Origin of the sequence: Rathayibacter sp. AY1C2 (assembly GCF_002931195.1) — a bacterium.
Lineage (GTDB): Bacteria > Actinomycetota > Actinomycetes > Actinomycetales > Microbacteriaceae > Rathayibacter.
Genome location: NZ_PSWG01000022.1, coordinates 1 through 54,824, shown reverse-complemented (window position 1 = coordinate 54,824; position 54,824 = coordinate 1). Strand labels below are relative to the sequence as shown.

The following is a 54,824-nucleotide window of genomic DNA, read 5'->3' as shown; positions in this document are numbered from 1 at the left end:
CACGCCGCGGGCGGTCGACCAGTCGATGAGGAGCTGGCGGATCTCGAGACGCTCGTCGTAGACGAGCGGTGCCTGCGCGACGGCCGGGTAGGCGCCTCCGCCGCTCTGGCGGTAGTTGTTGACCGCCATCACGAAGCGCTCGTCGTCGGCGACCGGGGTGCCGTCGGCGTGGGCGAGACCGCGGATCCGCGAGCCGGCGGGCTGGGAGACGTCGATCACGTAGTCCAGGCCCGAGATCGCGTCGTAGTTGTAGTCCGGGATGCCGTCGGGGCGGTCCTCGGTCGTCGCGTTGGTGCCGGTCTCGGGGTCGAACACGGCGCCCTCGGCGGTCTGCACGAAGTAGCGGGCCGAGAACTCGAGGTAGTCGCGCACCTCGGCTCCGGTCAGCTCCACTCCGCGGAGGGTGTTCTCGTAGATGTACAGGCCCGCGATGTCGCGGATGCTGACCTGCCCCTTCGGGAAGACGGCGGTGCGCGAGAACGGCGACGCCTGCGAGATCACCGGCAGGTCGGCCCACTCGGTGCCCTCGAGCGCCGACTCGACGGTCTCGGCCTGGACGGTGTTGATGAAGTCGATGATCGGGGTGTCCTCGTAGCGCGAGGTCGCGGCCGAGAGCTCCTCGACCGAGTCGGCGACGGGGGTGTTCACGTACTCGATCGTGGCGGCGTGCTGCTCGGTGAGGGCGTCGACCAGTGCGGGCGACTCCTCGGCGATGTCCTTCGCGTAGACGGGCTGCGTGACGGGCGCGTTCCCGGCCGACCAGTCGACCTCGAGGCCGCCCGCGGCGTCCGGCACCAGGTTCAGGGTGACCTCGGTGAGGCCCTGCGCCCAGAACTCGGGCTGGGTGACCAGCACCTGCTCGCCGGCGACGTTGGTGAACAGCGTCTGCGGCAGGTCCTTGTGGCTGTGGCCGGCGACGACCACGTCGATGCCGGGGACCTGCGTCGCGATGTTGTTGACGACGTCCTCGTTGAGGTCGGCGGCGTCGTACTCGGCGTCCGGGACCGTGCCCTGGCCGGTGTGCGCGAGGACGACGACCACGTCGGCCTGCTCCTGCACGATCGGGACCCACTGCTTCGCGGCGGCGACCATGTCCTGGAACTCGAGGACGCCGTCGACGTACTGCTTGTCCCAGACGCGGACGCCGGGGGTGACGAGGCCGAGGACGCCGACGGTGACCGTCTTCCCGTCGATCTCGCGCTCGATCAGCGTGTAGGGGTCGTGGTACGGCTTGCCGGTGGCGACGTCGACGACGTTCGCGCCCAGCAGCGGGGCGTTCAGGTCGCCCTCGTACGCGCTGAGCATGTCGAGCCCGTAGTTGTACTCGTGGTTGCCGACGACCTGCGCGTCGTAGCCGATGGTGTTGAACGCGGTGGCCATCGGGTGCGTCGTCTCGCCGGAGAGGACGCCCGCGGCGCCGTCGCCGAGGCCGTAGTAGTAGGTGAGCGGCGTGCCCTGGATCGCGTCGCCGTTGTCCATGACGAGCACGGACTCCTCGCCCTTCTCGGCGCGGAGGCGGTCGACCTCGGTCGCGACGCGGGTGAGGCCGAGCGCACCGTCGGCCGGGTACGGCGCGTTCGCGAAGTAGTCCCAGTCGTAGACGTGCCCGTGCGTGTCGGTCGTCGACACCAGGGTGAGCTCGACGCCGTCGTCGAGAGGGGCGGCCGAGGCGATCGGAGCGGCGGTGGCGGCTCCGAGTGCGACGACGGCGAGGAGGCTTGCGGCGCGGAGTCTGCGCATCGTGGTCCTGTTCGCGTGATGAGTGGAGTGTGAACGTCCTCGAATCTATGCGCCGCGTGTGAACTGCGCATGACGGGATCGAGAGCATTGCTCGGCGATGCGTCGGCGGGACCGACGCGGAGCCGGGGGGAGTCCGCGGGGCCGGCCCGCGGCGAAAGAGTCCGCCGGGTCGACCCCGCGCGCTGGAGCCGTCCTCCGGCCCCTCCGCTAGAATCGAGCGGCTGGTCGCGCGGAGGCGGCACGACTGCCGCGCCGCACCCGCCCACCCCCGCCCCTCCCGTCGAGAAGGACACGCCATGCCAGCAATCGTCATCACCGGCGCCCAGTGGGGCGACGAGGGCAAGGGACGCGCCACCGACCTCCTCGGCAGCCGCGTCGACTACGTCGTGAAGTTCAACGGCGGCAACAACGCCGGGCACACCGTCGTCGTGGGCGACGAGAAGTACGCCCTGCACCTGCTCCCCTCCGGCATCCTCACCCCGGGCGTCGTCCCGGTCATCGCGAACGGCGTCGTCGTCGACATCGAGGTGCTGTTCCACGAGCTCGAGGCGCTGAGCGCGCGCGGCGTCGACGTGTCGAAGCTGCTCGTCAGCGCCAACGCGCACGTCATCACCAGCTACCACCGCACCCTCGACAAGGTGACGGAGCGCTTCCTCGGCAAGCGCCAGATCGGCACCACCGGCCGCGGCATCGGCCCGGCGTACGCCGACAAGATCAACCGCGTCGGCATCCGCATCCAGGACCTCTTCGACGAGAACATCCTCCGCCAGAAGGTCGAGGGCGCCCTCGACCAGAAGAACCACCTGCTGGTGAAGGTCTACAACCGCCGCGCGATCCTGGTCGAGCAGGTGCTGGAGGACCTGCTGCAGTACACCGAGCGCCTGCGCCCGATGGTCGCCGACACGTCGCTGATCCTCTCGCAGGCGCTCGACGCCGGCAGGACGGTGCTGTTCGAGGCCGGCCAGGCCACGATGCTCGACGTCGACCACGGCACCTACCCGTTCGTCACCTCCTCCAACGCGACCTCGGGAGGAGCGGCCACCGGCTCCGGAGTCGCACCGAACCGCATCGACCGCGTCATCGCGGTCATCAAGGCGTACACGACCCGCGTCGGCGCCGGCCCGTTCCCGACCGAGCTCTTCGACGAGTGGGGCGAGTACCTCCGCCGGCAGGGCTTCGAGTTCGGCACCACGACCGGCCGCCCGCGCCGCTGCGGCTGGTACGACGCCCCGATCGCCCGCTACTCGGCGCGGATCAACGGGGTCACCGACTTCGTCCTCACCAAGCTCGACGTGCTCTCGGGCCTCGAGACCATCCCCGTCTGCGTCGCCTACGACGTCGACGGCGTGCGCCACGACGAGGTCCCGGTCTCGCAGAGCGACTTCCACCACGCGAAGCCGATCTACGAGGAGTTCCCCGGCTGGCAGGAGGACATCTCCGGCTGCCGCGAGTTCTCGGACCTGCCGCAGACCGCGCAGGACTACGTGCGCGCGCTCGAGGCGATGAGCGGCGCCCGGTTCTCGGCGATCGGCGTCGGGCCGGAGCGCGAGCAGGTCGTCGTGCTGCACGACCTGCTCGACTAGAAGCGGCGAGGAGCCGGGCCGGGCAGCCCTCTCGGAGGCGGCCGTCGTGTTCACAGCGGAGGAAGAACATCGGTGACCTCGCGGAGAGACGCGGATCCCGGGCCCTGTCGACGAACCTTCCTGCGGTGTAGACACGAACGCCGCCGAGCGCGCCGGATAATCGGCGCATGCAGATCTACGCCGACCTCCCGGCCGTCCGCGCGCGGCAGATCCTGGCCGACGCCCTCGCTCTCGGCGTGGCCGTCGTGGCGATCGCCGCGGGGATCGCGGTCGGCTCGCTGATCGCCGGCCTGGCCGAGATCGGCCGTCGGCTCGAGAGCGCCGGCAGCGGCTTCGGCTCGACCATGAGCGACGCCGGGACCACCCTCGGCGGCATCCCCCTGCTCGGCGACGCGGTGCGCGCTCCGTTCGACGAGGCGAGCGGGGCCGGCTCCGTCCTGGCCGCCGCCGGACGCGACCAGCAGCAGCTCGCGAGCGCCCTGGCCGTGGTCGCCGGGCTCGCCGTCGGGGGCCTCCCGCTCCTGCTCCTGGCCGTGCTCTGGCTCCGGCCCCGGCTCCGCTTCGCCCGCCGGACCGCCGAGCTGCGCGCCCTCGGCTCGACCGGCGGCGGAACCGAGCTGCTGGCCCTGCGCGCGCTCACCCAGGCGTCCCCCCGCGACATCCTCGCCGCGCACCCGGACGCCGCCGCGGGCTGGCGGACCGGCGACCCCGCCGTCACCGCCGCGCTGGCGGCCCTCGCCCTCCGCCGGGCGGGGCTCCGGCCCCGCTGACCCCGGAGGACCACCGCGGGTCCGCCGGAGGGATGACGCCGCGAGCCACTGCGGACGACGCCGGCGACACGGGTGCCTCCGTAGCGTCGAGGACATGCAGAACCAGACCTCCTCCGTCGTGGCGCGCGTCGAGGGCGTGCGCAAGCTCTACGGCAGCACGCCGCCCGTCGTCGCCCTCGACGACGTCACGCTCTCGATCGAGCGGGGCGAGTTCACCGCGGTGATGGGCCCCAGCGGATCCGGCAAGTCGACGCTCATGCACGTCCTCGCCGGCCTCGACACCGCCTCCTCCGGCCGCGTGTTCCTCGGGGACGCCGAGATCACCTCGATGAGCGACGCCGAGCTGACCGTGCTCCGCCGCCGCAGCGTCGGCTTCGTCTTCCAGGCCTTCAACCTCGTCCCCACGCTCGACGTGCGCGGCAACATCCGCCTCCCGTTCGAGCTCGACGGCCGCTCCGTGACCGGCGACGAGGAGCAGTGGATCGCCCGGCTGATCGAGTCCCTCGGGCTCCGCGAGCGCCTCACGCACCGGCCCCACGAGCTCTCGGGCGGGCAGCAGCAGCGCGTGGCGATCGCCCGCGCCCTCGCCACCCGGCCGCAGCTGATCTTCGCCGACGAGCCCACCGGCAACCTGGACTCGCGCACCGGCCGCGAGGTCCTCAGCCTGCTCCGGGCCTCCACCCGCGAGTACGGCCAGTCGATCGCCATGGTCACCCACGACCCGATCGCGGCGGCCTACGCCGACCGCATCGTCTTCCTCCGCGACGGGGCCGTCGTCGACGACCGCCGCGGGATGAGTGCCGAGGAGATCTCGCGCGCGATGCTCACGATGGAGGGCGCGGCGTGAGCGGCGTGCGCACGGGCTCGAGCCAGGGCGGGGGCGCCATCGTCACCGTCGCCGCACTCGCCGCGGCGTTCGGCGCCGTGCTGGTGCAGGTCATCGCCGACATGGTCGCGGCCTTCGCGGCAGCGGGGATCGACGGCATCGGCCAGGTCGCCCTCATGCTCGGGATGGTCGGCGCCGTCTTCTTCGGCATCGCGGTGTTCGTCGGCGGGATCGTCACGGCCAACGCGGTCTCGACCGTCATCGCCGGGCGCACCCGCGAGATCGCCCTGCTGCGCCTGCTCGGCGCCTCCGGCCGGTCGCTGCGCAGCGGGATCGTCCGCACGGGCCTCCTGCAGGGGCTCCTCGGAGCGGCGATCGGCCTGGTCGCCGGCGTCGCTCTCGTGGCGCTCGCCGCGGAGCTCGCCATCCGGAGCGGCACCCTGCCCCGCTTCGACTACCCGCTCGTCTCGCCCGGCCTCGTGCTGCCGCTGATCGCCGTGGTCGCCTCGACGGTCATCGCCTCGTGGTCCGGATCGCGCCGCGTGCTCGCGGTCGCGCCGTCGCAGGCCGCCGGATCCTCCGCCGAGCCCCGCTACGAGGAGCTGCGCGGCCGCACCGCCCGCAACGTCACGGCGATCGTCTTCGTCGTGGTCGGCGCGCTGCTGCTCGCCGGCGGCGTGGTGTTCGGGCTGGCCAACCCCGGCGGCGTCCTGCTCGGGCTCGTCGGAGGCATGGCGTCCTTCACCGGCGTGATCCTCGGGGCGCCCGTCCTGCTCCCTCCGCTCACGGCCCTCGTGGGCCGCGCCTTCGGCCGGGGCCCCGTCGCCCGCCTGGCGTCCGCCAACGCCGTCCGCAATCCGGCGCGCAGCGCCCGCGCCGTCATCGGACTGGTCATCGGAGTGTCGCTGGTCACGATGTTCGCGGTCGCCGCCGCCACGTTCGGCACGATCATGGAGCGCTCGGGCGAGACGAACCCCGAGGTGATCGCGGCGTTCGAGCAGTTCATCCAGGTGAGCACCGCGGTGATGAGCGTCCTGCTCGGCTTCTCGGTCGTCCTGGCCGCCGTCGGCATGGTCAACACGCTGTCGCTCAGCGTGCTGCAGCGCCGGCGCGAGCTGGGCCTGCTCCGCGCGCTCGGCTTCACCGGCTCGCAGGTGCGGTCGATGGTGGTGCTGGAGGCGGCGCAGATGATCATCGCTGCCGCGGTGCTCGGCATCGTGCTCGGCGTGGTCTACGGCTGGTGCGGCGCGATCTCGGTGTTCGGCTCGCTGCCGGGCATCGGACTGATCCCGCCGACCGTCCCGGTGCCGATCCTGGTGGCGGTGCTCGTGGTCGGTGTCGTGATCACGGTCGTCGCGGCCGTGCTGCCCGCCCGCCGCGCCACGAAGGTGTCGCCGGTCGCCGCTCTCGCCGTGGCCTGAGAGCCGGCGCCGCGGAGGACCCGCAGCCGGGGGCCGGCGCCCTCACACCACCGAGAACCCCGCGGCGAGGGGCTCCCGCCCGCTCAGCGCGAGCAGGAGCTCCTCGCCGCGTCCGGCTCGAGCGGCCAGCCCGCCGGTCAGCGCGCAGCACGCCTCGACGGCCTCGCCGGGCAGCACGTGCGGGATCCCGGTGGCCCGCGAGAGGTCGAGCGTGTGCACGACCAGCTCGAGCAGCCGGGTCCGGAGGTACTCGTCCAGCTCGATCGCGTGGCCGCCCACGGCGACGAGGCGGCCGGGACGCTGGGCGGCGACCAGCTCGACCGCGCGGCCCGCCGCCTCCGCCAGCGCCTGAGCCGGCCTGTCGCCGAGCAGCAGCCCCGCCTCGACCCCGCGCCGCGCCACCGCCGCGGGGTCGGCGACGTTCCCGGCCAGCGCGGCGTAGTAGTCGAGCGCGTCCTCGATGGTCGGCTCGGGCGGCTCCGGAGCGAGGAGGTACGCCTCGACCGTCAGCACCGCCCGCGACGCGTGGCCCGCGAGGCCGCGGACGTCCCAGACGCCGAGCCCCGGCTGCTCCCACTGGTCGTCCCGCACCTGCGCGAGCAGACCGACGAGGGCGGCGGCGGCGGACTCGAACAGCGCGGCGGTGCTCATGGAGCCATGCTGGCACGGTGCCCCACACTGATCGCATGAGCAGTCCCCGCCGCCCCGGTTCCGTCACGCTCGTCGGCCGCTCGATCGTCCTCGAGCCGCTCGCCGCCGAGCACGTCGAGCCGCTCGGGCGGGCGATCGGGCGTCCGGAGGTGTTCGCCGGCGGCTACGGAGGGGGACTCGCCGGCCTCCCCGGCACCCCGGAGGAGTTCCGCGCCTTCGTCGACCGCTACTACCCCTGGGGCACGGGCCTGCCGTTCGCTGTGCTGCAGGAGGGGCGCGTCGTCGGCACGACCTCGCTGGCCGACTTCGACGAGACGCGCGAGGCGGCCCACCTCGGCTGGACGGCCTACGCGCCCGAGACGTGGGGCACCGTCGTGAACCCGGAGGCGAAGCGGCTGGTGCTCGGACTCGCCTTCGACAGCGGCTACGAGCGGGTGAAGCTCCAGGCGGATGCGGTGAACGCGCGCTCGCGGGCCGCGATCCTCCGCCTCGGCGCCGTGTTCGAGGGGGTGCTCCGCCACGACCAGCGGCGGGCCGACGGCTCGTGGCGCGACACGGCCGTCCACTCGATCCTCGCGGCCGAGTGGCCGGCCGTCCGCGACGCGCTCGACCGCCGGATCGACGCGGCGCTAGCGCTCCCCGCCTCGACCGCGCAACCGCTGACCGGGCGGCCGCCCGAGGAGTAGGAAGGAGGCATGGAACGCATCCACTACGCCGGCAGCTCCGTGCTGACGGGTACCGCCATCGCGCGGTCGCTGCTGGCCTACGCGGAGGCGCTGGCGCTCACCAAGGGGTCGATCACGGTCGACATCCCGATCCGCCAGGAGTCCGGCCGGCCCGGACGGGCGGCGCTGCTGATCGGACCGGCGAGCCAGCTGTTCTCGGAGTCCGAGGACGACGGAGCCGAGGAGCTGCTCGACGAGGAGCTCGTCGAGCGCTTCACCCGCGAGACGGCCCGCCTGGGCGTCTCACACCCCGTGGCCGAGGAGGACGGCGGTGCCGGGCCCCTCTCCGCCGTCGACACCGAGATCCCGCACTTCCACGGCGAGGACGACTCCTGGTGAGCATCCGGGGCGCCGGTAGGATCGACACTCACGACTCCGCCCGACCCTTCGCGGACGGGCGACTTCCCGAACGGAGAACCGCCTGATGGGGCGACTGATCTACGACTCGACCCTCGAGGCCGACTTCGACGACCGTCTGCTGGCGCACCTGCAGATCGTGATCGGCTCGAAGCTCGCGCGGAACGAGTCCTTCTACTTCTCGTGGAAGGACTCGCAGGCGGTCGGCGACGGACGCACCTCGATCTGGCTGCACCCCGCCATCCCGCTGCGCTTCAAGTACCACGGCGGCCGTGCCCCGAACATCAACCCGGACTGGATCCGCCAGCTGCTCGCCGACTCGCACACGGCGCACGGGCTGCGGATCAGCGAGGAGCCCCACGGGACCGCCCGTCAGAGCGAGGAGAGCATGCTGTGAAGCGCGTCGAGATCATCTACGGCGGAGCGCCGTTCAGCCTGAGCGAGACGTCGGCCGCGGAGGTGCGCGAGAGCATCGACCGCGCCCTGGACGGCTCCGCGTCGCGCTGGATCACGGTGAACCAGGGCGAGGGCGAGCCCCGCGAGACCTCGATCCTGATCACGCCGGGCGTGGCGTTCTCGGTCGCCGACGTCGCGCACTGAGGTCGACGCCGCGGTCACGGTGACCGCCGCCTCTCACGCCGCCGGCTCGGTCCGGGGCGCTCGCACCGCCGGCCCGCCTCGGAACGACTGCCGTCCTCAGCGCACCCGCGCCGCTCACCCCGCCAGCACTCGAGGGAACTCCCCCGGGATCTCGCTCGCGAGGTACCCGGCCGGGCCGATCCGCGCGGAGAGGCGCGAGTCCGCCTCCGTGTGCAGGAACGCGCCCCACGCGGCCGCGCCCATCGGATCGACGCCGCGCCCGCGCAGGCCCGCCGTCGCTCCGGCGAGCACGTCGCCGCTGCCCGCGGTGGCCAGCCCGGGGTGCTCGCCCTCGATCCGCACCGCGTCGCCGTCCGGCGAGGCGATGGTGTTGAACAGGCTCACCACCGCGCCGTAGCGCTCGGCGACCGCGAGGGCGGCCCGCTCGACGTCGTCGACCTCCTCGCCGAGGAGCCGGGACGCCTCCTCCGAGTTCGGGGTCAGCAGGAGCCGGCCCGCGAGCCTCCGCGCGAGACGGCGCTGCCCGGGCAGGACTCCGAGCGGGAAGGCGTCGAGGTGCACGGCCGGCACGTCGTCGAGGAGCGGAGCGAGGGCACGGAGGGTCGCGGCGGTCGCGCGCGGGTCGTCCAGGCCGGGTCCGATCAGGGCGACGTCGGCGGAGGAGAGCTCGCCGGCCAGGACGTCGAGCCCGCGGCCCGAGACGGAGCCGGTGCGTGTCTCCGCGAGCGGGACCACTCCGCACTCGGGCAGCGCGACCGCGGTGGCCGACGCGACCGACTCGGCGACGCAGAGCGTGATGCGACCCGCGCCGGTCCGCAGCGCGGCGATCCCCGCGAGGATCGCGGCGCCGGGCGTCTTGCGGGCGCCGCCGACGACGACCACGTCGCCGCGGGAGTGCTTCGAGCCTCCGGGCTCCGGGAGGGGCCAGCGCTGCTCGAGCAGGGCGCGGGAGACGAGGTCACTCATGAGGGTCTCCTTCTCCGTCCGCGCGGTCGTCGTGCCGGGTGACGGGGGCGCCGGAGCGCTCGAGGTGGGACGTGCGGTTGAAGAGCTCGAGGCGCCACGCGTCGCCGTCGCGGACGAGACGGGTGACGGAGCCGTTGGCGACGGGCGTCGAGGCGCCGATGTCGAGCAGCTCGTGCTCGGAGAGGCCCTCGAGGACGTAGCGGAGGACGAGGACGACCGCGTCGTGGCAGAAGAGGATCGCCGGCCCGGGAGGCGCGGCGACGGCGAGGTGGTCGACGAAGGCGCGGACGCGGAGCGCGAGGTCCGTCCAGGCCTCGCCTCCCGGCGGCCGGTAGTAGAACTTGCCGAGCCACTCGCGCCGCGCCGCCTCCTCGGGCATCCGGGCCCGCACGCCGGCGGAGGTGAGGCGGTCGGTGACGCCGAGGTCGCGGTCGCGCAGGCGCTCGTCGGGGCGCAGCCGCAGGTCGATGCCGGCCTCGCCGAGGGCGAGGCGGGCGGTCGCGGAGGCGCGGCGGTAGGGCGACGTCCAGGCGGAGGCGGGTCGCGCCTCCTCGGCCAGCCAGCGGCCGAGCGCGCGCGCCTGGTCCTCGCCGGCGGGGGAGAGCTCGACGTCGGGGTCGCGGCGGTCGACGGCGATCTCGTGCGCCCCCGAGGCCTCGGCGGCGCTCGCCGCGATGTTGGCGAGGCTCTCGCCGTGACGGACGAGGAGGAGCTCGGTCGGGCCGGGGGAGGAGGCGGGTGTGGCTCCACGCTCCGCCTCGCGGGCCGGAGGCGCCAGGGGTTCCGCCGCGGCGACGCGGGTTGCTACGGAGTCGTCAGGGGTTCCGCCGGCGTCAGGGCGCCTCTCCGTCGGCGCGCTCCTCCGCAGAGACCGCCGTGACGACCGCGGTGAGCGTCTCGGGGTCGCTCAGGATGCGGAAGTGCCCGCCGGTCTCGATCCGGACGTTGACCGCGCCCTCGAGCATGCTGCCCTCGGGGATGTGCGGATCGAAGAGGCCGAACACGGACGTGATCCGCGCGTTCGCTCCGGAGCGGCTCGACAGCAGCAGGGTCGTGGCGTCGCGCGGCGAGAAGGCGCGCAGGCTCCGGAGGACCAGGTAGGGCGCGTAGCGGGAGCCGCCGAACGGAGTCGCCACGGCGACCATCCGGTCGACCCGGCCGTCCGGGTCGAGCTCGGTCATCACGTACTTGCCGATCAGTCCGCCCTTGCTGTGGGCGACGATCACCACGTCGCGGAGCCCGTGCTCGGCGAGGTAGGCGGCCACGTCCTCGGCCGTCCGGGCGACCGGGCGGCCGTTGCGGCCGAGGCTCGTCAGCACGTGGAGAGGGTGCCCGCGCTCGTGCAGCGGATCGATGATCGGGCGGAGGAAGGACCAGGTCTCCCAGATCCCCGGCAGGACCACGACGGGCCGCCGGTCGCCGTCGAGGTAGTCGTCCGGGGCACGGCGCGAGAGGACGCCGCGCACCTGCCAGGCGACGGCGTAGGCGAAGTCGCGGATCCACCAGACGGCGTCGCGGACCAGGCGTCGGAGCCGGCTCATGCGGCCGGCTCCGACCGGAGGGGGAGCGGGGCGGCGGACCTCTCGCCGAGCGCAGCGGCGAAGCGGAGGATCTCGCGGGCGAGCGCTCCGGGCTCGGTGCGGGGGACGACGTGGCGCGAGCCGGCGAACTCGACGAGCCGCCCCTCGCGCGCGTGGGCCGTGAGCCGCTCGCACCAGTCACGGGTGGCGATCGGATCGTCGCGGCCGCGGGCGACGAGGACCGGCACCTCCAGCCGGGCGACGCGCTCCTGCACCGGATGCCTCAGCATCTCGGGCAGCTGGCGCAGGTACCAGCGCAGGCCGCCGCGCAGGTAGTCGGCCAGCAGGATCGCGTCGACGCCCACCGGCTCGCCGAGGCAGTCCCGCAGCAGCGCGAGCCCCTGGCGGACCGCTCCGGGCCGCTGCGGATCCACCACCGGCCCGATGAGCACCGCGCCGTCGACCAGGCCAGGCGCGCGCAGCCCCAGCTCGACCGCCACCTGCGACCCCATCGAGTGCCCGACGACGACCGCACGCGAGACGCCCAGTCCGCGGAGGACCTGCTCGACCTGCCGCGCGTGGTCCTCGAGGCCGACCCTCCGCCGCGGGCGCGCGTTCGCGCCGAAGCCGGCGAGGTCGACGCCGATCACCCGGCCGTGCCGCTTCAGGCGGGCGGCGAGCGGCGAGAAGGTGTGGTGCGACATCCCGATCCCGTGGATCAGGACGAACACCGCGCCCGCTCCGGCCGGACCGGTGTCGACCGTCCGCAGCGTGACGCCCTCGACCTCGTGTCGCACGGGGAGGACGCGGCGGGGCGGTGTCGGCAGCATCGTCCCAGGCTAGGGATCGGCGGCCGGCCGCGCGGGGGGATGCGCCCGCTCCCGCCGTGGTCTAGGCCGCATCCACCCTGGGGAGGAGCATTCACCCCGCCGGCCGCCGGCGGTCCCCGCCGAGCGTCCCGTCGTGCCCGCTGTCAAGCGGCTCCTCCGCGGCGGCGCCCCTGCCTAGCCTCGGAGGAGGGGTCGGCGTGCGCCGCTCCCGGAGGGATGACGCCATGCGGATCGCGATCGTCGGGGCGACCGGCAACCTGGGGACGGCGCTGCTGCGGCGCCTGCACGGCGAGGCCGGGGTGGAGGAGATCATCGGCATCGCCCGCCGGGCCCCTCGGCTCCGCTCGGAGGAGTACCGCGACGTGCGCTGGGTCGAGATCGACCTCGCGTCGAGCGTCGCCCCGCGGCGGCTCCGCGAGGCCTTCGCCGGCGTCGACGCCGTCGTGCACCTCGCCTGGGCGCTGCAGCCCAGCCACGACGAGCCGTTCCAGCGGCTGGTCGACGTCGGAGGCACTGCGGCCGTGCTCGAGGCGGTCGCCGCCGCGGGAGTCGGCCAGGTCGCCGTCGCTTCGTCCGTGGGCGCCTACAGCGCCGCGCCGAAGTCGATCCGGGTGACCGAGGACTGGCCCACGGGCGGCCTGCACACCTCGACCTACAGCCGCCACAAGGCCGCGAACGAGCGGCAGCTCGACGCCTTCGAGGAGCGGCACCCCGAGATCGTCGTCACACGCCTGCGCCCGGGGCTCGTCTTCCAGCGCGGAGCGGCGACGGAGATCGCCGGGCTCTTCGCCGGTCCCCACTACCCGACGCGGTGGCTGAAGGCGGTCCGGATCCCGGTCCTGCCGCTGCCGCGGAGCATCGTCTTCCAGGGCGTGCACGCCGACGACGTGGCCGACGCCTTCTGGCGCGCGCTCGACCGGCGCGCCGGCGGGGCCTTCAACATCGCGGCCGAGCCGGTCCTCACTCCGGAGCGGCTGGCGCACGCCTTCGGCGCCCGCCTGGTCACGGTGTCGTTCGGGCTGCTCCGCTCCGTCGTCACCGCGACCTGGCACCTGCGCCTGCAGCGCACCGACGCGGGCTGGCTCGACATCGCGGGCAACGTCCCGGTGATGTCGACCGAGCGCGCCCGCGCCGAGCTCGGCTGGGCGCCGACCCGCACGGCCGAGGAGGCGCTCGCCGAGCTCGTGGCCGGCCTGGCCGACCGCTCGACCGTCCCGGGCTCGCCCCCGCTCCGCGGCTGATCCGGCCGGGAGTCGATCAGAGGCGAGCCCTCGCGGTCAGTCGGCGACGCGGATGAGCACCTTGCCCGTCGCGCCCTGCTCGACCGCGTCGTGGGCGGCCGCGGTCTCCTCGAGCGGGAACCAGGTCAGCGGGAGGCCCGCCTCCTCGCCCACCGGGAGCGCGCCGTCGGCGAGCGCCGCGGTGATGTCCTCGGCCGCGGCCTGCAGCGCCTCTTCGCCCACCGTGTAGAGCAGCAGGCCCTGCCACCGGGCGTTCTTCGCGAAGCTCGCGACGATCGGCACGACGAACTCGTCGCCGTTGTTGTTCGCGTAGTACCCGATGCTGCCGTGGTTGGCGAGCACCTCGACGTCGAGCGCGGCGTTCTGAGCCGGGGCGACCTCGACCACGTGCTGGACGCCCTCGGGGGCGAGCTCGCGGATCCGGTCGGCGAGCGCGTCGTCCGGGTACTGCAGCACGTGCTGCGCGCCGGCCGCACGGGCGAGCCGCTCCTTGGAGTCGCTGCTCACCGTCGCGATGACGGTCGCCCCGGCCCAGACCGCGAGCTGGATCGCGGCGTGCCCGACGGCTCCGGCGCCGCCCTGGACCAGGACGGTGCGGCCGGCGAGGGCGCCGGGCGCGAGGCGGGAGGGGCCGTGCTCGTGCACGGTGAGGGCGCGGTGGGCGGTCATCGCGGGGACGCCGAGGCTCGCGGCGACGTCGGTGCCGACGCCCTCGGGCAGGCGCACGACGTGCTCGGTGGCGAGCACCGCCGACTCCTGCGCGGTGCCGGTGGGGCGGCGGTGCGCGGAGAGGTACATCCAGACCCGGTCGCCGACGGTCAGGCCCTCGACGCCCTCGCCGACCGCCTCGACGACACCGGCGCCGTCCTGGTTCGGGACGACCTCGTCGAACGCGAGGTCGCCGTCGGCGCGTGCCTTCCAGTCGGTCGGATTCACGCCCGACGCCAGGACGCGGACGCGGACCTCGCCGGCGCCCGGCGCCCGCTCCTCCCGGTCGACGAGGGAGAGGACGGAGGAGTCACCGGTGCGGGAGTAGACGATCGATCGCATACGGAGGGCAAGGAGCGCGGGCGGCGGTGTATTCCCGGCGGCACGACGAAGGGCGGCGGGCCCGGAGGCCCGCCGCCCTGTCAGCGCCGACGCATCAGTGCTGCACGTCCTCCTGGACGGCGTGCTTGGCCTCGCGGGCCGAGTCCTTCACGTCGTCGGTGGCGGAGGTGCCCGCCTCCTTGACGTTCTGCGCGGCGTCGGTCGCGGTCTCCTTGACGGAGGCGAAGGCCTGCTGCGCGGGCTCGCGGAGCTCGCTCGCCGCCTCCTTGGCCGCGTCGGTCACCTTGTCGACGACCGGCTGGGCCTGCTCCTTGACGCGGCTCGCCGCCTCCTTCTCCTTGCTGGAAGCGGGGATGAGCGAGGCGACGAGGAGTCCGGCGCCGAGGGCGATGAGCCCCACGGCGAACGGGTTGCCCTTGGCCTTGGCCTTGGCCTTGGCCGAGCCCGCACCGCTCGAGAGCGAGTCGGAGGCGTCGTGCGCCGAGCCCATCACGCGGTCGCGGACGGAGCCCACGGCCGACTTGACCTTGTCGGTCTGACGCTGCGCGATGGCGGACGGGCTGACCTTCTCGGCCAGCGCGTCGACGTCTCCGCCGAGCTCGAGGCGCGTGCGCTCGATGTCCGCCCGGATCTCCTCGGGTGTCTTGTTCTGTCCTGCGTCGTACGTCATCGTCCTGCCCCGTTCGGCTTGAGGGTGTCGGGAATCTTCTTGAGGGAGTCGACCGTCTCGGGAGCGCCGTCGACCTGCTTCAGGCTCTTGCGGCCCACCGCGTAGAGGATCGCGGCCACGATCGCCCAGATGACGGCCACGACCACTCCGGACCAGCCGTTGCCGATCAGAGTGCCCAGGCCCCACCAGAGGGCGATCGAGAGGAAGAGCACGGCCATCAGCGCGGCGTACCCCGCCCCGCCGAGGAGGCCCGCTCCCTTGCCCGCCTTGCCGGCGGACTCCTTGAGCTCGGCCTTGGCGAGGGCCATCTCCTGGCGGATCAGGGTGGAGAGGTCGCGCGAGACCTCGCCGAGCAGATCGCCCAGCGACGTCGACCCGGCCCGCTGGTCGGGCGTCTCCGTCGAGCGGTGGACGCCCGTCGGGTCGGTCACAGCCGGCCGCCGTTCGGGAAGCCGCCGTCGAGCGGGTCGGCGACGGGCTCGGTCGGCGCGTAGTCGCGCTCGAGGGAGCTCGATCCGACGGTGCCGTAGGCGGACGCGACGGGCGCGTCGTACGCGGAGGCGTCGGAGTACGCGGTGGTCGAGGCGGGGGCGTCGAACTCGGGCCCGTCGGTGCGGGTGCTCGTCGCCTCCTTCTCGTCCTTCGCCTCGGCGGTCAGGGCGCGGATGAGGCGCCCGCCGACGAGTCCCGTCGCCGCGGCGATGAGGATGAAGGCACCCGGGCGGCGGCGGGCGAACGCGCGGACGTCGTCGAGGAGCTCGGACGGGTCGCGGTTCTCGAGCCACGAGGCCACACCCTGCACGCGGGTGGCTGCCTGGGAGACGAGCTTCGCGGCGGCGTTGTCGCTGCCGCCCTCGCCGTTGGCCAGCGCGGTCAGGTCGTCACTGAAGGCGCGGGCGCCCTTGGCGGCGTTCTCCTTCTGGGCGTGGGCCTGCTCGGTGAGCTGGGTGCGGCTCTGGTCGTAGAGGTCCTTGACCTGGACCTTGGCCTCCTGGACCACGTTGGCGGCCTCGTCCTTGCCGGTCGAGAGCACTTCGCTCGCGGCCTGCTTGGCGTCGCCGGCGACGGCGCCGGCCTGGTCCTTGGCGGTGCCCGCGGCGGCGCTCGCCTTCTCCTTCGCGGAGTCGGCCGTGCCGCCCGAGGAGGAGCCGGAGGAGGTGTCCGTGGAGGCGACGTGCGCCCCGCTGTCGATGGGGGTCTCGGTCGCGCCGAAGTTCGCGGCGCCGTCTCCGAACGGAGGTGAAGCGGGATCGATGTTCGACATCGTCTGTCCCTTCCAGGATCGAGTGGGGAATGAATGCGTGCCGGCGTCGCCAGTCTGTTCGGGCCCTCGAGTACCGGGAAGGGCATAGCGGCTGACCCCCCGATGGGGCTACCATCCCGCGCCCACGAGGGCGGGTCGCAGAGGGCCCGTGGATCGACTGCTCCGCCGCCTCGTCAAGCCCCTTCTGACCCGCGAACAGGGCTCCCTACCGTCGAGAGGACAGACATCGGACGTCCGCACCCGGATCCGCCCGGCTACCCCGGAAAGGCAACCAGTCATGTTCTTCCACCGTCAGGAACTCCAGTTCACGTCCACGCCCTCGAAGCCCGACGCGGTCTTCGCCCGCCGCTTCCAGGAGGTGCTCGGCGGCCAGTACGGCGAGATCACCGTGGCGATGCAGTACGGCTTCCAGGCCTGGAACGCCCACGACCCGGGCAAGTACCGGGACCTGCTCTTCGGCATCGGCGCCGAGGAGTTCGGCCACGTCGAGATGATCGCCGTGATGATCGCCCAGCTGCTCGAGAAGGCCCCGGTCGAGCAGTCCGAGGACGCGATGAAGAAGGACCCCGTGCTCGCGGCGGTCATCGGCGGCTCCGACGTGCAGCACGCCATCGTGGCCGGCGCCGGCGCGCGCCCCGTCGACAGCATGGGCAACCCGTGGCAGGGCTCCTACATCACCGCCAGCGGCAACCTGCTGGCCGACTTCACCGCCAACGCGAACGCGGAGATGCAGGGCCGGCTCCAGGTCGCCCGGCTCTACCACATGACCGACGACCACGGCGTGCGCGACCTCCTGTCGTTCCTCCTGGCCCGCGACACCATGCACCAGAACCAGTGGATCGCGGCGGCCGCCGAGCTGCGCGCGGAGGGCCGGGAGGACCTGCCCGTGCCCTCGAACTTCCCGATCTCGAAGGAGGAGCGCTCCGTGTCGTACGAGTACATCAACTTCTCGGACGGAGCAGCGGCCTCCGAGGGCAGCTGGGCCTCGGGCCCGACCCCGGACGGCAAGGGAGAGTTCAGCTACCGTGTCGCGGAGCCCGGCGGCAACGTCCCGATGCCCCCGCCCACGCAGCCGGACGAGCGCCTCTACGGCACCGACCCGAAGCCGAACATCGTCGAGAAGGCAGTGGGGGCCGTCAAGGACGCGGTGACGGGCAAGTGAGCGCCGCACGGGTCCTCGGGGCGCTCGGCGCCTCCGCCCTGACGATCGGCCTGCTGGCCGGCTGCACCGGCGACGCCCAGACGCCGTACCAGTCGGGGAGCGCGGTGCCCACCAGCGCCGACGACGGATCGTCGCAGACGCCCACGAACGCGCCCTCGCAGTCCGCTCCGTCCGAGTCCGCCACCCCGGCGACCTGATCCCGCGCCCTCGACCGGCCGGCACCGGTCGAGGGCGCGAATCATCGCAGTCCAGCGGGCACCCGGGCAAGCCCCTTCCCGCTCCCAGGAAGCGGGCAGTTCCCGGTCCTACGGTCGTGCCAACGATCAGCGAAGGAGGCACCACCATGGGGCTCGATGACAAGATCAAGAACGCCGCTCAGGACATCGCCGGCAAGGCGAAGGAAGCCCTGGGCGACCACAAGAACGACGACAGCCTGAAGGCCGAAGGCCAGAAGGACCAGGCCGCGGCCTCGGCCAAGAAGGCCGGCGAGGACGTCAAGGACGTCTTCAAGTAGGTCTCGGCAGTACCGCGAAGGCGGCGCTCCCCTCGGGGGGCGCCGCCTTCGCTGTTCCCCGGCTAGGGGTGCAGGACGACCTTGATGCAGCCGTCCTCCTTCTTCTGGAAGGTCTCGTAGAGGGCCGGAGCGTCCTCGAGCGGCGCCCGGTGGGTCACGAGGTCCATCACGCCGAGCGGATCGGAGGAGTCCTCCACCAGCGGCAGCAGGTCGTCGATCCAGCGCTTCACGTTGCACTGGCCCATCCGCACCGTCACCTGCTTGTCGAACATCGACTTCAGCGGCATCGGGTCGGCCTCTCCGCCGTAGACCCCGCTCAGCGACACGGTGCCGCCGCGGCGCACCAGGTCGAGGGAGGCGTGCACTGCGGCGAGGCGGTCGACGCCGACCGTGTCCATCGCCTTGCGGGCGATCGGGTCGGGCAGGAGCCCCGCCATCGACTGCGCGAACGAGCCGACAGGCGAGCCGTGCGCCTCCATGCCGACCGCGTCGACGACGGAGTCGGGGCCGCGCCCGTCCGTGAGGTCGCGCAGCTGCGCGGCGATGTCGTCGGACAGGTCGAACGTCTCCACGCCGTACCGCTCGGCCATCGCGCGCCGCTCGGCGACGGGCTCCACGGCGAGGACGCGGTAGCCGCGGTGGGCGCCGATCCGCGCCGCGAACTGGCCGACCGGGCCGAGTCCGAAGACGACCAGGGTCCCGCCGTCGGGCACCTGCGCGTACTCCACGCCCTGCCAGGCGGTGGGCACGATGTCGCTGAGGAAGAGGTAGCGCTCGTCCGGCAGGTCCGTGCCGACGACGATCGTGTTGTAGTCGGCCAGCGGCACGCGGAGCAGCTCGGCCTGCCCGCCGGGGACCTGGCCGTACATCTTCGTGTAGCCGAAGAGCGCCGCTCCCGAGCCGTACTCGGTGACCTGCGTCGTCTCGCACTGCGACTGCAGCCCTCGGCGGCACATGAAGCACTCGCCGCAGGCGATGGTGAAGGGCACGACGACCCGGTCGCCGGGCTTCAGGGTGGTGACTCCGGAGCCCACCTCCTCGACGACGCCCATGGGCTCGTGGCCGAGCACGTCCCCGCGGTCGATGTAGGGCCCGAGGAGGCGGTAGAGGTGCAGGTCGGAGCCGCAGATCGCGGTCGAGGTGATCCGGACGATCGCGTCGGTCGGCTGCTGGATGCGGGGGTCGGGGACGGTCTCGACCGAGACCTTCTCGATGCCCTGCCAGGTGAGTGCTCGCATGCTCGTGTCCGTTCTCCGGCTCGCGCCGGTCGGGGTCGGTGTCCCTCCACCGCACACCCGGAGGGCGCCGAGGGGGAGGGGCTTGACGCTCCCCGGAGCGTTCCCGAGGGGGATTCCCGGGAGAACGCACGGACGTGCATCCCGCGTTCACCCGACTCACGGCGGCCGAGTGGTGGGATGGGGGGATGGATGCTCTCTACACCGCCATCGCCCACGCCTCCGGTGGAGGACGCGACGGCCACGTCCGCACCGAGGACGACCGTCTCGACCTCGACACCCGCGCCCCGCAGGAGCTCGGCGGCTCCGGCGAGGGGACCAACCCCGAGCAGCTGTTCGCGGCCGGCTACTCCGCCTGCTTCCTCAGCGCCCTGCACGGAGCCGGTCGCCAGCTGAAGATCGACACGACCGACGCGGCCGTCTCGGCCAGCGTCTCGATCGGGAAGAACGACTCCGACGGCTTCGGCCTCTCGGTCGAGCTCGACGTCTACGTGCCGAAGGCGAGCTCCGAGGACGCGCAGAAGGTGGCCGATGCGGCGCACCAGCTCTGCCCGTACTCCAACGCCACCCGCGGCAACATCCCCGTGCAGATCAACCTGGTCGACTGACCGGGCCCTCTCGACGGCCCCTCCCGGACTCCGGGCAGGGGCCGTCGTCGTGTCCGGGGGCGGTCCGTTAGGGTCGGGGCATGACCGAGGAGCTGTCGCACGAGGAGCCGTCGCACGAGGAGTCCCTGGCGCGGGCCGAGCTCGTGCAGATCCGTCAGAGCATCGACAACATCGACGCGGCGCTGATCCACCTGCTCGCCGAGCGCTTCAAGTTCACGCAGAAGGTCGGCCGGCTGAAGGCCGCGCACGGGCTGCCCGCCGCGGACCTCGAGCGCGAGGCGCGCCAGATCGCGCGGCTGCGGGCGCTCGCCGAGGAGTCGCACCTCGACCCGGCGTTCGCCGAGAAGTTCCTCGGGTTCATCGTCGCCGAGGTCATCCACCACCACCAGCGCATCGCCGACGGCGCCGAGGACTGAGCCTCAGCCCTCGATCCGCAGCAGCCCCGCCGTGCGCTCGCGCAGCACGCCGAGCAGCAGCGGGTAGTCGGGGAAGAGCTGGTCGCGCCGCAGCGTCGGCACCCGCAGCCCGAGGGGGACCTCCGTGATGCGGCCGTTCGTCTCGGTGAGGGTCAGGCGGAGGCTCCGGCTCCCCGTCGGGCTCGAGGCGACGACCGAGCGCAGAGCCTCGAGCGGGAAGATCAGCCCGTCGATCTGGATGGCCGACTCCGACACCACGATCGAGCCCGGCAGCCCGGGCCGCAGCGCCAGCCGCGCGGCGACCAGCCCGAGCGGGAGGGAGAGCGCCACGACGACCGCCCCCAGCGCGATCTGCGCGCGGTCGCCCGACGGGGATCCCGCGAGGGCGACGGCCAGGACGCCGGCGGCGAACGCCTCCGTGGCGACGACGACCAGGGCGACCGCCCGGCGCTGGAGCGGAGCGCGGTGCGGCCGGAAGCGGACGGCCGAGGCGGGCCCGGCCAGAGCGGGCGGCAGGGCGTCGCGGACGCGGGCGGCGGCGCCGAGGTCGGCGAGCAGGGCGGCGAGGTCCTCCGGGCGGAAGTGGCCGCAGCGGACCTCGACTCCGTCTCCGCGGCACCAGGCGACGAAGCCGTCGCCGTCGGCGGACTCGAGGAAGCGGACCGACCGGCGGGGCCACTGCTCGCGGCGGCGGCGGCCGCGCATCAGCACGACCTGCGTCTCGGTCGTCATCACGCGGGTGGGGGAGACGACGAAGAGCGAGACCGCCGAGGCCAGTCCGATGACGACGGTGAGGGCGAGGAGCCCGAGCGCGAGCACCGACTCGTCGAGGACGCCGCGGCGGTCCGCGAGGACGGCGAACGGGATGAGCACGGCCGCGAGGCCGGCGCCGAGGAGCCGCAGGAGGAGGGCGCGGAGGCGTCGCAGGACCGACGGGCCGTACACCCGTCGCGTCCGGATCGCCATCGGTTCCGACTCCATCGCGTCAGGCTAGCCCCGGCCGGGACCGGTCGCCCGGAGAGGCGCGTCGGTGGCGCGATCCTCGCGCCACCCGTCCCCGGTTCGGGGGAGGAGTGGCGCGAGGCGCGGCCTACGCCTCCGCGGTGCGGTGCAGGGCGCGGACCGAGACGACCCGGCGACGGGCGATCGCGGCGACGGTGAGCAGCAGCCCGAACAGCAGCCAGATCACCAGGCCGACGACGGCGCCGGCCGTGCCGTCGGTGCCCTCGACCACTCCGGACAGCGCGTTCTGCGCCGCCGAGAGCGGCAGGAACCCGAGCACGTCGTCGAACAGCCCGGGGACCGTCGAGATGATGCCCGCGCCGAGCGCGATCACCGCCGCGACCATCGCGAGGAAGCGGCCGATCCCTCCGAGCAGGGCGACCAGCCCCTGGTTCACCGCGGCGAACGAGGCGCCGGTGAGCATCGCCAGGAGGGCGAAGCCGACCCAGCGGCCCGGCTCCAGGCCCGCGACGTCGCTCATCACGATCGCGACCGCGAGTCCCTGCACCACGCCGATCACGAGCGCCGGCACGTAGGAGGAGAGGGCGAGCGCCGCGGAGGAGCGGGTCGAGGAGAGTGCACGGTGCGAGAACGCCGCGAGCACCAGGAACGTCGCGAGGGCGCCGAGCCAGAGGGCGATCGTCGCGAAGAACGGGACGCTGGAGGCTCCGAACAGGTCGGTCGCGCTGCTCGCGTTCTCGACCGGGTCCGAGACGACGTCGGCGAGGTTCGTCGACTCCGACTCGGTGTAGGTCGGGAGCTGCGCGACCGCGGCGTCGAGGCCGGTCGCGAGCGTGCGGGTGCCGTCGGCGAGCTGCACGGCGCCGTCCGAGACCCCGCTCGCGCCGTCGGCGAGCTGGTCGGCTCCGTCGGCGGCGGAGGAGGCTCCCGCGGCGAGGTCGGCGGCACCGCCCGCGGCGGTGGTCGCGCCGGTCGCGAGGTCGCGGGCGCCGGCCGCGGCGGTGGTGGCGCCGGTCGCGAGCTGCGCGGACCCGGCCGCCGTGGTGTCGAGGCCGTCGGCGAGCTGGGACGCTCCGTCCGCGGCGTCGTCCGCGCCGTCCGCGAGCTGCGTCAGGCCGCCGGACAGCTGTCCGATGCCCCCCGAGAGAGTGCGCGCGCCGGTGGCGGACTGCCCGACCGCGTCGATCAGCGAGGGCTGCCCGTCGCCGCCGAGGCGGATGCCCGCGTCGATCCCGGCGACGGCTCCCGCGGTCGTCGTGGCGAGGGTGGTCGCGCCGGTGGGTCCGCCCGCCGAGGCGATGACGGCGCGCGCGGCGAGGCACTGCGTCGTCTCGCAGCCCTCGAGCGCGGCGCTGAGCGCCTCGAAGGTCCCCGCAGTGGCGGCGGCGGCGCCGGCGCTGAGGGCGGCGACCTGCTGGGTCCCGTCGCCGGTCCTCACCACTCCCTCCCTCAGCTGGTCGAGCCCGTCGGCCAGGTCGGAGGCGCCGCCCTGCAGCGCGGTCGTCTTGGTCGCCGAGTCGCGGGCGCCCGTCGCGAGCTGTCCCACTCCGCCGGAGAGGCCGCGCGCACCGGTGGCCAGCTGCGCGACTCCGCCGGAGAGGTCGGAGGCTCCGGTGCCCAGCTGCCCCACGCCGTCGGCGAGGGACGAGGCTCCGGTGCCGATCTGCCCGACGCCGTCCGAGAGCGAGGAGGCGCCGGTGGCGAGCTCGTCGATCCCGTCGGCGAGGCTGCTCGTGCCGTCGGCGAGGGTCGAGGCGCCGGTGCCGAGCTGGTCGGCGCCGTCGGCGAGCGTGCCCGCGCCCTCGGCCGCCTGGCCGATCTGCTCGTTGAGGGTGTTGAAGCCGACGTAGACGTTCTCGAGGTAGGCCGTGGTCAGCTGCGTGTTGAGCAGCGAGGTGGCGGTGCTGGTCACGGTGGCCGAGATGGCGTCGTCGACGAGCTTGGCCTTCTCGCTGGTGGCGATGTCGATGGTCGCCTTCGTCGCCTCCGCGGCGTCGCCGGAGTACGAGGTGGCGGCGGCGGAGAAGGAGGAGGGGATCGTCACGACGGTCGCGTAGCTGCCGTCGGCGAGGCCCTTGGCGGCGTCGTCCTTGTCCGTGAGGACCCAGGTGAAGTTGCCCGTCGAGTCCGAGCCGGAGACGTTGGGCACCGGGGTCGTGCTCGCGGACGGCGTCGCGCTCGCCGAGGGGGTGGAGGAGAGGGCGTCCGAGCTCGCGGAGTCGGTGCCGCCCGTCACCAGGCCGGCCGCGAGCTGGCGCCCGAGCGGCACGGTCTGCCCGTTGATCTCGACCGGGGTGTCCTCGTTGACCACGGCGGCCGTGATCGTGTCGAGTCGCTCGGTCGGGTTCCACAGCGCCCACACCAGGAGGCCGCCGATGACGAGGGGGACCAGGACGATCCCGAGAAGGGTCAGCCAGGACACCTTCTTGACGCCGCGGGGGCGTTCGAGGGAGAGGAGAGCCATCTGTCAGAGGACCTTTGCGATCGCGCGGCGCTCGGCCGCGGGCGAGACCGCGAGCACGCCGCGGTCGGAGGGGAGGAGGTCGTCGAGCGCCTCGGCGTCGACGGAGGAGGCGACCACGGTGAACGCGTCGTCGGCGGCGCGGGCGGCGTCGAGCTCGGCCCGGATCGCGCCGCGCAGCTGCGGGTCGGTGACCGTGTCGAGGTCGTCGAGCACCAGGATCGGCGGAGCCGACTCCAGGGCCGACCGGACGTCGGCGACGGGGTCGGCGGCTCCGGCGAGGCGCACCAGCCCGACCCGGCCGCGCACGGCGGCGGAGCGGATCGGCACGACCAGGCCCGCGACCTTCAGGCGCCCGGAGTCGGGGGCGAGCCGACCGGCGATGCTCAGCAGCAGCGCGGTGCGGCCGGAGCGGTGCGGCCCGTGGACCACGAGGGAGGAGCCGGGAGCGACCCGCAGCGAGACGCCGCTGTAGACGGGACCGTCGGGTCCGTCGAGGCGGAGGTCCTCGGCCGCGATCACGTCCGTGGATCCGGGCTCCGGCCAGTCGGCCAGCGCGAGCTCCTTCGTGAGGCCCTCGCCCTCGACGTCGAAGGACGGGAGGACGCGGTCGAGCCAGCGCGGCATGTGCCAGGCGCGGTCGCCGAGCAGGTGCAGCACGGCGGGCACCAGCGTCATCCGCACGATGAACGCGTCGACGAAGACGCCCACGGCGAGCCCGAGCGCGATCGGCTTGATGTTGGTGTCCCCCTCCGGCACGAAGGCGGCGAAGACCGAGAACATGATGACCGCGGCGGCCGTGACCACCTTGGCCGAGCCGACGAAGCCCGACTCGACAGCGGCGCGCGCCGGCCTCCCGTGCACGTAGTCCTCGCGCATCCGCGAGACCAGGAACACCTCGTAGTCCATCGCGAGGCCGAAGAGCACGCCCATCAGGATGATCGGCATGAAGCTGATGATCGGGCCCGTCTTGTCGACGTGCAGAGCGTCCGAGAACCATCCCCACTCGAACACCGCCGCCACGGCGCCGAAGGACGCGCCGACCGACAGCAGGTAGCCCAGCGTCGCCTTGATCGGCACCCAGAGCGAGCGGAACACCATCGTCAGCAGCACCAGCGACAGGCCCACGACGAGCAGGCCGAACGGCAGGAGGGCCTTGGCGAGCGTGTCCGAGATGTCGATCCCGACCGCGGTCTGGCCGGTCACCGCGAGGTCGACGCCGTACTCCTGCTGGAAGTAGTCGTGCTTGTCGCGGATCTCGGCGACCAGCGCCTTGGTGGCCTCGGAGTCGGGGCCGCCCTCGGGGATGACCTGGATGATGCCGGTGTCGGCGGTCTCGTTGGGCGTCGCGAGCGGCACCGAGGCGACTCCCTCGAGCTTCTCGATCTCGCCCTTGAGGTCGTCCATCAGGCCGAGCGGATCGGTCGAGCCGATGATCGTGCCGGTGACGATGAGCGGGCCGTTGTAGCCGGCGCCGAAGTTCTCGGCGAGCAGGTCGTAGGTGGTGCGCGCGGGAGTGCCCTCGGCCTGGTAGCCGGCGTCCGGCAGGGCGAGGCGGAGGCTGAGCGCCGGGATGCTCGCGACGCCGAGCACGCCGATCACCGCGATGATCGTCACGATCGGGAAGCGCGTGACGACCCGGACCCAGCCGCGGAAGAACCCGCGCGGGACCTCGGCGTGCACGTGGCCGCCGGGGGAGGCGGTCGCCGCCTCCTCGTGCGCCTCGGTGTCGACGTGGGTGCCCGCGGCGGCGGCGGCCTTCGCGGCCTTCTTCTTCGCGCGGCGCTCCTTCGGGCGCAGCCGCGCGCCGGCGAAGCCGAGGAGGGCGGGGGTCAGGGTGAGCGCGATGACCACGGCGATCGCGACTCCGCCCGCCGCTGCGACGCCCATCGTGGTGAGGAACGGGATGCCCGCGACCGAGAGGCCGACGAGCGCGATGATCACGGTCAGGCCCGCGAAGACGACGGCGGAGCCCGCGGTCGCGGTCGCCCGCGCGGTCGACTCCTCCGGGTCCATGCCCTGCTTCAGCTGGTCCTGGTGGCGGCTGATGATGAAGAGGGCGTAGTCGATGCCGACCGCCAGGCCCAGCATCAGCGCCAGGAGCGGCGTGGTCGAGGAGATCGAGGCGAAGCGGGTGGCGATGAAGATGGCCGACATCGAGAGGGCGACGCCGAGCAGTGCGGTGATCAGCGGCATGCCGGCGGCCAGGAACGAGCCGAAGGTGAGCACGAGGACGACGAGGGCGACCACGAGGCCGATCGCCTCCGTGATGGTCACGCCGGGGAGGTTCTGGGCGAAGAGGTCGCCGCCGAGCGAGACCACGGAGCCGGCGGGCAGCGCGTCCTGGAGGGTCGTCGCCTCGGCCTTCAGCGCGTCGCGGCTCTCGGGGCTCGTGGTGGTGGCGGAGCCGTCCATCTGGGCGGTGATGACGAGGGCGTTCCCGGCGTCGGAGATCGTGCCGGAGACGCTGTCGGAGTAGGGGTCCGTGACGGCCGCGACCTCGTCGACGTCGCCGAGCGCGGCGACCGCGTCACTGACGGGGCCCTTCACGTCGGCGTCCTGGACGCTGCCTCCGTCGGGCGCGACGACCACGTACCGCGCGGACGTGCCGCTGACCTGGGGGAAGGTGCGCTCGAGCTGGTCGAGGGCGGTCTGCGACTGCGTGCCCGGGATGGAGAACGTGTTGTCGGTGCCCTGGTTGAGCAGCAGCGCTCCTCCTCCGCCCGCCACCACGATCAGCAGCCACAGGACGGCGACGAGGCGGTGGGCGCGGTACACGCGACGACCGAGACGGTAGAGCAGCGACGACACGCGGTCTCCTGACGATGGGTGGGGAGGGTGGCGATACGTCTCTGTACCAGGGCGGAGCCGGGCTCCGATACACGAGCGTATCCGATACAGGACCGTATTCGATACGTGAATGTATCGGATAAGGTGAACGGCGTCGAAGGTGTTGACAGGGCGGGCAGGAGGCTGGTGATGACGGCGATCGACTCCACCCCTCCCGAGACCTCCCGCCGCGGCCGCACCCGCGAGCGCCTGCTCGACGCGGCCTACGACGTCTTCGCCGAGACCGGCGTGCACAGCGCGTCCGTCGAGCAGATCTGCGAGCGCGCCGGGTTCTCGCGCGGCGCCTTCTACTCCAACTTCTCCAGCAAGGAGGAGCTGTTCTTCGCGCTCATGGAGCGGGAGAACGGCGCCCGGGTGACCGCCCTCGTCGAGCAGATGGACCGCACGATCCCGCGCGTCGTCTCGGCCGACGAGCCGCTGACGGCCGAGACGCTGGCCGTGGTCATCCTCGACTTCCTCCAGGGTCCTGCCACCGACAACCGCCGCTGGTGCGTGGTCGAGTCGGAGTTCGAGCTGCTCGCGCTCCGCGACCCGCGGATCGCTCCGCAGTACCGCGACTTCCGCGCCGGCTTCGACGCCTCGCTCGTGCAGATCGTGCACGGGGCGCTGCGCCAGGTGCGCCGTGAGTTCTCCCTCGAGCCGACGACGGCCGTGCGCCTGCTGGTGGCGGGCTACGACGACGCGGTCAAGCAGTCGATCCTCGAGGACGAGTCGGAGCCCGCGTCGCTCGAGCGCCTGCGGGCGACGCTGACGGCGATCGTCCTCGCGATCTCGTCCGCCGACGCCTGAGCCGGGCCGGCCCTCGCGACGGCCGCCGCCGTACCAGACGGCCGGCTCCGCACCGGGAGGCCGCGCGGCCGCTGGGGAGTGCCGGGTCCGGTCCCCGCTCCTCCGCCCGCGCGACGAGGATGGACCCATGGAACTGCGTCAGCTCGAACACTTCCTCGCCGTCGCGAAGGAGCAGCACTTCACCCGCGCCGCGAGCGCTCTGCAGATCTCGCAGTCGGGCCTCTCGGCGTCGATCCGCGCGCTCGAGAGCGAGCTGGGCAGCCCCCTCTTCACCCGCAGCACGCGCCGGGTCGAGCTGACGCCGGCCGGTCGGGCGATGCTCGCGGAGTCGGAGCGCTCGGTCGCCAGCGCGCTCGCCGCCCGCGACGCGGTGCTCGCTGTGCAGGGGGTGCTCCGCGGGAGCCTCGCGGTCGGCACGGAGGAGTGCCTCGGCGGCGTGCACCTGCCGCGTGAGCTCGCGACCTTCCGCGAGCAGCACCCGGGAGTCGCGCTCCGGCTGATCCACGAGGGGTCCGGCACGCTGCTCGACTCCGTCGCCGCCGGCCGCCTCGACCTGGCGCTGGTCGCCGACATCGGAGCCGTGCCGGGCGGCGTGCGGACGATGCCGCTGGCGAGCGAGGGCTTCGCGGTGCTCGTGCGCCCGGGTCACCCGCTCGCGAGCCGCGTCGGCTGCCGCATCCCGGACCTGGCGGGCGAGACGATCGTGGGGCTGCAGGAGCACTGGGCGGCGAGTCACCTCGCGGCGCGGGCGTTCGCGGCGCACGGCCTCGCGTTCGAGGTCGAGCTCGAGGTGAACGACGTGCACACGCTGCTCGACCTGGTCGAGTACGGCATGGGGATCGCGGTCGTGCCGGCGCACTTCGCCGAGAAGCGCCCGGCCGGGCTGCGGGCGGTGGCGCTCGCCGATCCGCTCCTGGTGTGGCGGACGATGGTGGCGGTGCCGGAACGTCCGAGCGCCGCGGCCCGCGCGTTCGTCTCGGCCCTCCCGCAGCCGCTGCAGGACGCGGTCTGAGTCGGAACGCGCTCGCAACGGAGGAGGGACCAGCGCCGAGATCCCGCGATCCGCGTCGGACCGGTGCCTCGACCGGATCCCTCCTCCGTCCTGAACGGGCTCAGTCGAGCGAGGCCAGCTCCTCGGGCGTGAGCTCCAGGTCGGCCGCCGTGGCGGAGTCGCGGATGCTCTCGGGGCGGGAGGCGCCCGGGATCGGCAGCACGACCGGGGCCTTCGCCAGCTCCCAGGCGAGGCAGACGACCTGCGGCGTCACGCCGCGGGCCTCGGCGACCGCCGCGAACGCGGAGTAGCGCGAGCCGAGCTCGCCCGCCGAGGAGATGCCGCCGAGCGGGCTCCACGGCAGGAACGCCAGTCCGAGCTCGGCGCAGAGCTCGAGCTCCGGCTCGCTGGAGCGGAACGACGGCGAGAACTGGTTCTGCACCGAGACCAGCCGCTCGCCGAGGATGCCGTGCGCCTCGCGGATCTGGTCAGGGTCGGCGTTAGAGATGCCCGCGCGGAGGACGACGCCCTCGTCGAGCAGCTCGGCCAGCGCTCCGATCGAGTCGGCGTAGGGGACCGCCGGGTCGGGCCGGTGGTACTGGTAGAGGCCGATCGCGTCGACGCCGAGGCGCTTCGCGGACGCGCGGGCCGCCTCCTTGAGGTACTCGGGGCGGCCGTCCTGATCCCAGGGGCCGGGCTCGCGGCGCAGGTGGCCGCCCTTGGTGGCGACGAGCACGGCGGAGGTGTCGCCGCCGTAGCTGCGCAGCGCCTCCGCGATCAGCAGCTCGTTGTGGCCGAGGTCGTCCTGGGTGGCGAGGTGGTAGGCGTCGGCCGTGTCGATCAGGGTCACGCCGGCGTCGAGGGCGGCGTGGATCGTGGCGATCGAGCGCTCGCGGTCCGGGCGGCCCTCGATCGACATCGGCATGCCGCCGAGTCCGATCGCGCCGACCTGGACGTCGCCGAGAGTGCGCTGCTTCATGAATGCTCCTTCGCAGTGGGGTGGGTGGTCACCAGGCGTAGTCCTCGGGGGCTGTCCGGTGGCCGGGGAAGATCTCGTCGAGGCGCGCGAGGGCCTCGGCGTCGAGGGTGATGTCGACGGCGGCGACGGCGCTCTCGAGCTGCTCGAGCGTCCGCGGCCCGGTGATCGGACCGGTGACGGCGGGCTGGTGGAGGAGCCACGCCAGCGCCAGCTCGCCGGGCGCCTCGCCGCGCTCGCGGGCGAACGCCTCCCACTGCTCCAGCGCGGGACGGTGCTCCTCGATCGCGGCGAGGGTGCGCTCGGAGGAGCGGCGCCCGCCCTCCGCGGTCTTCTCGAGGACGCCGCCCAGCAGCCCGCCCTGCAGCGGCGACCAGGGGATGACGCCGAGCCCGTAGTGCAGCGCGGCGGGCAGGACCTCGCGCTCGACGTCGCGGACGAGCAGGTTGTAGATCGACTGCTCGGAGGCGAGGCCGGTGAAGTGGCGGGCGCGCGCCGCCTCCTGCGCCTGGGCGAGGTGCCAGCCGGCGAAGTTGCTGGAGCCGACGTAGAGGACCTTGCCCTGCTGGACGGCGACCTCCGTCGCCTGCCAGATCTCGTCCCAGGGAGTCGTCCGGTCGACGTGGTGGAACTGGTAGAGGTCGATGTGGTCCGTCTGCAGGCGGCGGAGGCTCTCGTCGAGCGCGCGGCGCAGGGTGAGCGCCGAGAGGCGGCCGCCGTTGGGCCAGGAGTCGCGGCCGCGCTCGGCTCCGGGAGCGGCGAACTCGCCCATGTCGCCGAAGACCTTGGTCGCGAGGACGGTGCGCTCGCGGCGCTCGCCGCCCTGCGCGAACCAGCGGCCCACGATCTCCTCGGTGGCGCCGCGGCCGGCCTCGCCTCCGTACACGTTGGCGGTGTCGAAGAAGTTGACGCCGAGCTCGTGCGCGCGGTCCATGATCGCGAACGAGTCGTTCTCCTCGGTCTGCATGCCGAAGTTCATGGTGCCGAGGACGGTGCGGGAGACGGACAGGCCGGTGCGACCGAGGTGCGTGTACTGCATGGTCGCAGTCGACTCCGGTTCGGGCCGCGTGTCCAACAGGCGCTCGGCATGGGTGCGATCGACGGGGGAGGTCAATCGGGGGCGCGCCGTCCAGGGGCCGCCCGAGCCCCGCCTCGGTCGGGCCTGCGCGTCGGCCGGGTCCAGCGGCCTCGACCGGATCGCCCGCAGCCCGCTGGGCGCGGTGGCGCCCGGCCGCCCGGGTGCCGGGTTAGAGTCGCGGAATGGTCCGGACGACGCAGCGCCTCGTGATCGCCCTCTCCGCCGTGGTCCTGCTCGCCGGCTGCACGGCGGAGGCGACGAGCCCCGCCGCCGCACCCGCCGAGCCGACCGCCTCGACCGCCTCGACCGCCTCGACCGCACCGCCCGCCGCCGGAGCCGAGTCCACGCCGCGGCCGGTGCCGAGCGTCTCGACCACTCCCGCACCCGTCGAGGACGTCTCGGGCGAGTGCGTCGTCCAGGCGCTCGACGAGGGGACGCTCGACGGCGTCGACCTCGAGCGCGTGCGCGACCGCGGCACCCGCGTCGGCGCGACCGGGACGGCGAGCACCGCCTCCGACGGCGCCCCGGCCTCCTACCTGGTGGCAGCGGGCGATATCAGCGAGCGGATCGCGGACCGGTTCTGCATCAGCTCCGACTACCTCTCCGCGCTGAACTCGGTGCGCCGCGACGGCGTCGACATCGACAGCCTCTACGGCGGCGACATCCTCAACCTCCGCCCGACGACCGTCCTGAGCGTCGGCGACCAGAACGGCCGCGTCCTCGACAACGCCGAGCCCGACGACCTCCCCGCGCAGACCGGCTGACGCCGCTCCCGCCCGCCGCCACTCCTCCCGCCTCGCAGCAGCACGCGACCACCGCGGAAGGCGCGGATCCGACGGCACGTGCGCGGCGCTCAGCCCAGGACGCCGATCAGGACCGCCGACACGGCGACGGTCGCCGCGAGCCCGGTCGTCCGCGAGCGGCGGCGCGCCGGGTCCTCGAACCACGGCAGCCCGTCCCAGCGCAGCACGGCGCCGGCCGCCCCGGCCGCGGTGAGAGCCACCAGCACGGCCCAGGGGAGCAGCGTCAGCGCCGACCAGTCGACGAGCGCCCGCCCGAGCAGCAGCACGGCGACGGCCTCGACGCCGCGGGCGAGCGTCCGGACGCGGTCGCGGTCGAGGAACCCGGCCGCCCGGCGCCGGGGGATGCTCCCCAGGGCGAAGCGGCCGACGGTGAACGCGACGACGAGCAGGACGAGGATCGAGGCGATCATCACGACTCCTCCCCGGCGCGCTGCAGCAGGCGCAGACCGAGCTCGTCGACCGAGCTCGCCGTGTCCCCGTTGACGAACACGGCCACGCCGCGCTCCCGGTCCATCGCGAGCATCGTCGAGTAGCCGGAGGTCCCTCCGTTGTGCCAGGTCACGGATCCGCCGTCCTCCGACTCCGAGGTGAACCAGCCGAGGCCGATCCGCGCCCCGTCGGCGTCGGACCGCGGATCCAGGACGCTCGCCGCGGGCACCCCCAGCGCGGGGTCGTCGGTGAGGAGGGCCTGCGCGTAGCGGGCCATGTCCGCCGCCGTGGAGCGGACGCCGCCCGCCGGCGCGTAGCCCGCCATCGTCCACGCGTCGACGGACCGCCCGCTCGCCGAGAAGCCGGTCGGCGCGTCGGCGGGGAGGGCGTCCGCGGTCTCAGGGACGGAGGTCGCGGTCATCCCGAGCGGATCGAGGACGCGCTCGCGGAGGAGATCGGCGTAGTCGCGGCCCTCGGCGCGGGCGAGCGTCTGGCCCAGTACCGCGGCACCGAGGTTCGAGTAGGCGTGCACGTGCTCGCCCTGGTCCGCCTCGGCGGCCTGCCGGAGGACGTCGTCGGCCGACCAGCCCGCGTAGGGGTCCGTGCCGCGCAGCTGGGCGACGAGCGTCGAGGCGAGGTCGCCGATACCGGTGGGGAGTCGCGGCAGGCCGGAGCGATGGGTCGCCAGCTCCTCGAGCGTCCCGGTGAAGCCGCCGACGTCGGCGTGCTCGGCGGCGGGGTCCTCGAGCCCGACCGTCCCCTCGGCGGCGCTCCGGGCGAGGAGGAGCGCGGTCATCGTCTTCGTGACCGATCCGATCTCGACCTCGGTCCGCTCGTCGGCTCCGAGTCCGCCGTAGCGCACGCCGTCGGGCGTGATCACGGCGGCGACGAGGTGGTTCCGCGCCCCGTCCCCGACGTCGGTCCGGAGCCACCCGGCGATCTCGGCGTCGCCCGTCGCCTCGGTCGAGAGGGTGGGAGCGGAGGGGCGGAGCAGCACTCCGCCGAGCAGGACGACGGCCGCGGCGGAGGCGGCGGCGAGGGCGAGGCGGCGGCGGGTCATCGGGGTCCTCCGGAGGCGAGCAGGATCACGAGCAGGGGGACGAGGCGCTCCGGCGGGACGCCGTAGCGGCCGCGGCCGCGCGCCTCCAGCCAGCCGGCGGCGACCAGCTGGTTGACGTGGTGGTAGATCTGCCCGGTGGTGCCTGCGCCCTCGCTCTCGGCGAGCTGCGCGACGGTCTCGACTCCGCCGGCCACCGCCTGCAGGAACCGCAGGCGCACGGGGCTGCCCAGCGCGGCGAGCGCGGTCGGCCCGGGGCTCGCTCCCCAGTCGCGCTCGAAGAACGCGTCGGTGCTGAGGCCGTACTGCCACTCGACGGGGCCGGCCGGGGTGGCGACCGAGCCGGCGAAGACCACTCCGCCGGGAGAGGGCAGGCGCTCGCGGAGAGCGGTCAGGGCCCAGAGCGGATCGTCTGCGGCGGGCGCGGCGGGGGTGTCGGCGCGCTCGAGGCGGTCGAGCCGCGCTCGGAGCTCGTCGACCTCGCCGGCGAGGTCTCGGGAGGAGGTCATGCCTCGACTATTGCAAACATTCCGTAATCACGGAAATCCGGAGCTGACCGGTACCGCAGGAGTCGCGGTGGTCCAGCTCGACCACCGCGACTCCTGCGGACTCGGATCGCCCGGAGGCTCAGCCGAAGTGGCGCGGCAGCACGGCGCCGTTCACCGAGCGCAGCTCGTCCAGCGGCAGCGTGAAGAGGCCCTGCACCTCGACCGCGGGGGTCGCCGCGTCGGTCACGCCGATGCGCAGCACCGGGTAGCCCCGGCCCTCGCAGAGCCCGCGGAACTTCACGTCGTCCTCGCGCGGCACCGACACGAGCACACGGCCGGTCGACTCCGAGAACAGCGCGGCCGTGGCGTCGACGCCGTCGCGCTCCATCAGCTCGTCGAGCCAGATGCGCGCCCCGACGCCGAAGCGCAGCGCCGACTCGGCCAGCGCCACCACGAGCCCGCCGTCGGCGAGGTCGTGAGCGGAGGCGATGAGCGACTCCTTCGCGCCCGCCGAGATCAGCTCGGCCAGCGCGCGCTCGGCGGCCAGGTCGAGCTGCGGGGGCAGCCCGCCGAGGTGGTCGTGGATGGTGCCGGCCCACGCGGAGCCGTCGAGCTCGTCGCGGGTGGTGCCGAGGAGGTAGAGGTTGTCGCCCTCGTCCTGCCAGCCGGAGGGGATGCGGCGCGCGACGTCGTCGATCACGCCGAGGACGCCGACGACGGGGGTCGGGAAGATCGGCACGTCGCCGGTCTGGTTGTAGAACGAGACGTTGCCGCCGGTGACGGGGATCTCGAGCTCGAGGCAGGCGTCGGCGAGCGCGCCCACGGCCTCGCGGAACTGCCACATCACCTCGGGGTTCTCGGGGCTGCCGAAGTTGAGGCAGTCCGAGACCGCGACCGGGGTCGCTCCGGTGACGGCGACATTGCGGAACGCCTCCGCCAGCGCCAGGCGGGCGCCCTGCGCCGGGTCGAGCTGGCACCAGCGCCCGTTCGCGTCGGTCGCGACTGCGAAGCCGAGGCCCGACTCCTCGTCGACGCGGACCATGCCGCCGTCGTCGGGGTAGCTGAGCGCGGTGTTGCCGAGCACGTAGCGGTCGTACTGCGAGGTGATCCAGCTCTTGTCGGCGAGGTTCGCCGAGCCCAGCAGCGCCAGGGTCTCGGCGCGCAGCGCGTCGCCGCCGGTCGAGCGGGGCAGGCGGGAGGAGGAGTCGGCCTGCAGCGCGTCGAGCCAGGAGGGGTACTCGATCGGGCGCTCGTAGACCGGGCCGTCGACCGCGACGGTGCGCGGGTCGACGTTGACGATCTCCTCGCCGTGCCAGTTGATGATGAGGCGGCCGGAGTCGGTGACCTCGCCGAGCACGCTGGTCTCGACGTCCCACTTGCCGACGACCTCGAGGAACGCGTCGAGCTTCTCGGGCGTGACGACGGCCATCATCCGCTCCTGCGACTCCGACATGAGGATCTCCTCCGCCGTGAGCGAGGGGTCGCGCAGCAGCACCGAGTCGAGCTCGATGAACATGCCGCCGTCGCCGTTGGAGGCCAGCTCCGAGGTGGCGCACGAGATGCCCGCGGCGCCCAGGTCCTGGATGCCCTCGACGAGGTCCTTGCGGAACAGCTCGAGGCAGCACTCGATGAGCACCTTCTCGGCGAACGGGTCGCCGACCTGCACCGCGGGACGCTTGGTCGGTCCGCCGTCGGCGAAGGTGTCGGAGGCGAGGATCGACGCGCCGCCGATGCCGTCGCCTCCGGTGCGCGCCCCGAACAGCACGACCTTGTTGCCGACGCCGCGGGCGTTCGCGAGGTGCAGGTCCTCGTGGCGGAGGACGCCGACGGCCAGCGCGTTGACGAGCGGGTTGCCCTGGTAGACCGAGTCGAAGTAGGTCTCGCCGCCGATGTTCGGCAGGCCGAGGCAGTTGCCGTAGAAGGAGATGCCGGCCACGACGCCGTGCACCACGCGCGCGGTGTCGGGGTCGTCGATCGCCCCGAAGCGCAGCGCGTCCATGACCGCGACCGGCCGGGCGCCCATCGAGATGATGTCGCGGACGATGCCGCCGACCCCCGTCGCCGCACCCTGGAAGGGCTCGATGTAGCTCGGGTGGTTGTGGCTCTCGATCTTGAAGGTGACGGCCCAGCCCTCGCCGACGTCGACCACTCCGGCGTTCTCGCCCATGCCGACCATGAGGTTCTTCTTCATGGCGGGGGAGACCTTCTGCCCGAACTGGCGGAGGTACATCTTCGACGACTTGTAGGAGCAGTGCTCGCTCCACATCACCGAGTACATCGCGAGCTCGCCGCTCGTGGGGCGGCGGCCGAGGATCTCGCGGATGCTCGCGTACTCGTCGGGCTTGAGTCCGAGGGCCGCGTAGGGCTGCTCCCGCTCGGGCGTCGCCTCCGCGTTCGCAGTGGTGTCGGGAACGGCGGTGCGGCTGTCTGCCATGTGCTGGAGGCTCCAGGGGAGGGGGACGGGATGCGCGTCGATCCTACCCGCCGCGGTCGCCGGGGCCCGGGCCCACCGGTGGAGCGGTGCGGGCATCGGCGCCTAGGATCGGGCGGGTGAAGCGGGCGGCTCTGATCGGAACCGTGCTGTGGGGGCTCTACCAGTGCTTCGGGAACCTCGGAGCGGCGAACATCTCGTCGGACGAGCCCGTGTACCTCGCCGCGGGGTGGGACTACCTGCACGGCGACGTGAGCGCGAACCTCGAGCATCCGCCGACGGCGAAGTACCTGATCGGGCTCGCGCAGGTGCTGCTCGGCGAGGGGCTGCTCGCGGGCAGGATCGCCGCCGGCGCGGCCGCGTTCCTCACCGGGGTGGTGCTCTGGCTCTGGTTCCGGCGCGAGCTCGGCCCGACGCTCGCGCTCGTCCCGGCCGGCCTGTTCCTCCTCCTCCCGCGCACCGCCGTGGGCGCCGGCACCCGGATCGACCGCCTCGCGCTCCTGGAGCCGTTCATGGTGCTCTTCGCCGTCGCGGCGATGGCGGCGGCGTGGACCTGGTCGCGCGCCTCGCCGGGCAGGCGGAGCGGCTGGCTGATCGCACTGGCCGGTGCGCTGCTGGCGCTGTCGGTCACCTCGAAGCTGACCACCGCGGTCCTCGCGCCCGTGCTCCTGCTGCCGCTGCTGTGGTCGGGGAGCAGGGCCCGGGCTCTGCGGGGCGGCCTCGCCCTCTCCGTCGCGTTCGTCGTCACCGGGGTGCTCGCCTACCTGCCGGTGCACCCGGTCGAGGCGGTCCGGTATCTGCTCGAGTTCCAGTCCGAGCACAACGCCGACGGCCACCTGATCGAGGTCGCCGGGACCGCGTACGTCTTCCCTCCGTGGTGGGCGAACCTCTGGTTCATGGTCGTCGGCATCGGGCCGGCGGCGCTCGCCGTGCTGCTCCTCGGGACCCTGCTGGCCCTGCTCGCTCCGCGGCGCCGCGCGCTGGTGCTCTGCCTGGGCGCCGCGACGCTGCTCCTCCTCGTGTTCCACCTGGCGATCAGCTCGGTCGCGCTGCCGCACTACTACGCGGCGTGGGCGTGGCTCCTCTGCGCGCTGGCGGGCATCGGCATCGCGGAGGCACTGCGCGGCGGGATCGTGCTGCCCGCAACCCTCGCCCGCGGCGCCGGCGCGGTGCTGCTGGCCGCCTCCCTCGTGATCGCGATCGCCACCTCGGCGGGGATCGCCCAGGAGCGGCCGACCGGGATCGCGCGGGTGGCCGACGTGCTGCGCGAGCGCGGCCTCGACGGCGGCCTGGTCCTCGCGCAGGGCATGTCCTCGGGCGTCTACGTGCCCTACATCGGCGACCGGGTGACGACCGATCCGTCGTCCGCAGGGATCGTCGCCATCGCGATCGAGCGGTCGGCGCGCTTCCCCGTCGATCCGCGCGTGTCCGCCTACCTCGAGTCGGCGCGGCCCGAGACGGTGCGGCTCGACGACCTCACCCTCGTGCTGGTCGACGGACCGCTGCCGTGACCGCTCACTTCGAGCGGCAGGCCCCCGGATCGACGGCGTCCGTCAGCGAGGCGGCCTGCTCGACCACGGGAGTGAGGACCGAGAGCGGGATGGCGTAGCCGACGTTGTCGACGGAGGCGGCCTTGCCGAAGACGACGCCCGACACGGTGCCCTCGAGAGAGAGCAGCGGGCCGCCCGAGTTGCCCTGGTTGACGACGGCGGCGAGGGTCAGCACCTCGCGTGAGGTCGGTGCTCCGTCGACCATCAGCGAGACCGTGGCGTCGGAGGAGATCTCGGCCGAGCCGAGGGTCAGCGGGCCGCCGAAGGGGTAGCCCGCGACCACCGCGTCGTCCCCGGCGGCGACGGCGTCGTCGAGCGGGAGCGGGGAGGCGTCGAGCCCGTCGACGGCGATCACGGCGAGGTCGGCGGCCGGGTCCAGGTAGACGACTCGGCCGGTGCGCGGGGCCTCGCCCGGCGCCTCGACGACCGGCTGCGAGACTCCGCCGACCACGTGCGCGTTGGTGATCACGCGGTCGTCCGAGACGACGAAGCCGCTGCCCGTCACTCCGACGTCACAGGCCCAGGCCGTGCCGGAGACGCGCACGACCGAGCGGGTGGCGGCGGCGACCTCCGGGTCGTCGGTCGAGACGTCCGGGATCGCGGGCGCCTGGGTGGGAGCGTCGAGCGCCTCGACGACCCACGACGTGCCCTCGTCGACCACGGTCGACTGCAGCTGGGCGAGGAAGGCGCGGACGGGGGAGGGGGTGAGGTCGTCGATCGTGCGGATGACCGTCGATCCGGCGACCGAGGTCGTGACGAGGGGGACGCCGAGGAGGGAGACGGCCGAGGTGACGGCGATCCAGACCAGGCCGGAGATCGCGACGCCGGCGACGCCGCCCGCGAGCCGGTCGAGCAGGCCGAGCTTCACGCGGTCGGCTCCGCGGCCGATGACCGCGCCGAGCGTCGCTCCGATCGCGTAGCCGACGCCCAGCAGCAGCACGGCGGTGCCGATCACGGCGAGCAGGCGCCACTCGCTGCCGGCCGCCCACGACGAGACGGCGGGCACGGCGAACGAGGCGCCGATCGCGCCCGCGACGATCCCGGCGAGACCGCCGAGGGTCCGGAGCAGACCGCGCCGCAGACCGTCGACGAGCGCGCCGATGAGGCTCAGCACGACGATGACGTCGACGATCACGGATGCACCCACGCGGAACTCCTGCCGGTGTCGGGGACGGGTCCTCCAGCATGACCGACGCGGGATGCGCGGACGCCCGGAGGCGGCTGGCAGTCCGCGGCGGCTGAGGTGCGCGGGACGGCGGCGGCGCGGGAGCCGGACGCCTCCGGGCGGGCGCTGCAGCCGAGCGGGCGGTGCCTCCTAGAAGAACGAGATGCAGTACGGCGTCGCGACCGGCGCGAACAGCCGGTCCATCCGCCCCGCCTCGCCCGTGACGCGCGCCAGCCCGGCCTTCGCCAGGATCGACGGCCGCACCGAGCCCAGCAGCAGCGAGCCCAGGTCGGCCACGTCCAGCGCGAGCTCAGCCTCGTCCCCGGTGCGCTCCACGGTGGCGGAGCCGCCCGAGGCGGTGAGGCGGTAGCGGCCGTCGGCGAGCCCGAGCCCGTCGGCCACCTCGACCACGACCGAGCCGTCAGCGGTCCACGGCCGGGCGGAGAATGCGGCGGCGACGTCGAGGATCCGCAGCCAGATCAGGTCGCCCACGTGGCTCACCTGCACCACGCGCGCGTCGCGGAGCGCCCAGGTCAGCGGATCGTCCACCGGCGCCATGTCCCAGGTCACCGCGGAGGCGAGGTCGACCGCGCCGAGGTAGCCCCAGAGCGCGAGGTAGGCGTCGGCGCCGGGGGCGACGAGGTCGACGATCTCGAGGGTCTTGTCGTCCTCGGGCCCGACCGCGCGGTAGGTCACGAAGCCGTCGAGCGTCCCCTCCTCGTCGAGGTGGACGGCCGAGCGGACGTCGAGGCCGGGCGTGGTCTCGCCGGACGCGGTGCCGACGGAGTTCGCCTCGTAGCGCGACTGCCGGGTGAGCGAGCCGGGGGTCGACGCCTGGAACGCGGCGAACACCGCGGGGATGCGCGGCTGCAGCCAGCTCGTCGCGACCACCTCGACGCGGCCGGCGGGCTCGGTCTGCAGGCCGAAGCGCGGTCCGGTGTCGACGCGGATCGAGCGGGTGAAGGCCGCGCGGCCGAAGCCGAACCGGCGGTAGATGGAGGCCTCGCTCGCCGTGAGCGCTGCGACCGGGGTGCCGGCCTCCTTCGCCAGGCGCAGGTCCTCGGTGATCATCGCGCGCAGGATGCCGCGGCGCCGGTGCGTGGGCCGCACGGTCACCTGCGACACCAGGTGCGCCGGCAGCTCGCGTCCGCCGCCGACCTGCAGGGCACCGGGGAACGCCGCGTAGGTGCCGACCGGCACGCCCGCGCCGTCGAGCCCCTCGGGGGCGGAGGAGTCGACGACCGCGGTGAGCACGCGCTGGTCGGCGACCATGTGCTCGGCCCAGTCGCGCAGCTTCTCCGGCGTGAACTCCTTCTCGTGGAAGCCCGCGTTGATCGCGGTGGCCCACGCGGCGGTGGCGGCGTCGGGACCGCCCTCGTCGTTCAGGGCGGCGGGGAAGCGGCGGAGGTCGAGACCGGTGAGAGGCATCCGTCCAGCCTATTCACCCGGGGTGCGCGGGGGCTGAACCGGTGCGCGAACGGTCACTGCGACGGGCGCGCCCGTAACGCGGACCGCCGTCAGAGCACGGTCCACCGCTTCTCGACCGCCGCGTCCACCGCCTCCGCGAGCTCGTCCAGCCGCCGGGAGTCGAGGCGCCCCGGGTCCGCGGCCGCCCGGATTCGCCCGCTCATCGCTGCGATCGCCGAGCGCCGCCGCGGCAGGGTCGCGGTGAACGCGCAGTCGCGCAGCAGCACCAGCAGCTCGCCCGCCCGGCCCTGCGCCTCCGCGAGGACCTCGAGCCGCCGCTCGAACGGCGACTCCGGGACCGTCACGCGCAGGAACCCGTCCGGATCCTGGAACGCCGCCGGCGGATCCGGGACCCGCGCGAGCAGCGCCAGTGCGGCGCCCAGTTCGTCCAGATCGCCCTCGTGCGCCAGCTCCCGCAGCCGGGAGTCCACGTCCTCGGCCGGCCCCGCCCCGAGCTCCACCGTCCGCAGCACGAGCGCGTCGAGCCGGCGCTCCTCCTCCTCGCCCGGGACCGACGGAGTCGCCGACCACCACGAGAGCACCGGAGTCGCGGCCACCGCGTGCTCGCCGATCCGCCGCTCCAGCGCGATCAGCAGGTCCTCCCGCGCGGCGAGCGCCACCAGCGCGTCCACGTCGAGGTGGAGCAGGGTGCCCGAGGCGGGCGGCGCCACCAGCCGGCGTCCGGAGGGAGGGACGGTCTCCGCCCGCGTCCTCGCCCCGGGTCCGCGCTCGCTCGCCCGCAGGATCTCCTCCTCGAGGGTCCGCCGGGGTCGTCGTCGTCCGCTTCCGCGCGCCATGCCGTCACGCTACCGTCGGCCGCATGACCCGGTTCCTCGCCCTCCTCCGCGGAGTGAACGTCAACGGCCGCACCGTCCGCAGCGCCGAGCTCGCCGAGACGGTCGCCGGGATCGGCGTGAACCGGGTGCGGACGGTCCTCGCGAGCGGCAACGCGGCCTTCGACTCCGATCGCCCGGCCGCCGAGCTGAAGCCCGCGCTCGAGGCGGCGCTCGCCGAGCGGTTCGGCTACGACGCCTGGATCGTGCTCGTGACGCAGGAGGCGCTCGCCGCGGTGCTCGCCGCCTATCCGTTCCCGCGGATCGACGAGGAGGCGCATCCGTACGTCGTCTTCGGCTCGGACGAGGAGGCGCTCGACGCCGCGCAGGCCGCGATCGGCGAGCCGGATCCGGCGGTCGAGCTCGTCGCCCGGGGCGCCGGTGTCCTCTACTGGCGCTGCCCGCGCGGCTCCTCGACGGACACTCCGGTCGCGAGGATCCTCGCCCGTTCCGCCTACCGCTCGAGCACCACGACCCGGAACCTGCGCACCGTCGAGAGGCTCGCGACGGCGTGACGTCCGCGGCCGTGGCAGGGCCGTCTCCGGGCTCCGCGAGCGGCACCTCGGGGCGCCTGCGACCTCGGGAGGCGAGGAATCGGGGCTGAGAGCACGCACATTCTTTGGTTAGGCTGTCCTTAGTGCCGGTCCACTCGGACCCTGCGCCGCCTCCCGCACAGCCTCTCGAAAGGGACCCATGCCCCGCGCCACCACGCCCCTCGCCCTGCTCGCCGCCACCGCGCTGACGATCGGCCTCGCCGGCTGCAGCGGCTCGGCCGCCGGAGACGACGCCGCCGCCGACAGCGGCTTCGCGCCGATCACGATCGAGCACGCTCTCGGCACCACCACCATCGAGTCGGCGCCCGAGCGCGTGGCGACCGTCAACTGGGCCAACCACGAGGTCCCGCTCGCGCTGGGCGTGGTCCCCGTGGGCATGGCCGCCGCCAACTTCGGCGACGACGACGGCGACGGGCTCCTCCCCTGGGTGAGCGAGAAGCTCGACGAGCTCGGCGCCGAGACCCCCGTCCTCTTCGACGAGACCGACGGCATCGACTTCGAGGCCGTCTCGGACACCGACCCGGACGTCATCCTCGCCGCCTACTCCGGCCTCACGCAGGAGGACTACGACACCCTGAGCGAGATCGCCCCCGTCGTCGCCTACCCCGAGACCGCCTGGGGCACCTCCTGGCGCGACATGATCACGCTGAACAGCGAGGCGATGGGCAGGGCCGACGAGGGCGCCGCGCTGATCACCGAGCTCGAGGGCGAGATCGAGGAGAAGGTCGCCGCGCACCCGCAGCTGGCCGGCACCTCGGCGATGTTCCTCACCCACGTCGACCCGACCGACCTCAGCCAGGTCAGCTTCTACACCTCGCACGACACCCGCCCCGCGTTCTTCGAGGACCTCGGCATGGCCACCCCGGGCAGCATCGCGACCGCCTCCGCCGCGACCGACAAGTTCTCGCTCACGCAGAGCGCCGAGCAGGCCGACGCCTTCAGCGACGTCGACGTGATCGTCACCTACGGCGACGACGAGCTCGTGAGCACACTCAAGGCCGACCCGCTGCTCTCGCAGATCCCCGCGGTCGCCGACGACGCCATCGTGCGCCTGCCCTCCACCCCGCTCGGCACCGCCGCCAACCCGACGCCGCTCTCGATCTCGTGGGTCCTCGACGACTACCTGGACCTGCTCGACGAGGCCGCCGCCAAGGCCGCGCAGAGCACTCCGGCCGCCTGAGCCGGGACCCGACCCGCGTGACCCTCGCCGCTCCTCCCGCCGCCTCGGGCGTCGCCGCCGTGCGCCGCCCGAGGCGGCTGCGCGCCCTCTGGCTGGTCGCGGCCGTGGCCGTGCTGCTCGCCGCCGCCGTGGTCTCGGTGCTGGTGGGGTCGCGGGAGGTGGCGTGGAGCGACGTGGTCGCCGCGTTCGGCGGGTCCACGGACGGGTTCGCGCAGGCCGCGGTCGCCAAGCGCATCCCGCGCACCGTGCTCGCCGCGATCGCGGGCGCGGCCCTCGGCGTCGCCGGCGTGCTGATGCAGGGGGTGACCCGCAATCCGCTGGCCGACCCCGGCATCCTCGGGGTGAACACCGGAGCCTCGCTCGCGGTCGTGACGGGCATCGTCTTCTTCGGGCTGACGAGCTCCGCCGCCTACGTCTGGGTCGCGATCGGCGGGGCCGCGGTCGCCGCGGTCTTCGTCTACACGGTCGGTTCGCTCGGGCGCGGCGGCGCGACTCCGCTCAAGCTCGCCCTGGCCGGCGCCGCCACCTCGGCCGCGCTCGTCTCGGTGATCAGCGCGATCGTCCTGCCGCGCGCCGACATCGCGGGCGGCATCCGCTCCTGGCAGATCGGCGGAGTGGGCGGCGCGACGTCCGCGAGCATCGCGCAGGTGCTCCCCTTCCTCCTGGCCGGCCTCGTCCTCTGCGTTCTCTCGGCCAAGAGCCTCAACACCCTCGCGCTCGGCGACGAGCTCGCGGCGGGCCTGGGGGAGCGGGTCGCCCTCGCGCGCGGCGGGGCCGCCCTGGGCGCGGTCGTGCTCTGCGGAGCGACGACCGCGGTCACGGGGCCCATCGGGTTCGTCGGCCTGGTCGTCCCGCACGCCTGCCGCCTCCTCGTCGGCGTCGACCACCGCTGGCTGCTGCCGTTCTCGGCGGTGACCGGCGCCGTGCTCCTGATCGCGGCGGACATCGTCGGCCGCGTCGTCGCGCGCCCGAGCGAGATCGACGTGGGCATCGTCACCGCGCTGGTCGGCGCCCCGGTGTTCATCGCGATCGTCCGCCGCCAGAAGGTGCGCGAGCTGTGACCGCGCTGCTCGAGGCGCCCTCCGCCACCGCCCGCGCCGTCGCGGCCGGCCGCCGCCGCCGCGGGGCCCGCCGCCGGGTCGTCGTCGCCGTCCTCGCGGTCCTGATCGCGGCCGTCCTCGCCGTCTCCCTGCTGGTCGGCCAGACCGTCTACTCGCCCGACGAGGTGCTGCGCGTGATCCTCGGCGAGCAGGTCCCCGGGGCGAGTTTCACCGTCGGGCGCCTCCGCCTCCCGCGCGCCGTGCTCGCCCTGCTGGTGGGCCTGTGCTTCGGGCTCGGCGGAGTGAGCTTCCAGACCATGCTCCGCAACCCGCTCGCCAGCCCCGACATCATCGGGATCAGCGCCGGGGCGAGCGCCGCCGCGGCCTTCGCCATCGTGACGCTCTCGCTCGGGGCCGCGCAGGTCTCGGCCCTCGCGATCGTCGCGGGACTCGTGGTCGCCCTGCTCGTCTACGCCCTGTCCTACCGCAGCGGAGTCGCCGGCACCCGGCTGATCCTGATCGGCATCGGGGTCGCCGCGATGCTCGACTCCCTCACCGCCTACGTGCTCTCGCAGGCCGCCGCGTGGGACCTGCAGGAGGCGTCCCGCTGGCTCACCGGGAGCCTCAACGGCGCGAGCTGGAGCGAGGTCGTGCCGGTCCTCGCCGCGGTCGTCGTCCTCACCCCCGTCCTGCTCTCGCGCTCGCGCGATCTCTCCGCCACGCAGTTCGGCGACGACACCGCCTCCGCGCTCGGCATCCGCGTGAACGCCACCCGCCTCGTCGTGATCGTCGCGGCGGTCGGGCTGATCGCCTTCGCGACCGCCGCCGCCGGCCCGATCGCGTTCGTGGCCTTCCTCTCCGGCCCGATCGCCGCCCGCCTGATCGGGCCCGGCGCGTCGCTCCTCATCCCCTCGGCCCTCGTCGGCGCGCTGCTCGTGCTCGTCGCCGACTTCGTCGGGCAGTTCGGGCTGGGCCTGCGCTACCCGGTCGGAGTGGTCACCGGCGTCCTCGGGGCGCCCTACCTCGTCTACCTCATCGTCCGCAGCAACAGAGCGGGAGGCTCACTGTGACCACCGCGCACACCCTGACGGCCGAGGGGGTCACCCTCGGCTACGGCGACCGGACCGTCGTCGACGGCCTCGACCTCGTCGTCCCGCCCGGCCGCATCACCGCGATCGTCGGAGCGAACGCCTGCGGCAAGTCGACGCTCCTGCGCTCGATGTCGCGCCTGCTCGCGCCCCGCTCCGGCGCCGTGCTGCTCGACGGCAGGGCCGTGCACCGGACGCCGGCGAAGCAGCTCGCCCGCACGCTCGGCCTTCTCCCGCAGTCGCCGATCGCCCCGGAGGGCATCACCGTCGCGGATCTCGTCGGCCGCGGCCGCCATCCGCACCAGGGGATGCTGAGCCGCTGGAGCGCCCACGACGACGAGGCCGTCGCGACCGCGCTCGACGCGACCGACACCGCCGCCCTGGCCGACCGCTCCGTCGACGAGCTCAGCGGCGGGCAGCGCCAGCGCGTCTGGATCGCGATGGCCCTCGCGCAGGAGACCGACGTGCTGCTGCTGGACGAGCCGACCACCTTCCTCGACGTCAGCCACCAGATCGAGGTGCTCGACCTGCTCGTCGACCTCAACCGCACCCGCGGGACGACGGTGGTGATGGTGCTGCACGACCTCAACATGGCCGCCCGCTACGCCGACCACCTCGTGGCCATCGCGCACGGCGCGGTGCACGCCTCCGGCACCCCGGCCGCGGTGCTCACCGAGGAGACGGTGCTCGCCGTGTTCGGCCTCGACAGCCGCATCATCACCGACCCGACCTCGGGCACCCCGCTGATGCTCCCCCTCGGGCGGCACCGCCTCGCCCCCGAGCGGATCGACGCCCCCGGCGGCGCGCAGATGACGGACGTGTAAACGGTTCCACACGGCGGCCGGGGGGCGTATACGATACCTGCAGTCCGCGGCGGACGACCGTCATCGGCGGAACCGCCGAACGCCTGCCCCCGATCAGAGGTCCTCCCCGCCGTGACTGCATCCCCGACGCGCCCCGACGCCTCCGCCCTCCGCGGCGTCCGCGCGCTCCTGTTCGACCTCGACGGCGTGCTCACGCCGACCGCCGACGTCCACATGCAGGCCTGGTCGCGGCTGTTCACGGAGTACCTCTCCTCGCGCGGGATCGCCGAGGGCTACACCGACGCCGACTACTTCCGGTACATCGACGGACGCCCGCGGTACGACGGCGTCCGGGCGCTCCTCGCCTCGCGCGGCATCACCCTCCCCGAGGGCGCGCCCGAGGACGACCCGTCGCTCGAGACCGTCTGCGGGCTCGGCAACCGCAAGAACGACGCCTTCAACCGCACCCTCGCCGAGACCGGCGTCGCTCCCTACCCGGGCTCGCTCCGCTTCGTCGACGCCGCGATCGCCGCGGGCGTGCAGGTCGCCGTCGTCACCTCCTCCCGCAACGGCGTGCCGGTGCTCGAGGCGGCCGGCCTCCGCGACCGCTTCGAGGTCGTCGTGGACGGGCTCCTCGCCGCCGAGCGCTCGATCGCCGGCAAGCCCGCGCCCGACACCTACCTCTACGCGGCCGAGCTCCTCGGCCTCCCGGCCGCCGAGTGCGCCGTCCTCGAGGACGCGCACTCCGGAGTCGCGGCAGGCCGCGCGGGAGGCTTCGGCCTCGTCGTCGGCGTCGACCGCGGAGTCGGGGCCGACACCCTGCTCGAGCACGGCGCCGACCTGGTCGTGGACGACCTGGCCGAGCTGCTCCCCTTCCTCCCTACCGCTCCCGCCCCCGAGGACGCCGCATGAACCCCATCACCTCCGACCCGCTCGACCGGAACCGCTTCCCGATCGACGAGTGGGCCCTCGTCGAGACCGAGTTCGCCTCCGAGCTGCAGGGCCGCACCGAGACGCTCTTCGCCACCGGCAACGGCTACCTCGGCCTCCGCGGCAACGTGGAGGAGGGGCGCGACGGCTACGCCTACGGCACCTTCATCAACGGGTTCCACGAGACCTGGCCGATCCGCCACGCGGAGGAGGCGTTCGGCTTCGCCCGCGTCGGCCAGACCATCGTCAACGTGCCGGACGCCAAGATCATCCGCCTCTACGTCGACGACGAGCCCTTCGTGCTGAGCGAGGCCGACGTCCTCGCCTACTCGCGCCGCCTCGACTTCGCGAACGGCGTGCTCACCCGCGAGCTGGAGTGGCGCACCCCCTCCGGCAAGCGCGTCCTGATCCGCTCGCGCCGCCTGGTCTCGTTCACCGACCGGCACCTCGCGATCCTCGACTACGAGGTCGAGATGCTCGACCACGACGCGTCCGTGCTGATCTCGAGCCAGATCCTCAACCGCCAGGACGGCGTGGACGAGTACCACGCCCCCTCCGGCAGCGAGGGCGCCGGCTTCGACCCGCGCAAGGCGGAGTCGTTCGAGGACCGCGTGCTCCAGCCGCGCCTCAAGCGCGTCAGCGGCACCCGCTACCTCCTCGGCTACCGGACCACCAACTCCCAGATGACCGTCGCCTGCGGCGCCGAGCACCAGCTCGAGACCGAGAACGAGTGGGACCAGACCTCCCAGATCGACGACGACCTCGCCAAGCACGTCTACCGCGTGAAGGCCAAGGCCGGCCGGCCGGTCCGCCTGGTCAAGACGCTGACCTACCACACCTCCCGCGGCGTGCCCGTGCGCGAGCTCGCCGACCGCTGCGACCGCACGCTCGACCGCGCCCGCGAGACGCCGGTCGAGGAGCAGTTCGTCAAGCAGCGCGAGTGGCTGGACGACTTCTGGACCCGCTCCGACGTGCAGCTGGACGGCCAGCCCGCGATCCAGCAGGCCACCCGCTGGAACCTCTTCCAGCTCGCCCAGTCCACCGCGCGCACCGACGGCGGCGGAGTCGCGGCGAAGGGCGTCTCGGGCTCCGGCTACGGCGGCCACTACTTCTGGGACACCGAGGTCTACGTCCTCCCGTTCCTCAGCTACACGGCGCCCCTCGTCGCCCGGAACGCCCTGCGCTTCCGGCAGAACATGCTCGAGGCCGCCCGCGCGCGCGCCTCCGAGCTCAACCAGCGCGGCGCGCTCTTCCCCTGGCGCACCATCAACGGTCAGGAGTCGTCGGCGTACTACGCCGCCGGCACCGCTCAGTACCACATCGACGCCGACATATCCTACGCGCTCATGCAGTACGTGGGTGCCACGGGCGACGACGACTTCCTCGCCCGCGGAGCGATCGACATCCTCGTCGAGACCGCGCGGATGTGGGCCGATCTGGGCTTCTGGCGCAGCAACGGCGACGATCACTTCCACATCCACGGAGTGACGGGGCCGGACGAGTACACGACCGTCGTCAACGACAACCTGTACACGAACGTCATGGCCCGGGCGAACCTCCGCTCGGCCGCCCGCGCCGTCGAGCTGCTGAAGGCCGTCGAGCCCGCCGCGTACGAGCGGATGGCCGACCGCCTCGCTCTCGACGAGGGCGAGGTGCTCGAGTGGGCGCGCGCCGCCGAGAAGATGCACATCCCCTTCGACGCGCGGGCGGGCATCCACCCGCAGGACGCGGCCTTCCTCGAGAAGGAGCTGTGGGACCTCGAGAACACCCCCGCGAGCAAGCGCCCGCTGCTGCTGCACTTCCACCCGCTGGTGATCTACCGCTTCCAGGTGCTCAAGCAGGCCGACGTCGTGCTCGCGCTGCTGCTGCAGGGCAACGAGTTCACCGCCGAGCAGAAGCGTGCCGACTTCGAGTACTACGACGCGCTGACCACCGGCGACTCGACCCTCTCGGCCGTCGTGCAGTCGATCATCGCCGCCGAGGTCGGCTACAGCGACCTGGCCCGCCACTACTTCCTGTCGGCGCTGTTCGTCGACCTCGCCGACCTGCACCGCAACACCGCGGACGGCATCCACGTCGCCTCGACGGGCGGCGTCTGGAGCGCCCTCGTCTACGGCTTCGGCGGGATGCGCGACCACGGCGGCCGGATCACGCTCGATCCGCGCCTTCCCGACGACTGGGACCGCCTCGCCTTCCGCATCACCCTCCACGGCACGCGCGTGCGCGTCGAGGTGACGCAGACCGAGGTCCTGCTGACGGTCGAGACCGGCGACTCCGCCGCGATCACCGTCCGCGACGAGCGCGTGCACGTCGCCGCCGGCAGCCCCGTGCGCGTCCCGCTCACGCACCAGGGCCGCCGCCTGCACGGCGCGCCGACCACGTCCGACATCGAGGGCACCCGCCGCTCCGACGGCACCGTGATCACCGCCTCGATCCCCACCATCTCGATGACCCCCGAGCCCGAGGTCCTGACCGGGCCCTGAGCGGCGCCGCGAACATCGCCCATCACGCACGAGACCCCCGGCCGGAACCGGGGGTCTCGTGCGTCGCGGGCGGGCGGAGCCGGCCGGATCGGATGCGTCAGGCGGAGGCGAGCAGCGAGCGCAGCGCCGACGTGAAGAACGTCAGCCCGTCCACACCCGAGCGCATCGCGGCGGCCGTGTCGGGCCCGAAGCCCTCCTCGACGGCGTGCTCCGGGTGCGGCATGAGCCCCACCACGTTGCCGCGGCGGTTGCTGATGCCGGCGATGTCGTTCATCGAGCCGTTCGGGTTGTGGCCGAGGTAGCGGACGACGACGCGTCCCTCCGCCTCGAGCTCGAGCAGCGTGTCGGCCGAGGCGATGTAGCCGCCCTCGCCGTTCTTCAGCGGGATCGTGATCTCCTGGCCGGGCTCGAAGCCGTTCGTCCAGGCGGTCTCGGTGCTCGCGACCATCAGGCGCTGGTCGCGGCAGACGAAGGATCCGATGTCGTTCGCGATCAGGCCGCCGGGCAGCAGGTGCGCCTCGGTGAGCATCTGGAAGCCGTTGCAGATGCCGAGGACCGGGGTCCCGGCGTTCGCCGCGTCGACGACCTCGCGCATGATCGGGGAGTGGGAGGCGATGGCGCCGCAGCGCAGGTAGTCGCCGTAGGAGAAGCCCCCCGGCAGGACGATCGCGTCGACGCCGTCGAGGTCGTGGTCGCCGTGCCACAGCGCGACCGGCTCCGCACCCGCGAACCGGACGGCGCGCTGGGCGTCGCGGTCGTCGAGCGAGCCGGGGAAGGTGATGACGCCGATCCTCATCGGGCGGCCTCCGCCGGGTAGTGGATCCCGACGACGTCCTCGATCACCGAGTTCGAGAGCATCTCGTCGGCGATGCGCTGCACCGAGGCGCGCACCTCGTCGGTCACCTCGTCGACGGTGATCTCGAAGCGCTTGCCCACCCGCACGCCGTGGAGGGCGGAGTGGCCCAGCCGCGCGAGCGCGCCGGCGACGGCCTTCCCCTGCGGGTCGAGCAGCTCGGCCTTGGGCATGACTTCAACGACGATCGTGGGCACCGTGTTCTCCGGAGTCTCGGGGGAGTGCGGTCTTCCGCGCGACCATCGTACCCGCGGGGGTCCCCGCGGTCGGCGGCGCTCAGGAGGTCGTGACGCGGATCGCGTTCGCCCAGGGGTCCTCGAAGGCGAGGGTGCGGCCGTCGTCGCGGGTGGCGACTCCGGAGCGGGCCAGCCGCTCGCCGAGCGCGCCGAGGTCGTCGGCGCCGGGCACCACGATCTCGACCTGTCCGAGGCCGAGGGCCTGCTGCCGGCGTCCGGCGCCCGCCGAGTTCCAGGTGTTCATCGCCATGTGGTGGTGGTAGCCGCCCGCCGAGACGAAGAGCGCCTGCCCGCCGTACGCGATCGTCGTCTCGAAGCCGAGCCGGTCGACGTAGAACTCCTTCGCGGTGGCGACGTCGCCCACGCTCAGGTGCACGTGGCCGACGGAGGCGCCGCCGAGGCGCGGCTGCGCGATCGACTCCTCGGTGAGGTGCTCCTGCAGGAACGCGTTCGGGTCGAGGAAGAGCGTGCTCATCTCGATCCGCCCGTGCGTCCACGACCACTGCGTGCGGTCGCGGTCCCAGTAGAGCTCGACGCCGTTGTGCTCGGGGTCGTCGAAGTAGAAGGCCTTGCTGACCAGGTGGTCGGAGCTGCCGGTGAACGAGCCGGGGTGCCGGCTCGCGACGCTGTACACGGCCGCGGCGAGCGCCGCCTCCGATTCGAAGAGGATCGCCGTGTGGAAGAGGCCGGCGCTGCGCGGCGAGGCGTGCACCAGCTCGGGCGCGTGCTGGAGGATCACGGCCGGCAATCCGCCGCGGCCGAGCACCGCGACCGGTCCGTCGTGCGAGAGCAGCTCGAGCGTCACGGCGTCGCGGTAGTAGGCGATCATCCCGTCGAGGTCGGCGACGCGGAGGGTCACCGCGCCCATCGCGGTGTCGGGAGCGAGCAGGTCGGGGGAGGAGATGGTCACGCGGAGACGCTACCCGCTTTTGGTTGAAGCTACAACCATTAAGAGGGGCGAGCGCTCATAGGAACCGCATAAGCAGCGTCCAGGCGACGCGGGGAGGCCGGGCGTGGAATGGGAACCGGTCGCCGTCAGGGGCGGCCCCGGCACGAGGACGACACCATGAACGAGCGACACGAATCCGACGAGCGAGAGCTCACCGACCAGCCCGCCATCACCGAGGCGACGGGCGCCGACGAGGTGCGCGCGCTGCGCGCGGACGACCGTCGTCGTCGTCGTCGGGCGCTGATCGCCGGCGGCCTCGGCCTCGCCGTGCTGATCGGAGTGACAGCAGGCGGAGTCGCCACCGCCGGCCGCACCGAGGCGGCCTCCTCCGCCTCGGCCGGCGCCGCCACGATCGTCTACCCCGGCGGCTCGCGGGGATCCTTCGGCGGCGGGTACGTGATCGTCCCCTCCTGGGGCGGATCGACGCAGGGCGGCTCCTCCGCGTACGGGTCGATGCAGGGCGGCTCCACCGCCTCCGAGCCGGCCACCGGCGCGACCGACGCCGTGGCCGCGAGCACCGCGCAGACCGCCGGCGTGGTCACGATCACCTCCGAGCTCACCTACCAGGGCGCCCGCTCGGCCGGCACCGGCATGATCCTCACCTCCGACGGCATGATCCTCACCAACAACCACGTCGTCGAGGGCGCCACCGCGATCTCGGTCACGGTGGAGTCGACGGGCCGCAGCTACACCGCCCGCGTCGTCGGCACCGACGCGACGAACGACGTCGCCGTCCTGCAGCTGGAGGACGCCTCCGGCCTCACCCCCGCCTCGCTCGACACGGACGGGGTCGCTGTGGGCGACACCGTGACCGCCGTCGGCAACGCGGGAGGGACGGGCGACCTGGTCGCCGCCACCGGCACGGTCACCGGTCTCGATCAGCAGATCACCACCCGCTCCGAGTCGGGGATCTCCGCCGAGACGCTGACCGGGCTGATCCAGACGGACGCAGACATCGTCTCCGGCGACTCCGGCGGCCCGCTCGTCGACTCCGCCGGCCGCGTCGTGGGGATGGACACCGCCGCCTCCAGCGGAACGGCCGACATCACCGGCTTCGCGATCCCGATCTCGAAGGCCCTGGACATCGTGGCCACCATCGAGGCGGGCGCCGACACGGCCACCGTCGAGATCGGCTATCCGGCCTTCCTCGGCGTCTCCCTCTCCTCCGGCACCGCGTCTCCGACTTCGCGCGCGCTCGCGACCACCGCGTCCGGCGCCGTGATCGGCGGAGTCGTCGAGGGCGGGCCGGCCGCGCAGGCGGGCCTCGAGGCGGGGGACGTCGTCACCGCGGTCGACGGGGTCGCCGTCGCCTCGGCCGATCAGCTGTCCGCCTCGCTCGCGCAGCGCGAGCCCGGGGAGTCGGTGACGATCTCGTGGACCGACTCCGCGGGCGCCGCCCGCTCCGCCCAGGTCGTGCTGGTCGAGGGTCCGGTCGCCTGATCGGAGCCTCCGCGTGGCCGCCGGAGCGTTCCCGGCCGTTCACCCGGGCGAGCGCGCCACGCCGCCCGTTGTTTTGATCCGCTCAAGACAACTCGGGTAGTGTCCTCGGCATGACGACAGTGGACGAGCGGCTCCGAGCCTCCGGGCTCAAGGTCACCGCCACCCGGCGCGCGGTGCTCCTCGCTCTCGAGGAGCACCCGCACTCCGGGGTCGACGCGGTCCTGGCCCGAGTGCGCGAGGGCCTCCCCGAGGCCTCGGCGCAGGCCGTCTACGGAGTGCTCTCGGCGTTCACCGACGCCGGGATCGTCCGCCGCATCGAGCCGGAGGGCCACCCCCGCCGGTTCGAGCTGCGGGTCGGCGACAACCACCACCACGTGGTGTGCCGGCGCTGCGGGGCCGTGGCCGACGTCGACTGCGTCGTCGGGGAGGCGCCGTGCCTGCAGCCGCAGACCGCGAGCGGCTTCGCCGTGGACACCGCCGACGTCACGTTCTGGGGCACCTGCCCCGACTGCCTGGCCCTCGCCCACTGACCGACATCCGCTACACCGCAGCGGCGGGCCCCGTGCCCCTCGCCGACAGGAGGAACATGACCGAGGAACGATTCACCACCACGAACTCCGGAGCACCGGTCGCGAGCGACGACCACTCGCTGAGCGTCGGAGCCGACGGACCCCTCGCGCTCCACGACCACTACCTCGTCGAGAAGCTGGCCCAGTTCAACCGCGAGCGCATCCCGGAGCGGGTCGTCCACGCCAAGGGCGGCGGAGCCTTCGGACGCTTCACCACCACCGCCGACGTCAGCGCCTACACGCGTGCCGCGCTCTTCCAGCCCGGAGTCGAGACCGAGATGCTCGCGCGGTTCTCCACGGTCGCCGGCGAGCAGGGCTCGCCCGACACCTGGCGCGACCCCCGCGGCTTCGCGCTGAAGTTCTACACGAGCGAGGGCAACTACGACCTCGTCGGCAACAACACCCCCGTCTTCTTCATCCGCGACGGCATCAAGTTCCCCGACTTCATCCGCTCGCAGAAGCGCCTGCCCGGCAGCCACCTGCGCGACCACGACATGCAGTGGGACTTCTGGACCCTCTCGCCCGAGTCGGCCCACCAGGTCACATGGCTCATGGGCGACCGCGGCCTCCCCTCCTCGTGGCGGCACATGGACGGCTTCGGCTCGCACACCTACCAGTGGATCAACGCCGCCGGCGAGCGCTTCTGGGTCAAGTACCACTTCAAGACCGACCAGGGCGTCGAGATCCTGAGCCAGGAGCAGGCCGACCAGATCGCCGGTGAGGACGCGGACTTCCACATCCGCGACCTGTCCTCCGCCATCGACCGCGGCGACTTCCCCTCGTGGACGCTGTCCGTGCAGGTCATGCCGTACGAGGACGCGAAGAGCTACCGGTTCAACCCGTTCGACCTCACCAAGGTCTGGCCCCACGCCGACTACCCGCTGATCGAGGTCGGCACCATGACGCTCGACCGGAACCCCGAGAACTACTTCGCGCAGATCGAGCAGGCGGCGTTCGCCCCCTCGAACTTCGTGCCCGGGATCGCGGCCAGCCCCGACAAGATGCTCCTCGCGCGCATCTTCAGCTACGCCGACGCGCACCGCTACCGCGTGGGGACCAACCACGCGCAGCTGCCGGTGAACGCGCCGAAGTCGCCCGTGCACTCGTACTCGAAGGACGGCCCGATGCGGTTCGACTTCCAGAAGTCCGAGGTGCCCGTCTACGCGCCGAACACGATGGGCGGCGCCCACGCCGATCCCGCCCGGGCGGCGGAGTCGGCCGGCTGGGAGACCGACGGCGAGCTGACGCGCTCCGCGGCGACCCTCCACCCGGAGGACGACGACTTCGGTCAGGCGGGGACGCTCTACCGCGAGGTCCTCGACGACGACGCGCGCGCCCGCCTGGTCGCGAACATCGCCGGCCACGTGTCGAAGGTCACCCGTCCGGAGCTGCGGCAGCGCGTGCTCCAGTACTGGGCGAACGTCGACTCGTCGCTCTCGCAGCGCGTCGCCGAGGCGCTCGAGCCCTCGGCTCCCGGTGCGGACGTCTCCCCCGAGGCGGTCGGCATCGGGGCCTAGTCCCGGCATCCCCTCGAGGAGCGCGCGGTACCGGAGCGATCCGGGTCGCGCGCTCCTCGTCGTTACCGGGGAGGGTCCTTCCACTCGGTGGAGTCGGATCCCGCGCGCGGGTGCCCGCCTCGGTCCGATGCAGCCGGCTCGGACCCCGGATCCGCCCGCGGAACCGGGCGCCGACGGGGAGGACCCCTGATCCCGACACGCCCGGGATGTGCGATTTCGGCCCGTCGTTTGACAGCACCGCGATCGCTGCGTAACTTATTCCGAGTCGCCACAAAGGCCGCAGGGAAACGGAAAGAGCAGCAGCTCCTACGTCCCGGCCTCAATCGGGACCATCCACTCGGCAAGACAGCTTTTCGGAGCAGGTCTGCCGCACGGATGTAAAGCCTTCGCAGGATTCCTCGGATCCAGCAACTTCGCCGCCCGGCGAAGGACTCAGGTCCTAAACCGAGCAACGTCGGAGCGCCTATGAGCGTGACGGCATCGCGAAGAAGCCGGATTTGACACGGCCTGCGGATGTGCTAAGTTATACAAGTTGCCACGGCGACAGGGTGAAAGAAACTTCACCTAGTCTACCGAGAAGACGCGTATGACGCAAGCAACAATATCTTCGATCACTTTCGTTGTGAAGCACCGTTCTGGTGTGGAGGCGGGATGTGTCCGATTCTTGAGAACTCAACAGCGTGCACTATGTTCAATGCCAAT

General features: G+C 73.3%; 54 protein-coding genes (1 of these 54 running past the window's edge). 28 read left to right on the top strand and 26 right to left on the bottom strand.

Annotated elements, in window-relative coordinates; all coding sequences use genetic code 11:
• On the bottom strand, window positions 1-1,740 hold the 5' portion of the coding sequence (locus C5C55_RS13750) for a bifunctional UDP-sugar hydrolase/5'-nucleotidase (RefSeq protein ID WP_104234283.1). It extends 285 nt beyond the left edge of the window; the window shows 1,740 of its 2,025 coding nt (coding positions 1-1,740); its start codon is at window positions 1,738-1,740; the stop codon falls past the left edge of the window.
• Between the two features lie 296 nt (window positions 1,741-2,036).
• Between C5C55_RS13750 and C5C55_RS13745 the strand changes: the two genes are divergently transcribed.
• The 4 genes from C5C55_RS13745 (at window position 2,037) to C5C55_RS13730 (ending at window position 6,340) form a co-directional block, all read left to right on the top strand.
• Window positions 2,037-3,323, top strand: a complete 1,287-nt coding sequence (locus C5C55_RS13745) for an adenylosuccinate synthase (RefSeq protein ID WP_104234282.1) — start codon at window positions 2,037-2,039, stop codon at window positions 3,321-3,323.
• Window positions 3,324-3,490: 167 nt separating this feature from the next.
• Window positions 3,491-4,093, top strand: coding sequence for a hypothetical protein (locus C5C55_RS13740; protein ID WP_104234281.1), 603 nt, complete (start codon window positions 3,491-3,493; stop codon window positions 4,091-4,093).
• Window positions 4,094-4,187: 94 nt separating this feature from the next.
• Window positions 4,188-4,940, top strand: a complete 753-nt coding sequence (locus tag C5C55_RS13735) for an ABC transporter ATP-binding protein (protein WP_104222781.1) — start codon at window positions 4,188-4,190, stop codon at window positions 4,938-4,940.
• Window positions 4,937-6,340, top strand: a complete 1,404-nt coding sequence (locus tag C5C55_RS13730; protein ID WP_258072566.1) for an ABC transporter permease — start codon at window positions 4,937-4,939, stop codon at window positions 6,338-6,340. The genes C5C55_RS13735 and C5C55_RS13730 overlap by 4 nt, the downstream gene beginning before the upstream one ends.
• A 42-nt stretch (window positions 6,341-6,382) precedes the next feature.
• On the opposite strand, the gene C5C55_RS13725 is transcribed toward C5C55_RS13730, so the two are convergent.
• Window positions 6,383-6,991, bottom strand: a complete 609-nt coding sequence (locus tag C5C55_RS13725; RefSeq protein ID WP_104234280.1) for a maleylpyruvate isomerase N-terminal domain-containing protein — start codon at window positions 6,989-6,991, stop codon at window positions 6,383-6,385.
• Window positions 6,992-7,026: 35 nt separating this feature from the next.
• On the opposite strand from C5C55_RS13725, the gene C5C55_RS13720 reads away from it, so the two are divergent.
• The 4 genes from C5C55_RS13720 (at window position 7,027) to C5C55_RS13705 (ending at window position 8,673) form a co-directional block, all read left to right on the top strand.
• The gene (locus C5C55_RS13720) at window positions 7,027-7,677 is read left to right on the top strand and encodes a GNAT family N-acetyltransferase (protein WP_104234279.1); all 651 of its coding nucleotides are present in this window, start codon (window positions 7,027-7,029) and stop codon (window positions 7,675-7,677) included.
• 9 nt (window positions 7,678-7,686) lie between these two features.
• Window positions 7,687-8,055, top strand: a complete 369-nt coding sequence (locus C5C55_RS13715; RefSeq protein ID WP_104222777.1) for a hypothetical protein — start codon at window positions 7,687-7,689, stop codon at window positions 8,053-8,055.
• Between the two features lie 85 nt (window positions 8,056-8,140).
• On the top strand, window positions 8,141-8,470 hold the full coding sequence (locus C5C55_RS13710) for an ATP-dependent DNA ligase (protein WP_104222776.1): 330 nt from the start codon (window positions 8,141-8,143) through the stop codon (window positions 8,468-8,470).
• Window positions 8,467-8,673 carry a hypothetical protein gene (locus tag C5C55_RS13705; protein ID WP_104222775.1) on the top strand — a complete coding sequence of 69 codons (207 nt, stop codon included), beginning with the start codon at window positions 8,467-8,469 and terminating at the stop codon, window positions 8,671-8,673. The genes C5C55_RS13710 and C5C55_RS13705 overlap by 4 nt, the downstream gene beginning before the upstream one ends.
• Window positions 8,674-8,787: 114 nt before the next feature.
• On the opposite strand, the gene C5C55_RS13700 is transcribed toward C5C55_RS13705, so the two are convergent.
• Genes C5C55_RS13700 through C5C55_RS13685 form a run of 4 tightly spaced genes read right to left on the bottom strand, consistent with a single transcriptional unit; the run spans window position 8,788 to window position 11,989 of the window.
• On the bottom strand, window positions 8,788-9,639 hold the full coding sequence (locus C5C55_RS13700; protein WP_104234278.1) for an NAD(P)H-hydrate dehydratase: 852 nt from the start codon (window positions 9,637-9,639) through the stop codon (window positions 8,788-8,790).
• Window positions 9,632-10,417, bottom strand: coding sequence for a histidine phosphatase family protein (locus C5C55_RS13695; protein ID WP_104234277.1), 786 nt, complete (start codon window positions 10,415-10,417; stop codon window positions 9,632-9,634). Before C5C55_RS13695 ends, C5C55_RS13700 begins: the two co-directional genes overlap by 8 nt.
• Before the next feature lie 55 nt (window positions 10,418-10,472).
• A complete protein-coding gene (locus C5C55_RS13690; RefSeq protein ID WP_104234276.1) occupies window positions 10,473-11,180 on the bottom strand; it encodes a triacylglycerol lipase in 708 nt (235 codons plus the stop codon).
• The gene (locus tag C5C55_RS13685; protein ID WP_104234275.1) at window positions 11,177-11,989 is read right to left on the bottom strand and encodes an alpha/beta fold hydrolase; all 813 of its coding nucleotides are present in this window, start codon (window positions 11,987-11,989) and stop codon (window positions 11,177-11,179) included. The genes C5C55_RS13690 and C5C55_RS13685 overlap by 4 nt, the downstream gene beginning before the upstream one ends.
• Before the next feature lie 224 nt (window positions 11,990-12,213).
• Between C5C55_RS13685 and C5C55_RS13680 the strand changes: the two genes are divergently transcribed.
• Window positions 12,214-13,230: an NAD-dependent epimerase/dehydratase family protein gene (locus tag C5C55_RS13680; RefSeq protein WP_104234274.1), complete on the top strand. Its 1,017-nt coding sequence runs from the start codon at window positions 12,214-12,216 to the stop codon at window positions 13,228-13,230.
• A gap of 36 nt (window positions 13,231-13,266) precedes the next feature.
• Here the strand turns inward: C5C55_RS13680 and C5C55_RS13675 are convergent, their stop codons facing one another.
• The 4 genes from C5C55_RS13675 to C5C55_RS13660 all read right to left on the bottom strand — a co-directional run bounded on the left by C5C55_RS13675 (window position 13,267) and on the right by C5C55_RS13660 (window position 16,214).
• Window positions 13,267-14,280 carry an NADPH:quinone reductase gene (locus tag C5C55_RS13675; RefSeq protein WP_104234273.1) on the bottom strand — a complete coding sequence of 338 codons (1,014 nt, stop codon included), beginning with the start codon at window positions 14,278-14,280 and terminating at the stop codon, window positions 13,267-13,269.
• Window positions 14,281-14,374: 94 nt separating this feature from the next.
• The gene (locus C5C55_RS13670) at window positions 14,375-14,950 is read right to left on the bottom strand and encodes a DUF3618 domain-containing protein (protein ID WP_104234272.1); all 576 of its coding nucleotides are present in this window, start codon (window positions 14,948-14,950) and stop codon (window positions 14,375-14,377) included.
• Window positions 14,947-15,381 (bottom strand): phage holin family protein, encoded by a 435-nt coding sequence (locus C5C55_RS13665; RefSeq protein WP_104222767.1) that lies wholly within the window; start codon window positions 15,379-15,381, stop codon window positions 14,947-14,949. Before C5C55_RS13665 ends, C5C55_RS13670 begins: the two co-directional genes overlap by 4 nt.
• Window positions 15,378-16,214, bottom strand: coding sequence for a hypothetical protein (locus tag C5C55_RS13660; protein WP_104225698.1), 837 nt, complete (start codon window positions 16,212-16,214; stop codon window positions 15,378-15,380). The genes C5C55_RS13665 and C5C55_RS13660 overlap by 4 nt, the downstream gene beginning before the upstream one ends.
• Before the next feature lie 277 nt (window positions 16,215-16,491).
• Between C5C55_RS13660 and C5C55_RS13655 the strand changes: the two genes are divergently transcribed.
• From C5C55_RS13655 to C5C55_RS13645, 3 genes are all read left to right on the top strand, one after another.
• Window positions 16,492-17,376: a manganese catalase family protein gene (locus tag C5C55_RS13655; protein ID WP_104222765.1), complete on the top strand. Its 885-nt coding sequence runs from the start codon at window positions 16,492-16,494 to the stop codon at window positions 17,374-17,376.
• Window positions 17,373-17,573 (top strand): hypothetical protein, encoded by a 201-nt coding sequence (locus C5C55_RS13650; protein WP_104222764.1) that lies wholly within the window; start codon window positions 17,373-17,375, stop codon window positions 17,571-17,573. The genes C5C55_RS13655 and C5C55_RS13650 overlap by 4 nt, the downstream gene beginning before the upstream one ends.
• A 146-nt stretch (window positions 17,574-17,719) precedes the next feature.
• Window positions 17,720-17,890: a CsbD family protein gene (locus C5C55_RS13645; RefSeq protein ID WP_104222763.1), complete on the top strand. Its 171-nt coding sequence runs from the start codon at window positions 17,720-17,722 to the stop codon at window positions 17,888-17,890.
• Window positions 17,891-17,952: 62 nt separating this feature from the next.
• Here the strand turns inward: C5C55_RS13645 and C5C55_RS13640 are convergent, their stop codons facing one another.
• Entirely contained in the window at window positions 17,953-19,128 is a 1,176-nt protein-coding gene (locus tag C5C55_RS13640; RefSeq protein ID WP_104222762.1) for a zinc-dependent alcohol dehydrogenase, read from the bottom strand.
• Between the two features lie 185 nt (window positions 19,129-19,313).
• On the opposite strand from C5C55_RS13640, the gene C5C55_RS13635 reads away from it, so the two are divergent.
• Together C5C55_RS13635 and C5C55_RS13630 are read left to right on the top strand one after the other, a co-directional pair.
• Window positions 19,314-19,733: an organic hydroperoxide resistance protein gene (locus C5C55_RS13635; protein WP_104222761.1), complete on the top strand. Its 420-nt coding sequence runs from the start codon at window positions 19,314-19,316 to the stop codon at window positions 19,731-19,733.
• 80 nt (window positions 19,734-19,813) lie between these two features.
• Window positions 19,814-20,149 (top strand): chorismate mutase, encoded by a 336-nt coding sequence (locus C5C55_RS13630; protein ID WP_104222760.1) that lies wholly within the window; start codon window positions 19,814-19,816, stop codon window positions 20,147-20,149.
• 3 nt (window positions 20,150-20,152) lie between these two features.
• Here C5C55_RS13630 and C5C55_RS13625 read toward each other — a convergent pair whose 3' ends face one another.
• The 3 genes from C5C55_RS13625 to C5C55_RS13615 all read right to left on the bottom strand — a co-directional run bounded on the left by C5C55_RS13625 (window position 20,153) and on the right by C5C55_RS13615 (window position 26,384).
• Window positions 20,153-21,130: a hypothetical protein gene (locus C5C55_RS13625; protein ID WP_146076942.1), complete on the bottom strand. Its 978-nt coding sequence runs from the start codon at window positions 21,128-21,130 to the stop codon at window positions 20,153-20,155.
• Window positions 21,131-21,239: 109 nt separating this feature from the next.
• Window positions 21,240-23,576 (bottom strand): YhgE/Pip domain-containing protein, encoded by a 2,337-nt coding sequence (locus tag C5C55_RS13620; RefSeq protein ID WP_104234271.1) that lies wholly within the window; start codon window positions 23,574-23,576, stop codon window positions 21,240-21,242.
• A gap of 3 nt (window positions 23,577-23,579) precedes the next feature.
• Window positions 23,580-26,384, bottom strand: coding sequence for an MMPL family transporter (locus tag C5C55_RS13615; RefSeq protein ID WP_104234270.1), 2,805 nt, complete (start codon window positions 26,382-26,384; stop codon window positions 23,580-23,582).
• A 168-nt stretch (window positions 26,385-26,552) separates the two neighbouring features.
• Between C5C55_RS13615 and C5C55_RS13610 the strand changes: the two genes are divergently transcribed.
• Both C5C55_RS13610 and C5C55_RS13605 read left to right on the top strand, forming a co-directional pair.
• Window positions 26,553-27,212: a TetR/AcrR family transcriptional regulator gene (locus tag C5C55_RS13610; RefSeq protein WP_104234269.1), complete on the top strand. Its 660-nt coding sequence runs from the start codon at window positions 26,553-26,555 to the stop codon at window positions 27,210-27,212.
• Window positions 27,213-27,339: 127 nt separating this feature from the next.
• Window positions 27,340-28,224: a LysR family transcriptional regulator gene (locus tag C5C55_RS13605; RefSeq protein ID WP_104222755.1), complete on the top strand. Its 885-nt coding sequence runs from the start codon at window positions 27,340-27,342 to the stop codon at window positions 28,222-28,224.
• Between the two features lie 100 nt (window positions 28,225-28,324).
• Here C5C55_RS13605 and C5C55_RS13600 read toward each other — a convergent pair whose 3' ends face one another.
• Window positions 28,325-29,182 (bottom strand): aldo/keto reductase, encoded by an 858-nt coding sequence (locus C5C55_RS13600; RefSeq protein ID WP_104234268.1) that lies wholly within the window; start codon window positions 29,180-29,182, stop codon window positions 28,325-28,327.
• Window positions 29,183-29,210: 28 nt separating this feature from the next.
• Window positions 29,211-30,218 carry an aldo/keto reductase gene (locus tag C5C55_RS13595; protein ID WP_104234267.1) on the bottom strand — a complete coding sequence of 336 codons (1,008 nt, stop codon included), beginning with the start codon at window positions 30,216-30,218 and terminating at the stop codon, window positions 29,211-29,213.
• Between the two features lie 221 nt (window positions 30,219-30,439).
• Here C5C55_RS13595 and C5C55_RS13590 point away from each other — a divergent pair, with 221 nt between their 5' ends.
• The gene (locus C5C55_RS13590; protein ID WP_104234266.1) at window positions 30,440-31,021 is read left to right on the top strand and encodes a hypothetical protein; all 582 of its coding nucleotides are present in this window, start codon (window positions 30,440-30,442) and stop codon (window positions 31,019-31,021) included.
• A gap of 89 nt (window positions 31,022-31,110) precedes the next feature.
• Here C5C55_RS13590 and C5C55_RS13585 read toward each other — a convergent pair whose 3' ends face one another.
• The 4 genes from C5C55_RS13585 to purL form a co-directional block, all read right to left on the bottom strand.
• Window positions 31,111-31,470: a hypothetical protein gene (locus tag C5C55_RS13585; protein ID WP_104234265.1), complete on the bottom strand. Its 360-nt coding sequence runs from the start codon at window positions 31,468-31,470 to the stop codon at window positions 31,111-31,113.
• Window positions 31,470-32,549: a serine hydrolase gene (locus tag C5C55_RS13580; protein WP_104234264.1), complete on the bottom strand. Its 1,080-nt coding sequence runs from the start codon at window positions 32,547-32,549 to the stop codon at window positions 31,470-31,472. Before C5C55_RS13580 ends, C5C55_RS13585 begins: the two co-directional genes overlap by 1 nt.
• The gene (locus C5C55_RS13575; protein WP_104222749.1) at window positions 32,546-33,055 is read right to left on the bottom strand and encodes a helix-turn-helix transcriptional regulator; all 510 of its coding nucleotides are present in this window, start codon (window positions 33,053-33,055) and stop codon (window positions 32,546-32,548) included. Before C5C55_RS13575 ends, C5C55_RS13580 begins: the two co-directional genes overlap by 4 nt.
• Window positions 33,056-33,173: 118 nt before the next feature.
• On the bottom strand, window positions 33,174-35,468 hold the full coding sequence (purL, locus tag C5C55_RS13570) for a phosphoribosylformylglycinamidine synthase subunit PurL (protein ID WP_104234263.1): 2,295 nt from the start codon (window positions 35,466-35,468) through the stop codon (window positions 33,174-33,176).
• 116 nt (window positions 35,469-35,584) lie between these two features.
• Here purL and C5C55_RS13565 point away from each other — a divergent pair, with 116 nt between their 5' ends.
• On the top strand, window positions 35,585-36,976 hold the full coding sequence (locus tag C5C55_RS13565) for a glycosyltransferase family 39 protein (protein ID WP_181067861.1): 1,392 nt from the start codon (window positions 35,585-35,587) through the stop codon (window positions 36,974-36,976).
• Window positions 36,977-36,980: 4 nt separating this feature from the next.
• Here the strand turns inward: C5C55_RS13565 and C5C55_RS13560 are convergent, their stop codons facing one another.
• The 3 genes from C5C55_RS13560 to C5C55_RS13550 form a co-directional block, all read right to left on the bottom strand.
• Window positions 36,981-38,162 carry a MarP family serine protease gene (locus tag C5C55_RS13560; protein WP_258060556.1) on the bottom strand — a complete coding sequence of 394 codons (1,182 nt, stop codon included), beginning with the start codon at window positions 38,160-38,162 and terminating at the stop codon, window positions 36,981-36,983.
• A gap of 168 nt (window positions 38,163-38,330) precedes the next feature.
• Window positions 38,331-39,608: a GNAT family N-acetyltransferase gene (locus C5C55_RS13555; RefSeq protein WP_104234261.1), complete on the bottom strand. Its 1,278-nt coding sequence runs from the start codon at window positions 39,606-39,608 to the stop codon at window positions 38,331-38,333.
• Between the two features lie 89 nt (window positions 39,609-39,697).
• Entirely contained in the window at window positions 39,698-40,444 is a 747-nt protein-coding gene (locus C5C55_RS13550) for a DUF2254 family protein (RefSeq protein WP_104234260.1), read from the bottom strand.
• Window positions 40,445-40,467: 23 nt separating this feature from the next.
• On the opposite strand from C5C55_RS13550, the gene C5C55_RS13545 reads away from it, so the two are divergent.
• From C5C55_RS13545 to C5C55_RS13515, 7 genes are all read left to right on the top strand, one after another.
• Window positions 40,468-40,995, top strand: a complete 528-nt coding sequence (locus C5C55_RS13545; protein WP_104234259.1) for a DUF1697 domain-containing protein — start codon at window positions 40,468-40,470, stop codon at window positions 40,993-40,995.
• Window positions 40,996-41,173: 178 nt separating this feature from the next.
• Complete coding sequence (locus C5C55_RS13540; protein WP_104225683.1) at window positions 41,174-42,214, top strand: iron-siderophore ABC transporter substrate-binding protein; 1,041 nt, start codon at window positions 41,174-41,176, stop codon at window positions 42,212-42,214.
• A 17-nt stretch (window positions 42,215-42,231) separates the two neighbouring features.
• Window positions 42,232-43,275: an iron ABC transporter permease gene (locus C5C55_RS13535; protein WP_104234258.1), complete on the top strand. Its 1,044-nt coding sequence runs from the start codon at window positions 42,232-42,234 to the stop codon at window positions 43,273-43,275.
• The gene (locus C5C55_RS13530; RefSeq protein WP_258072565.1) at window positions 43,272-44,324 is read left to right on the top strand and encodes an iron chelate uptake ABC transporter family permease subunit; all 1,053 of its coding nucleotides are present in this window, start codon (window positions 43,272-43,274) and stop codon (window positions 44,322-44,324) included. Before C5C55_RS13535 ends, C5C55_RS13530 begins: the two co-directional genes overlap by 4 nt.
• A complete protein-coding gene (locus C5C55_RS13525; protein WP_104222740.1) occupies window positions 44,321-45,166 on the top strand; it encodes an ABC transporter ATP-binding protein in 846 nt (281 codons plus the stop codon). The genes C5C55_RS13530 and C5C55_RS13525 overlap by 4 nt, the downstream gene beginning before the upstream one ends.
• A gap of 111 nt (window positions 45,167-45,277) precedes the next feature.
• Window positions 45,278-46,057 (top strand): HAD family phosphatase, encoded by a 780-nt coding sequence (locus tag C5C55_RS13520; RefSeq protein ID WP_104222739.1) that lies wholly within the window; start codon window positions 45,278-45,280, stop codon window positions 46,055-46,057.
• Window positions 46,054-48,558 carry a glycoside hydrolase family 65 protein gene (locus tag C5C55_RS13515; protein WP_104222738.1) on the top strand — a complete coding sequence of 835 codons (2,505 nt, stop codon included), beginning with the start codon at window positions 46,054-46,056 and terminating at the stop codon, window positions 48,556-48,558. The genes C5C55_RS13520 and C5C55_RS13515 overlap by 4 nt, the downstream gene beginning before the upstream one ends.
• Window positions 48,559-48,655: 97 nt before the next feature.
• On the opposite strand, the gene purQ is transcribed toward C5C55_RS13515, so the two are convergent.
• The 3 genes from purQ to C5C55_RS13500 all read right to left on the bottom strand — a co-directional run bounded on the left by purQ (window position 48,656) and on the right by C5C55_RS13500 (window position 50,515).
• Window positions 48,656-49,354, bottom strand: a complete 699-nt coding sequence (gene purQ / locus C5C55_RS13510; protein ID WP_104234257.1) for a phosphoribosylformylglycinamidine synthase subunit PurQ — start codon at window positions 49,352-49,354, stop codon at window positions 48,656-48,658.
• Window positions 49,351-49,608 (bottom strand): phosphoribosylformylglycinamidine synthase subunit PurS, encoded by a 258-nt coding sequence (gene purS / locus C5C55_RS13505; RefSeq protein WP_104222736.1) that lies wholly within the window; start codon window positions 49,606-49,608, stop codon window positions 49,351-49,353. The genes purQ and purS overlap by 4 nt, the downstream gene beginning before the upstream one ends.
• A gap of 79 nt (window positions 49,609-49,687) precedes the next feature.
• On the bottom strand, window positions 49,688-50,515 hold the full coding sequence (locus tag C5C55_RS13500) for a VOC family protein (RefSeq protein WP_104234288.1): 828 nt from the start codon (window positions 50,513-50,515) through the stop codon (window positions 49,688-49,690).
• A 198-nt stretch (window positions 50,516-50,713) separates the two neighbouring features.
• Here C5C55_RS13500 and C5C55_RS13495 point away from each other — a divergent pair, with 198 nt between their 5' ends.
• The 3 genes from C5C55_RS13495 to C5C55_RS13485 all read left to right on the top strand — a co-directional run bounded on the left by C5C55_RS13495 (window position 50,714) and on the right by C5C55_RS13485 (window position 54,122).
• On the top strand, window positions 50,714-52,036 hold the full coding sequence (locus C5C55_RS13495) for a S1C family serine protease (protein WP_258072564.1): 1,323 nt from the start codon (window positions 50,714-50,716) through the stop codon (window positions 52,034-52,036).
• Window positions 52,037-52,146: 110 nt separating this feature from the next.
• The gene (locus tag C5C55_RS13490) at window positions 52,147-52,566 is read left to right on the top strand and encodes a Fur family transcriptional regulator (protein WP_104234256.1); all 420 of its coding nucleotides are present in this window, start codon (window positions 52,147-52,149) and stop codon (window positions 52,564-52,566) included.
• Between the two features lie 56 nt (window positions 52,567-52,622).
• Window positions 52,623-54,122 carry a catalase gene (locus C5C55_RS13485; RefSeq protein WP_104234255.1) on the top strand — a complete coding sequence of 500 codons (1,500 nt, stop codon included), beginning with the start codon at window positions 52,623-52,625 and terminating at the stop codon, window positions 54,120-54,122.
• Window positions 54,123-54,824 lie beyond the last annotated feature (702 nt).

Excerpts from the sequence above, each read along its gene's own strand:
- C5C55_RS13690 (WP_104234276.1), bottom strand. The coding sequence starts at position 11,180 with ATGAGCCGGCTCCGACGCCTGGTCCGCGACGCCGTCTGGTGGATCCGC.
- C5C55_RS13645 (WP_104222763.1), top strand. The coding sequence starts at position 17,720 with ATGGGGCTCGATGACAAGATCAAGAACGCCGCTCAGGACATCGCCGGC.
- C5C55_RS13710 (WP_104222776.1), top strand. The coding sequence starts at position 8,141 with ATGGGGCGACTGATCTACGACTCGACCCTCGAGGCCGACTTCGACGAC.
- C5C55_RS13700 (WP_104234278.1), bottom strand. The coding sequence starts at position 9,639 with ATGAGTGACCTCGTCTCCCGCGCCCTGCTCGAGCAGCGCTGGCCCCTC.
- C5C55_RS13635 (WP_104222761.1), top strand. The coding sequence starts at position 19,314 with ATGGATGCTCTCTACACCGCCATCGCCCACGCCTCCGGTGGAGGACGC.
- C5C55_RS13490 (WP_104234256.1), top strand. The coding sequence starts at position 52,147 with ATGACGACAGTGGACGAGCGGCTCCGAGCCTCCGGGCTCAAGGTCACC.
- C5C55_RS13605 (WP_104222755.1), top strand. The coding sequence starts at position 27,340 with ATGGAACTGCGTCAGCTCGAACACTTCCTCGCCGTCGCGAAGGAGCAG.
- C5C55_RS13550 (WP_104234260.1), bottom strand. The coding sequence starts at position 40,444 with ATGGCGCGCGGAAGCGGACGACGACGACCCCGGCGGACCCTCGAGGAG.
- C5C55_RS13555 (WP_104234261.1), bottom strand. The coding sequence starts at position 39,608 with ATGCCTCTCACCGGTCTCGACCTCCGCCGCTTCCCCGCCGCCCTGAAC.
- C5C55_RS13725 (WP_104234280.1), bottom strand. The coding sequence starts at position 6,991 with ATGAGCACCGCCGCGCTGTTCGAGTCCGCCGCCGCCGCCCTCGTCGGT.
- C5C55_RS13580 (WP_104234264.1), bottom strand. The coding sequence starts at position 32,549 with ATGACCCGCCGCCGCCTCGCCCTCGCCGCCGCCTCCGCCGCGGCCGTC.
- C5C55_RS13595 (WP_104234267.1), bottom strand. The coding sequence starts at position 30,218 with ATGCAGTACACGCACCTCGGTCGCACCGGCCTGTCCGTCTCCCGCACC.
- C5C55_RS13680 (WP_104234274.1), top strand. The coding sequence starts at position 12,214 with ATGCGGATCGCGATCGTCGGGGCGACCGGCAACCTGGGGACGGCGCTG.
- C5C55_RS13495 (WP_258072564.1), top strand. The coding sequence starts at position 50,714 with ATGAACGAGCGACACGAATCCGACGAGCGAGAGCTCACCGACCAGCCC.
- C5C55_RS13720 (WP_104234279.1), top strand. The coding sequence starts at position 7,027 with ATGAGCAGTCCCCGCCGCCCCGGTTCCGTCACGCTCGTCGGCCGCTCG.
- C5C55_RS13655 (WP_104222765.1), top strand. The coding sequence starts at position 16,492 with ATGTTCTTCCACCGTCAGGAACTCCAGTTCACGTCCACGCCCTCGAAG.
- C5C55_RS13485 (WP_104234255.1), top strand. The coding sequence starts at position 52,623 with ATGACCGAGGAACGATTCACCACCACGAACTCCGGAGCACCGGTCGCG.
- C5C55_RS13685 (WP_104234275.1), bottom strand. The coding sequence starts at position 11,989 with ATGCTGCCGACACCGCCCCGCCGCGTCCTCCCCGTGCGACACGAGGTC.
- C5C55_RS13740 (WP_104234281.1), top strand. The coding sequence starts at position 3,491 with ATGCAGATCTACGCCGACCTCCCGGCCGTCCGCGCGCGGCAGATCCTG.
- C5C55_RS13660 (WP_104225698.1), bottom strand. The coding sequence starts at position 16,214 with ATGTCGAACATCGATCCCGCTTCACCTCCGTTCGGAGACGGCGCCGCG.
- purL (WP_104234263.1), bottom strand. The coding sequence starts at position 35,468 with ATGGCAGACAGCCGCACCGCCGTTCCCGACACCACTGCGAACGCGGAG.
- C5C55_RS13540 (WP_104225683.1), top strand. The coding sequence starts at position 41,174 with ATGCCCCGCGCCACCACGCCCCTCGCCCTGCTCGCCGCCACCGCGCTG.
- C5C55_RS13735 (WP_104222781.1), top strand. The coding sequence starts at position 4,188 with ATGCAGAACCAGACCTCCTCCGTCGTGGCGCGCGTCGAGGGCGTGCGC.
- C5C55_RS13500 (WP_104234288.1), bottom strand. The coding sequence starts at position 50,515 with ATGGGCGCGGTGACCCTCCGCGTCGCCGACCTCGACGGGATGATCGCC.
- C5C55_RS13600 (WP_104234268.1), bottom strand. The coding sequence starts at position 29,182 with ATGAAGCAGCGCACTCTCGGCGACGTCCAGGTCGGCGCGATCGGACTC.
- C5C55_RS13515 (WP_104222738.1), top strand. The coding sequence starts at position 46,054 with ATGAACCCCATCACCTCCGACCCGCTCGACCGGAACCGCTTCCCGATC.
- C5C55_RS13745 (WP_104234282.1), top strand. The coding sequence starts at position 2,037 with ATGCCAGCAATCGTCATCACCGGCGCCCAGTGGGGCGACGAGGGCAAG.
- C5C55_RS13585 (WP_104234265.1), bottom strand. The coding sequence starts at position 31,470 with ATGATCGCCTCGATCCTCGTCCTGCTCGTCGTCGCGTTCACCGTCGGC.
- C5C55_RS13670 (WP_104234272.1), bottom strand. The coding sequence starts at position 14,950 with ATGACGTACGACGCAGGACAGAACAAGACACCCGAGGAGATCCGGGCG.
- purQ (WP_104234257.1), bottom strand. The coding sequence starts at position 49,354 with ATGAGGATCGGCGTCATCACCTTCCCCGGCTCGCTCGACGACCGCGAC.
- C5C55_RS13640 (WP_104222762.1), bottom strand. The coding sequence starts at position 19,128 with ATGCGAGCACTCACCTGGCAGGGCATCGAGAAGGTCTCGGTCGAGACC.
- C5C55_RS13620 (WP_104234271.1), bottom strand. The coding sequence starts at position 23,576 with ATGGCTCTCCTCTCCCTCGAACGCCCCCGCGGCGTCAAGAAGGTGTCC.
- C5C55_RS13575 (WP_104222749.1), bottom strand. The coding sequence starts at position 33,055 with ATGACCTCCTCCCGAGACCTCGCCGGCGAGGTCGACGAGCTCCGAGCG.
- C5C55_RS13545 (WP_104234259.1), top strand. The coding sequence starts at position 40,468 with ATGACCCGGTTCCTCGCCCTCCTCCGCGGAGTGAACGTCAACGGCCGC.
- C5C55_RS13590 (WP_104234266.1), top strand. The coding sequence starts at position 30,440 with ATGGTCCGGACGACGCAGCGCCTCGTGATCGCCCTCTCCGCCGTGGTC.
- C5C55_RS13625 (WP_146076942.1), bottom strand. The coding sequence starts at position 21,130 with ATGGAGTCGGAACCGATGGCGATCCGGACGCGACGGGTGTACGGCCCG.
- C5C55_RS13610 (WP_104234269.1), top strand. The coding sequence starts at position 26,553 with ATGACGGCGATCGACTCCACCCCTCCCGAGACCTCCCGCCGCGGCCGC.
- C5C55_RS13715 (WP_104222777.1), top strand. The coding sequence starts at position 7,687 with ATGGAACGCATCCACTACGCCGGCAGCTCCGTGCTGACGGGTACCGCC.
- C5C55_RS13675 (WP_104234273.1), bottom strand. The coding sequence starts at position 14,280 with ATGCGATCGATCGTCTACTCCCGCACCGGTGACTCCTCCGTCCTCTCC.
- C5C55_RS13630 (WP_104222760.1), top strand. The coding sequence starts at position 19,814 with ATGACCGAGGAGCTGTCGCACGAGGAGCCGTCGCACGAGGAGTCCCTG.